The organism is Nitrospirillum viridazoti CBAmc (assembly GCF_000730165.1).
Classification (GTDB): domain Bacteria; phylum Pseudomonadota; class Alphaproteobacteria; order Azospirillales; family Azospirillaceae; genus Nitrospirillum; species Nitrospirillum viridazoti.
This window is the reverse complement of record NZ_CP022111.1, coordinates 1,262,242-1,319,460: the sequence shown is the minus strand read 5'-3', so window position 1 is coordinate 1,319,460 and position 57,219 is coordinate 1,262,242. Positions and strand designations below refer to the sequence as shown.

At 68.3% G+C, this 57,219-nt stretch carries 47 protein-coding genes, 1 tRNA gene and 1 pseudogene (2 of these 49 cut by a window edge); 24 read left to right on the top strand and 25 right to left on the bottom strand.

The window, feature by feature from the left end; genetic code table 11:
* The 8 genes from Y958_RS19045 to Y958_RS19010 form a co-directional block, all read left to right on the top strand.
* Positions 1-1,547, top strand: partial view of a response regulator gene (locus tag Y958_RS19045; RefSeq protein WP_088873518.1) — the 3' portion only. Its footprint begins 526 nt before the window's first position; only the last 1,547 of its 2,073 coding nucleotides appear in the window; its start codon lies beyond the left edge, outside the window; the stop codon is at positions 1,545-1,547.
* Positions 1,540-2,064, top strand: a complete 525-nt coding sequence (locus Y958_RS19040; protein ID WP_088873517.1) for a chemotaxis protein CheW — start codon at positions 1,540-1,542, stop codon at positions 2,062-2,064. Before Y958_RS19045 ends, Y958_RS19040 begins: the two co-directional genes overlap by 8 nt.
* A complete protein-coding gene (locus tag Y958_RS19035; RefSeq protein WP_088873516.1) occupies positions 2,061-3,554 on the top strand; it encodes a CheR family methyltransferase in 1,494 nt (497 codons plus the stop codon). Before Y958_RS19040 ends, Y958_RS19035 begins: the two co-directional genes overlap by 4 nt.
* Before the next feature lie 3 nt (positions 3,555-3,557).
* A complete protein-coding gene (locus tag Y958_RS19030; RefSeq protein WP_088873515.1) occupies positions 3,558-4,208 on the top strand; it encodes a chemotaxis protein CheW in 651 nt (216 codons plus the stop codon).
* Positions 4,209-4,278: 70 nt separating this feature from the next.
* Positions 4,279-5,895, top strand: a complete 1,617-nt coding sequence (locus Y958_RS19025; protein ID WP_186291346.1) for a methyl-accepting chemotaxis protein — start codon at positions 4,279-4,281, stop codon at positions 5,893-5,895.
* A gap of 10 nt (positions 5,896-5,905) precedes the next feature.
* Entirely contained in the window at positions 5,906-8,161 is a 2,256-nt protein-coding gene (locus tag Y958_RS32835) for a hybrid sensor histidine kinase/response regulator (protein WP_088873513.1), read from the top strand.
* Positions 8,162-8,173: 12 nt separating this feature from the next.
* The gene (gene cheB, locus Y958_RS19015; protein WP_088873512.1) at positions 8,174-9,232 is read left to right on the top strand and encodes a chemotaxis-specific protein-glutamate methyltransferase CheB; all 1,059 of its coding nucleotides are present in this window, start codon (positions 8,174-8,176) and stop codon (positions 9,230-9,232) included.
* Positions 9,233-9,234: 2 nt separating this feature from the next.
* The gene (locus Y958_RS19010) at positions 9,235-11,778 is read left to right on the top strand and encodes an EAL domain-containing protein (RefSeq protein WP_088873511.1); all 2,544 of its coding nucleotides are present in this window, start codon (positions 9,235-9,237) and stop codon (positions 11,776-11,778) included.
* Here the strand turns inward: Y958_RS19010 and Y958_RS19005 are convergent.
* Positions 11,771-12,793, bottom strand: coding sequence for an AraC family transcriptional regulator (locus tag Y958_RS19005; protein WP_186291345.1), 1,023 nt, complete (start codon positions 12,791-12,793; stop codon positions 11,771-11,773). The genes Y958_RS19010 and Y958_RS19005 overlap by 8 nt on opposite strands.
* Positions 12,794-12,939: 146 nt before the next feature.
* Here Y958_RS19005 and Y958_RS19000 point away from each other — a divergent pair, with 146 nt between their 5' ends.
* The 3 genes from Y958_RS19000 to Y958_RS18990 are packed head-to-tail and all read left to right on the top strand — an operon-like array spanning position 12,940 to position 15,782.
* A complete protein-coding gene (locus Y958_RS19000; protein ID WP_088873509.1) occupies positions 12,940-14,067 on the top strand; it encodes an acyl-CoA dehydrogenase in 1,128 nt (375 codons plus the stop codon).
* Between the two features lie 12 nt (positions 14,068-14,079).
* Positions 14,080-14,829 carry an electron transfer flavoprotein subunit beta/FixA family protein gene (locus Y958_RS18995; protein ID WP_088873508.1) on the top strand — a complete coding sequence of 250 codons (750 nt, stop codon included), beginning with the start codon at positions 14,080-14,082 and terminating at the stop codon, positions 14,827-14,829.
* Between the two features lie 2 nt (positions 14,830-14,831).
* Positions 14,832-15,782, top strand: coding sequence for an electron transfer flavoprotein subunit alpha/FixB family protein (locus Y958_RS18990; RefSeq protein ID WP_088873507.1), 951 nt, complete (start codon positions 14,832-14,834; stop codon positions 15,780-15,782).
* 62 nt (positions 15,783-15,844) lie between these two features.
* Here the strand turns inward: Y958_RS18990 and Y958_RS18985 are convergent, their stop codons facing one another.
* The 8 genes from Y958_RS18985 to Y958_RS18950 form a co-directional block, all read right to left on the bottom strand.
* Positions 15,845-16,153 carry a HigA family addiction module antitoxin gene (locus tag Y958_RS18985; protein ID WP_244909459.1) on the bottom strand — a complete coding sequence of 103 codons (309 nt, stop codon included), beginning with the start codon at positions 16,151-16,153 and terminating at the stop codon, positions 15,845-15,847.
* Between the two features lie 12 nt (positions 16,154-16,165).
* Positions 16,166-16,447: a type II toxin-antitoxin system RelE/ParE family toxin gene (locus tag Y958_RS18980; protein WP_088873506.1), complete on the bottom strand. Its 282-nt coding sequence runs from the start codon at positions 16,445-16,447 to the stop codon at positions 16,166-16,168.
* Positions 16,448-16,519: 72 nt separating this feature from the next.
* Positions 16,520-16,897, bottom strand: coding sequence for an ACT domain-containing protein (locus Y958_RS18975; RefSeq protein ID WP_088873505.1), 378 nt, complete (start codon positions 16,895-16,897; stop codon positions 16,520-16,522).
* A 124-nt stretch (positions 16,898-17,021) separates the two neighbouring features.
* A complete protein-coding gene (locus Y958_RS18970) occupies positions 17,022-17,321 on the bottom strand; it encodes a putative quinol monooxygenase (protein WP_088873504.1) in 300 nt (99 codons plus the stop codon).
* A gap of 12 nt (positions 17,322-17,333) precedes the next feature.
* Positions 17,334-18,434 carry an NADH:flavin oxidoreductase/NADH oxidase gene (locus Y958_RS18965; protein ID WP_088873503.1) on the bottom strand — a complete coding sequence of 367 codons (1,101 nt, stop codon included), beginning with the start codon at positions 18,432-18,434 and terminating at the stop codon, positions 17,334-17,336.
* Positions 18,435-18,481: 47 nt separating this feature from the next.
* The gene (locus tag Y958_RS18960) at positions 18,482-19,162 is read right to left on the bottom strand and encodes a type 1 glutamine amidotransferase domain-containing protein (protein ID WP_088873502.1); all 681 of its coding nucleotides are present in this window, start codon (positions 19,160-19,162) and stop codon (positions 18,482-18,484) included.
* A gap of 111 nt (positions 19,163-19,273) precedes the next feature.
* Positions 19,274-19,891, bottom strand: coding sequence for a TetR/AcrR family transcriptional regulator (locus Y958_RS18955; RefSeq protein WP_088873501.1), 618 nt, complete (start codon positions 19,889-19,891; stop codon positions 19,274-19,276).
* 65 nt (positions 19,892-19,956) lie between these two features.
* Complete coding sequence (locus tag Y958_RS18950) at positions 19,957-20,970, bottom strand: NADPH:quinone oxidoreductase family protein (RefSeq protein ID WP_088873500.1); 1,014 nt, start codon at positions 20,968-20,970, stop codon at positions 19,957-19,959.
* Positions 20,971-21,141: 171 nt separating this feature from the next.
* Here Y958_RS18950 and mce point away from each other — a divergent pair, with 171 nt between their 5' ends.
* Entirely contained in the window at positions 21,142-21,561 is a 420-nt protein-coding gene (gene mce, locus Y958_RS18945) for a methylmalonyl-CoA epimerase (protein ID WP_088873499.1), read from the top strand.
* Between the two features lie 21 nt (positions 21,562-21,582).
* On the opposite strand, the gene Y958_RS18940 is transcribed toward mce, so the two are convergent.
* The 5 genes from Y958_RS18940 to cyoA form a co-directional block, all read right to left on the bottom strand.
* The gene (locus Y958_RS18940) at positions 21,583-23,655 is read right to left on the bottom strand and encodes a hybrid sensor histidine kinase/response regulator (protein WP_088874089.1); all 2,073 of its coding nucleotides are present in this window, start codon (positions 23,653-23,655) and stop codon (positions 21,583-21,585) included.
* Positions 23,656-23,811: 156 nt separating this feature from the next.
* Positions 23,812-24,204 carry a cytochrome o ubiquinol oxidase subunit IV gene (gene cyoD, locus Y958_RS18935; protein WP_088873498.1) on the bottom strand — a complete coding sequence of 131 codons (393 nt, stop codon included), beginning with the start codon at positions 24,202-24,204 and terminating at the stop codon, positions 23,812-23,814.
* Position 24,205: 1 nt separating this feature from the next.
* Complete coding sequence (locus Y958_RS18930) at positions 24,206-24,859, bottom strand: cytochrome (ubi)quinol oxidase subunit III (RefSeq protein WP_244909458.1); 654 nt, start codon at positions 24,857-24,859, stop codon at positions 24,206-24,208.
* Complete coding sequence (cyoB, locus tag Y958_RS18925) at positions 24,856-26,850, bottom strand: cytochrome o ubiquinol oxidase subunit I (RefSeq protein ID WP_088873497.1); 1,995 nt, start codon at positions 26,848-26,850, stop codon at positions 24,856-24,858. Before cyoB ends, Y958_RS18930 begins: the two co-directional genes overlap by 4 nt.
* A 24-nt stretch (positions 26,851-26,874) precedes the next feature.
* Entirely contained in the window at positions 26,875-27,741 is an 867-nt protein-coding gene (gene cyoA, locus Y958_RS18920; protein WP_088873496.1) for a ubiquinol oxidase subunit II, read from the bottom strand.
* 184 nt (positions 27,742-27,925) lie between these two features.
* Here cyoA and Y958_RS18915 point away from each other — a divergent pair, with 184 nt between their 5' ends.
* The 4 genes from Y958_RS18915 to Y958_RS18900 all read left to right on the top strand — a co-directional run bounded on the left by Y958_RS18915 (position 27,926) and on the right by Y958_RS18900 (position 34,574).
* Positions 27,926-28,501 (top strand): alpha-ketoglutarate-dependent dioxygenase AlkB, encoded by a 576-nt coding sequence (locus Y958_RS18915; RefSeq protein WP_088873495.1) that lies wholly within the window; start codon positions 27,926-27,928, stop codon positions 28,499-28,501.
* A gap of 213 nt (positions 28,502-28,714) precedes the next feature.
* Positions 28,715-29,866 carry an efflux RND transporter periplasmic adaptor subunit gene (locus tag Y958_RS18910; RefSeq protein WP_088874087.1) on the top strand — a complete coding sequence of 384 codons (1,152 nt, stop codon included), beginning with the start codon at positions 28,715-28,717 and terminating at the stop codon, positions 29,864-29,866.
* Between the two features lie 11 nt (positions 29,867-29,877).
* Positions 29,878-33,069, top strand: coding sequence for an efflux RND transporter permease subunit (locus Y958_RS18905; protein ID WP_088873494.1), 3,192 nt, complete (start codon positions 29,878-29,880; stop codon positions 33,067-33,069).
* A 20-nt stretch (positions 33,070-33,089) separates the two neighbouring features.
* Positions 33,090-34,574, top strand: a complete 1,485-nt coding sequence (locus tag Y958_RS18900) for an efflux transporter outer membrane subunit (RefSeq protein WP_186291344.1) — start codon at positions 33,090-33,092, stop codon at positions 34,572-34,574.
* Between the two features lie 6 nt (positions 34,575-34,580).
* Here the strand turns inward: Y958_RS18900 and Y958_RS18895 are convergent, their stop codons facing one another.
* A complete protein-coding gene (locus Y958_RS18895) occupies positions 34,581-35,123 on the bottom strand; it encodes a methylated-DNA--[protein]-cysteine S-methyltransferase (RefSeq protein ID WP_088873492.1) in 543 nt (180 codons plus the stop codon).
* Positions 35,124-35,537: 414 nt separating this feature from the next.
* On the opposite strand from Y958_RS18895, the gene Y958_RS33155 reads away from it, so the two are divergent.
* The 5 genes from Y958_RS33155 (at position 35,538) to fdhE (ending at position 41,355) form a co-directional block, all read left to right on the top strand.
* On the top strand, positions 35,538-36,131 hold the full coding sequence (locus Y958_RS33155; RefSeq protein WP_088873491.1) for a molybdopterin oxidoreductase: 594 nt from the start codon (positions 35,538-35,540) through the stop codon (positions 36,129-36,131).
* Positions 36,132-36,143: 12 nt separating this feature from the next.
* Positions 36,144-38,681 carry a formate dehydrogenase-N subunit alpha gene (gene fdnG, locus Y958_RS18885; RefSeq protein WP_088873490.1) on the top strand — a complete coding sequence of 846 codons (2,538 nt, stop codon included), beginning with the start codon at positions 36,144-36,146 and terminating at the stop codon, positions 38,679-38,681.
* Complete coding sequence (gene fdxH / locus Y958_RS18880; RefSeq protein WP_088873489.1) at positions 38,681-39,604, top strand: formate dehydrogenase subunit beta; 924 nt, start codon at positions 38,681-38,683, stop codon at positions 39,602-39,604. The genes fdnG and fdxH overlap by 1 nt, the downstream gene beginning before the upstream one ends.
* Positions 39,601-40,272, top strand: a complete 672-nt coding sequence (locus Y958_RS18875; RefSeq protein ID WP_088873488.1) for a formate dehydrogenase subunit gamma — start codon at positions 39,601-39,603, stop codon at positions 40,270-40,272. The genes fdxH and Y958_RS18875 overlap by 4 nt, the downstream gene beginning before the upstream one ends.
* 156 nt (positions 40,273-40,428) lie before the next feature.
* Entirely contained in the window at positions 40,429-41,355 is a 927-nt protein-coding gene (fdhE, locus tag Y958_RS18870) for a formate dehydrogenase accessory protein FdhE (RefSeq protein ID WP_088873487.1), read from the top strand.
* A gap of 40 nt (positions 41,356-41,395) precedes the next feature.
* On the opposite strand, the gene Y958_RS18865 is transcribed toward fdhE, so the two are convergent.
* Complete coding sequence (locus Y958_RS18865) at positions 41,396-42,388, bottom strand: zinc-dependent alcohol dehydrogenase family protein (protein ID WP_088874086.1); 993 nt, start codon at positions 42,386-42,388, stop codon at positions 41,396-41,398.
* A 121-nt stretch (positions 42,389-42,509) separates the two neighbouring features.
* Between Y958_RS18865 and Y958_RS18860 the strand changes: the two genes are divergently transcribed.
* Entirely contained in the window at positions 42,510-43,430 is a 921-nt protein-coding gene (locus Y958_RS18860; RefSeq protein WP_244909457.1) for a LysR family transcriptional regulator, read from the top strand.
* On the opposite strand, the gene Y958_RS18855 is transcribed toward Y958_RS18860, so the two are convergent.
* A complete protein-coding gene (locus Y958_RS18855) occupies positions 43,427-44,491 on the bottom strand; it encodes a permease (RefSeq protein ID WP_211098616.1) in 1,065 nt (354 codons plus the stop codon). The genes Y958_RS18860 and Y958_RS18855 overlap by 4 nt on opposite strands.
* Before the next feature lie 263 nt (positions 44,492-44,754).
* On the opposite strand from Y958_RS18855, the gene selD reads away from it, so the two are divergent.
* Positions 44,755-45,801: a selenide, water dikinase SelD gene (gene selD, locus Y958_RS18850; protein WP_088873485.1), complete on the top strand. Its 1,047-nt coding sequence runs from the start codon at positions 44,755-44,757 to the stop codon at positions 45,799-45,801.
* A gap of 6 nt (positions 45,802-45,807) precedes the next feature.
* Here the strand turns inward: selD and Y958_RS18845 are convergent, their stop codons facing one another.
* Complete coding sequence (locus Y958_RS18845; RefSeq protein ID WP_145727907.1) at positions 45,808-46,389, bottom strand: hypothetical protein; 582 nt, start codon at positions 46,387-46,389, stop codon at positions 45,808-45,810.
* A gap of 181 nt (positions 46,390-46,570) precedes the next feature.
* Between Y958_RS18845 and Y958_RS18840 the strand changes: the two genes are divergently transcribed.
* Positions 46,571-47,734: a WD40 repeat domain-containing protein gene (locus tag Y958_RS18840; protein ID WP_145727908.1), complete on the top strand. Its 1,164-nt coding sequence runs from the start codon at positions 46,571-46,573 to the stop codon at positions 47,732-47,734.
* Positions 47,735-47,818: 84 nt separating this feature from the next.
* On the opposite strand, the gene Y958_RS18835 is transcribed toward Y958_RS18840, so the two are convergent.
* The 7 genes and pseudogenes from Y958_RS18835 to Y958_RS18805 form a co-directional block, all read right to left on the bottom strand.
* Positions 47,819-47,914, bottom strand: a tRNA-Sec gene (locus Y958_RS18835).
* A gap of 13 nt (positions 47,915-47,927) precedes the next feature.
* Entirely contained in the window at positions 47,928-49,895 is a 1,968-nt protein-coding gene (gene selB, locus Y958_RS18830; protein WP_088873482.1) for a selenocysteine-specific translation elongation factor, read from the bottom strand.
* Entirely contained in the window at positions 49,892-51,268 is a 1,377-nt protein-coding gene (gene selA, locus Y958_RS18825; RefSeq protein ID WP_211098615.1) for an L-seryl-tRNA(Sec) selenium transferase, read from the bottom strand. The genes selB and selA overlap by 4 nt, the downstream gene beginning before the upstream one ends.
* A 117-nt stretch (positions 51,269-51,385) precedes the next feature.
* A complete protein-coding gene (locus tag Y958_RS18820) occupies positions 51,386-52,405 on the bottom strand; it encodes a hypothetical protein (protein WP_088873481.1) in 1,020 nt (339 codons plus the stop codon).
* Positions 52,406-52,812: 407 nt separating this feature from the next.
* Positions 52,813-53,547, bottom strand: a complete 735-nt coding sequence (locus Y958_RS18815; RefSeq protein WP_088873480.1) for a SapC family protein — start codon at positions 53,545-53,547, stop codon at positions 52,813-52,815.
* Between the two features lie 216 nt (positions 53,548-53,763).
* A pseudogene (locus tag Y958_RS18810) lies at positions 53,764-55,091 on the bottom strand (LLM class flavin-dependent oxidoreductase).
* Positions 55,092-55,235: 144 nt separating this feature from the next.
* Positions 55,236-57,219 carry the 3' portion of a TonB-dependent receptor plug domain-containing protein gene (locus Y958_RS18805; RefSeq protein ID WP_244909455.1) on the bottom strand. 530 nt of this gene lie beyond the right edge of the window, so the window shows 1,984 of its 2,514 coding nt (coding positions 531-2,514); its start codon lies off the right edge, out of view — the gene reads right to left on this strand; its stop codon occupies positions 55,236-55,238.

The window sequence follows — 57,219 nt, the reverse complement described above, 5'->3', positions numbered from 1 at the left end:
ACGACCTGATCGGCCGCACGGACCAGGAGATCGGGGCCGAGGGAGCGGCGCGGCGCGAGGCGGCGGACCAGGCGGCCCTGGAGGCCGGCATCACGGTCACCGACATCCAGCAGGACGCCCCGGCGTCGGCGGAGGCGCCATCGCGCCGTCGCTGGTACTCGGTCGTGCGTTCCACCTTCAAGGACGGCGAGGGGGCGACCGAGGGCCTCGTCACCATCGCCCGCGACATCACCGCCGCCAAGGAGGCGGAACAGGCCTTGAGCGAGGCGCACGCCACGCTGGAACGCCGCGTGGCGGAGCGGACGGAGGATCTGGCGGCCACGGCCCGCGACCTGCTGGCCGCGCGCAAGGCCGCCGACATGGCCAACGAGGCCAAGTCGCGCTATCTCGCCACTGTGGCGCATGAGCTGCGCACGCCGCTGACCGGGGTCATCGGCTTTTCCGAATTGCTGCTGCGCGGTGGCGTCAGCCCGGGCGAATGGCATCGCCTGCTGACCTTGCAGGCGGAGGCGGGGCGCACCCTGCTGGGCCTGCTGGACGACATTCTGGACCTGTCCAAGATCGAGGCCGGGCGCCTGACCCTGGAAAACCTGCCCCTGGATTTCCGCACCCTGGTGGACGACTGCATCGCCCTGGTGCGCCCCTCGGCCAGCGGCAAGGGCCTGGCGTTCAACTCCGCCGTGACCAGCGCCCTGCCCGCCAAGATCATGGGCGATCCCACCCGGCTGCGCCAGGTGGTGCTGAACCTGCTGACCAACGCCGTGAAGTTCACCCCGGCCGGGAGCGTCAGCCTGACGGCGGAGGTGCTGCCGCCGCCGGCTGGCCTGGGGGGGGCGCCGTCGCGCTTGCGGGTGTGCGTGGCCGACACCGGCATCGGCATCCCGCCGGAGCGGCTGTCCGGCCTGTTCGAGGAATTCAGCCAGGTGGATGAGACCACGGCCCGCCGTTTCGGCGGCACGGGCCTGGGCCTGGCCATCTGCCGCCGCCTGGTGGAGCACATGGACGGGCGCATCGGGGTGGAGAGCGTGCCGGGTCAGGGCAGCCGCTTCTGGTTTGAACTACCGCTGGCCGTGTCGGCGGAAGAGGCGGCGGCGCTGCCTCCGCTCACCGGAGCCGGGCCCCAAGCGCCGTCGGGCCGCGCCAGGGGTGGCCGCCGCATCCTGCTGGTGGAAGATGACCGGTCCACCCAGATCCTGGTGTCCACCATCCTGCGCGGCGTGGGGCATGAGGTGGATATCGTGGACAACGGCGCCGCCGCCGTGCAGGCGGTGGACACGGGCACCTACGACCTGGTGTTCATGGACATGCATATGCCGGTCATGGGCGGGCTGGAGGCCACGACCCGGATTCGCGCCCTGCAGCGTACGCCCGACCGGCCGCTGCCGCCCCTGGTGGTGCTGACCGCCGGGGTCACGGCGGAGGAGCGGGAACGCTGCCGCGCCGTGGGCCTGGAGATCTTCCTGAGCAAGCCCGTCGATCTGGAAAAGCTGCTGCTGACCGCCGCCACGGTGGGGTTGCCGGGTGGGGAAGGGGACGCCCATGATTGAGCGGGGCTTGACCTCGGGCTCCGCCACGGCGGAAGGCGCCAGCGCCTTCCTTCTGCGCTTCGACCTCGACGGCCAGGCCTATGGCCTGCCGCTGGCCATGGTGGAGCGGGCGGTGCGGGCCGTGGCGGTGACGCCCCTGCCGGGCGCGCCGGGCCTGGTGCGCGGGGTCATCAACCTGCAGGGCCAGGTGGTGCCGGTCATGGACGTGCGCCGCCGCTTCGGCCTGGACAGCCGCCCCCTGTCGCTGAGCGACCACATGATCGTGGCGCGCGGGCTGCGCCGCACCGTCGTCCTGCTGGTCGACAGCGTGGTGGGCACGGTGGCGGGCGCGCCCGTCGACTGGGTGTCGGCCCAGGGCGTGGTCCCCGGGGCGGATGACGCCATTGTCGGCGTGGTGCGGCTGTCGGATGGCCTGTTGCTGATCCACGATCTGGACCGTTTCCTGTCGGCGGCGGAGGAGGAGCAGCTGGACCGGGCGCTGGCGGTCAAGGGTGGGTCCGAAGGGGGCGGCGGATGAACCGTACCCTGCCGGACAACCTGCTTGCCGCCATGTCGGACCGGCTAAGCGCCAGCATCGGGCTTTACTTCCCGGCCGATCGTTGGACCGACATGGAACGCGGCCTGGAGCGGGCGGCGGTGGAATTGGGCTATCCCAGCACCCTGGCGGCCGTACAGCACTGGTTGACGGCGGGCGGCCCCGACCGGGCGCAGCTGGAGGCCCTGGCCGGCCAGCTGACCGTAGGGGAAACCTATTTCTTCCGCGAACCCAAAAGTTTCGAGGCCCTAGGCCGCAAGATCCTACCCGACCTGATCGCCGAGCGGCGGGCGAAGGGATTGCTGTCCCTGCGCATCTGGAGTGCGGCCTGCTGCACGGGGGAGGAGGCGTACAGCCTGGCCATGCTGCTGGACACGCTGCTGCCCGACCGGGCGGACTGGACCGTCACTCTGCTGGCCACCGACGTGAACCCCCGCTTCCTGCGGCGGGCGGCCGAGGGGGTCTACGGCGAATGGTCCTTCCGCGGCGTGGATCCGGCCCTGCGGGCCCGCTATTTCACGTCACTGCCGGGCGGGCGCTACCGCATCAGCCCCGACATCGCCCGCATGGTCACCTTCTCCTACCACAACCTGGTGGACGACCCCTATCCGGCGCTGGAAAGCAACACCAACGCCATGGACGTCATCCTGTGCCGAAACGTGCTGATGTACTTCAACGGCGCGCAGGCGAACCGGGTGGTGCGGCGGTTGGCGCGGTCGCTGGTGGATAACGGCTGGCTGCTGCCCAGTTCCGTCGACGGCGCCCCGCCCATGTTCGCCCCCCTTACCTTCGTGCCCTTCGAGGGCGCCACCGTCTACCGCAAGCTGCCGCTGCCGGCGCATGCCGCCCCCCCTGCGCCCGTCACCCAGCATTTCTCCATACTGCCGCTGGCCCCGGTGCCCGAACCGGCGCCCTTGCCGGTGGCGGCCCCGCCCACTGTCGCCGTCAAGCCCCCTGTGCCCAGCCTCGACCATTGCCGCTCCCTCTATGACCAGGGGCGCTATGGCGAGGCGGTGGAACAGCTGGAGGCGCGGCTGGCCTTCGCGCCGGCGGATGACGCCGCCATGCTGCTGCTGGCGCGCAGCTACGCCAACCAGGGCCGACTGGCGGAGGCGGCGCACTGGTGCCAGGGAGTGCTGGACCACAACCGGGTCAGCGCTGAGGCGCACCATCTGCTGGCCATGATCCAGCAGGAACGGGGCGATGCTGCGGCCGCTGCCGCCTCGCTGCAGCGCGCGCTGTTCCTGGCGCCGCAATCCATCGCCACGCACCTGGCCATGGCCAACCTAGCCCGCAACGAGGGCCGCATGCGGGACGCGCGCAAGCACTACCGCAACATCATGGGCCTGCTGGAGGGGCACCGGCCGGAGGAAATCCTGCCGGATCTGGAAGGCATGACGGTGGGTCGGCTGATGGACGTGGCCGCCCACGCCCATGCGGCGCTGGGCCAGGCCATGGGGGGGGAGTTCTAAGGCATGGCCATGGACCGGGCCGCCGAAGGGCGGGGCATCGACTGGGAAGACATCCACCGCCGCCTGGCCGGCTGGGCGGCGGCGCTGGAGCGCGGCTGGGTCCCGGATGAGGAGACGACGCGCCGCATCCTGCACCGGCGCGGGCTGGAACTGGCCAAGCCCCCCGTACTGGAGGATGACGGCGACATCCTGGAATACATGGAATTCACGGTGGGGCAGGAGCGTTATGGCTTCGAGACGGCGGCGGTGACGGAGGTGCTGGCCCTCAACAGGCTGACGACCGTGCCCAAGGCGCCGTCCTTCATCGCCGGCCTGACCACCGTGCGCGGCCAGGTGCTGCCGCTGGTCCACCTGGGCCGTCTGCTGGATCTGGGCGCGGTTCCATCCTCTGAGCTGCGCCGCGTGGTTGTCCTGGGCCAGGCGCAGGCGCCCGGCCAAAGCGGGGGCGCCCTGGGCCTGCTGGTGACATCCATCGTCGGCGTCTCCCGCATGCCCCGCGCCAAGGTGCAGGCGCCGCCCAGCGTCGTCACCGGGCGCCAGCGCCATTACCTCGTCGGCGTCGTGCCGCCCCATCTCGCCCTGCTGGATGCCCAGCGCCTGCTGGCCGATCCGGATCTCACCGTCGAAGGCAGGTCCGTCGCCCGGTCGGGCTAAGCCGCTGCCATCGTCCCTCCCTCCTCGAAACAGTCCACCGTTCACGCACAGCCCCTCGGGAGCGCCGGTCATGAAGTACTCTGTCGGAATGAAAATCTGGATCTGCTTGTGCAGCGTCCTGTTCATTCTTCTCGTGGTGGCTGCCACGTCGTACGGCAACATCCGCCAGCTGACGGAAACCACCACGCTGCGCTCCCATTCCTATGAGGTCCAGGCGCGGCTGCTGAGCCTGCTGACCGCGCTGCAGGATATGGAGACGGGCCAGCGCGGCTATCTCATCACGGGTGAGGACCGGTACCTGGAACCCTACCGGCAGGGCCAGAACACCATGGAGCAGGCGCTGCAGACGGTGGCGACCCTGACCTTGGACAACCCGGTGCAGCAGCAGAACCTGGAACGCCTGCGCGTCCCCATCAAGGACAAGGCGGCGGAACTGAAGGAAACCATCGACCTGCGCCGCCTGCAGGGATTTGAGCCGGCGAAGGCCGTGGTGCTGAGCGACCGGGGCAAGCAGTCGATGGACGACATCCGCCGCATCGTCGCCACCATGCAGGCGGGCGAGGGCGAGCTGCTGCGCGCGCGGGAGGCGGCGGCGGCGGCCAGCGCTGAAAGCACCGTGCTGGTCATCGGCGTCGGCACCCTGGTGGCGGCTGTCTTCGTCGTGGTGGCCGGCCTGTTCCTGGGCCGCAACATCGCGACCCCCCTGCGCACCATCACCACCACGGCGGAGCGCATCGGCGCTGGCGACCTGACGGTGGCGGGCGCCATCGAGGTCAGTGACCGGGCGGACGAGGTGGGCAGCCTGGGCCGCACCTTCCATGCGATGGCCGGCACCCTGCGCCAGCTGATGCGCGACCTGCGCGACGGCACCAATGTGCTGGGCACGGCGTCCAGCCAGATCGTCACCATCACCGCCCAGGTGGCGGCCAGCGCCGCCGAGACGGCGACCGCCTTGGCCCAGACCAGCGCCACGATGGAGGAGGTGAAGAAGACCTCCCAGGTGTCCAGCGAGAAGGCGCTGTACGTCTCGCAGACGGCGCAGAACACCGCCCAGGTCTCCCAGAACGGCAAGCAGGCGGTGGAACAGTCCATCGAGGGCATCACCAGGGTGCGCGAGCAGATCATGGCCATCGCCGAGGCGGTCATGCAGCTGAGCGAGCAGAGTCAGGCCATCGGCGAGATCGTGGCCACGGTGAACGACCTGGCCGAGCAGTCCAACCTGCTGGCCGTCAACGCCGCCATCGAGGCGGCGCGGGCTGGCGAGCAGGGCAAGGGCTTCGTCGTGGTGGCGCAGGAGGTGCGCAGCCTGGCCGAACAGTCCAAGCAGGCCACCACCCAGGTGCGCTCCATCCTGGGCGACATCCAGAAGGCGACGGCCACGGCCGTGCTGGCCGCCGAACAGGGCAGCAAGGCGGTGGACGTCGGCGTGAAGCAGTCGGTGGCGGCGGGCGAGGCCATCGATCGCCTGGCCCAGAGCATCGCCGTGGCGACCCAGGCCGCCACCCAGATCGCCGCGTCCAACCAGCAGCAGCAGGTGGGCATCGACCAGGTGGCGCTGGCCATGGAGAACATCAAGCAGGCCAGCATGCAGAACATGAACGCCACCAAACAGGCCGAGACCGCCGCCCAGAACCTGAACGAACTGGGGCACAAGCTGAAGACCGTCACCGGCCAGTACCAGGCCTGAGGACCGGCCCATGAGCCAGTCGGACGATCAGCTCCTGAAAAGGCTGCTGGCCATGTTCGAGGTGGAGGCGGAGGAGCACCTCTCCGCCATCGCCGCCGGGCTGTTGGCCTTGGAGCAGTCGCCCCCGCGTGAGCGCGCGCAGGAGCTGGTGGAGACCACCTTCCGCGAGGTGCACACCCTGAAGGGCGCCGCCCGCGCGGTGAACCTGGGCGCGGTGGTGGCCGTGTGCCATGCCATGGAAAGCGTCTTCGCCGCCTTGAAGGGGGGCAGGCTGGCGTTGACCCCCGGCGGCATGGACCTGCTGCACCAAGGCTACGCCCGGGTGCGCGGCCTGCTGGACGGCAGCGTGGTGGCCGGCCCCGACCAGGACGCCCTGGTCTCGGCCTTGGAAGCCTATGCCGAGGGGCGGGAGCCGGTGGCCAGGGCCGCCGTGCCGCCCGAGCCTGCCGCCCGGACGGAGCCGCCGGCCCCGCCCCCGGCGGAAGAGGGGTCGCCGGCCAATACCCCCTCGGCCGATACCCCCGCGGACGCGCCGCGCGTCGGCAGCCGGCCCACCCTGCGTATCGCCACCTCCAAGGTCGACACGCTGCTGCGCCATGCCGAGGAGCTGGTGTCCGCCCGCCTGGCGGCCGGCCGGCAGGTGGCCGACCTGGGCGGGCTGGCATCGGAGGTGGCGGAGCGCGTGCGCTCGCACGAGCGCGCCCGCCGCCGGCTGGAGGAGGCGGAGGACAGCCCCGCCGCCCGCCTGCTGAAGCAGCAGGGCGACACCCTGCGCTGGCTGTCCGGCCGCATCGCCCAGCTGGCCAATGCCGGCCGCCAGGATCTGCGCATCCTGGGCAAGATGCTGGACAGCCTGCTGGATGAAGCCAAGCAGGTGCTGATGGTGCCGGTGTCCGCCCTGCTGGACCCCATGGCCCCCCTGGTGCGCGACCTTGCCCGCGCCGAGGGGAAGGAGGTGGAGCTGATCATCCGGGGCGGGGACCTGGAGATCGACCGCCGCATCCAGGAAGAGATGAAGGACGCGCTGCTGCATCTGGTGCGCAACGCCATCGCCCACGGCATCGAGCCGCCGGAGGCGCGCGAGGCCAAGGGCAAGGCCCCGCGTGGGACGCTGGCCATCACCGTCGCCCAGACGGAGGCGGGCCGGGCGGAAATCGCCATCGCCGACGACGGCGGCGGCTTCGACGTGACGCGCCTGCGCCACGCGGCGGCGGAACAGGGCCTGATGTCGGCGGAGGCCGCGGCGGCCCTGGATGACGATGAGGCCCGCGCGCTGGCCTTCCGGTCCGGCCTGTCGACCAGCGGCCTGCTGACCGACGTGTCCGGCCGGGGCCTGGGCCTGCCCATCGTGCAGGAGAAGGTGGAAAGGCTCGGTGGCGGCCTGGCGGTGGAATCCACCGTGGGCCTGGGCACCGTCTTCCGTATCCGCCTGCCGGTGACGCTGGCCAGCTTCCGCGGGGTGTTGGTGGAGGTGGAGGGCGCCTGCTTCATCCTGCCCACCGGCGGGGTGGAACGGGTGGCACGCGTGGCCCTGGGCGCCATCGCCACGGTGGAGAACCGGGAGACCGTGGTGCTGGACGGCCGCACCCTGGGCCTGGTGCGGCTGGCCGACGTGCTGGGCCTGGCGCCCACCCGCGGCAACCAGGCGCCGCCCAGCCACTATACCGTGGCGGTGCTGAGCCGGGGCGGCCAGGCCACCGCCTTCATCGTCGACCGCGTGCGCGATGAGCAGGAAGTGCTGATGAAAAGCCTGGGCCCGCAGCTGGCCCGGGCGCCCTACGTCACCGGCGCCAGCGTGCTGGCCACGGGCGAGGTGGCGCTGATCCTGAACATCCCCGATCTGCTGGCGGGGGCGGCCCAGGCGCCCGCGACCGCACGACCGATGGTGGCCGTCTCGCGAAAAAAGTCCATATTGATTGCAGAAGACAGCATCACTGCACGTACGCTGTTCAAGAACCTGCTGGAGGCGGCGGGCTACCAGGTGCGCACCGCGGTGGACGGGGTGGATGCCTGGGGCGCCCTGACCGGCGGGGAGGAGTTCGATCTTCTGGTGTCGGATGTGGAAATGCCGCGCATGGGCGGCTTCGAGTTGACCACCAAGGTGCGCGGCACCCCCAAGCTGGCCGAGCTGCCCGTGGTGCTGATCACCTCGCTGGGCTCACGCGAGGACAAGGAACGGGGAATTGATGCCGGTGCCAACGCCTACCTGGTCAAGGACAGCTTCGACCAGGGCAACCTGCTGCAAATCGTCAGTCATTTGGTCTAAGGAAAGCCTCTAATGATCCGGGTCGTTGTCGCTGAAGACTCACCCACGCTGCGTGAATATCTGGTTTCCATCCTGTCGGGAGAACCCGACATCGAGGTGGTGGCCATCGCTGTCGACGGTGTGCAGGCGGTGGAGGCGGTGGCCCGCCATCGCCCCGACGTGGTGACGATGGACATCCACATGCCGCGCCTGGGCGGCCTGGCCGCCACCCGCCGCATCATGGAAGAGACGCCCTGCCCCATCGTGGTGGTCAGCAGCACCATGAGCGACCATGTGGCGGCGACCTTCCGCGCCCTGGACGCCGGCGCCGTGGCCTTCGTCCACCGCCCGGTGGGCGTGGGCCATCCCCGCCAGGCCATAGAGGCGGCGGAGCTGGCGCAGACGGTGCGCCTGATGGCCGAGGTCAAGGTGGTGCGGCGCTGGGCCAACCCGTCCAAGCTGCCCCGCGAACCCGTGGCCCGCCCCATGCCGGAAGCCACCCTGCAAGGCGGCACGCGCCCGGCTGTCGTCGCCATTGGCGCGTCCACCGGGGGCCCCGTGGCCCTGCAGGCCATCCTGGCCGGCCTGCCGGCGGATTTTCCCATCCCGCTGCTGGCGGTGCAGCACATCTCCCCCGGGTTCGTGGGCGGTTTCGCCGACTGGCTGGCCAGCGGGTCCGCCCTGCCGGTGCAGGTGGCCAAGGCGGGCGACGTGCCCCGCCCTGGGCATTTCTACCTGGCACCCGACAACGCCCATATGGGCTTGGGGGCCGACGGGACCATCAAGCTGGATCATGGCGCGCCGGAGAATAGCGCCCGGCCGGCGGTGTCGCACTTTTTCCGCTCGGTCACGCGGGTGCACGGGGCGCGCGCCGTGGGCGTGCTGCTGTCCGGCATGGGCGTGGACGGCGCCATGGAACTGCGTGAGATGCGCGACGCGGGCGCGGTCACCTTCGCGCAGGACAAGGAAAGCAGCATCGTCCATGGCATGCCCGGGGCAGCCATCGCCCTGGGCGGCGCCACCGCCGTGCTGAAGCCGGGTGACATCGCCGCCCGGCTGCTCACGCTGGCGCGGAAGGCGGAGGAAAAGTAGCCATGGCCCAGAGCAAGGACGCGAAAACCATCCTAGTGGTCGATGATGAGCCCCAGGTGCTGGCGGCCATGGAAGATCTGCTCGAGGATGACTTTCGCGTCCTGCTGCAGACCTCGCCCAAGGCGGCGCTGAAGCTGCTGGAACATGAGTCCGACCTGTCGGCCATCATTTCCGACCAGCGCATGCCGGGCCTGAGCGGCCATGAATTCCTGGGCATCGCCAGCCGCCTGTCGGACGCGCCGCGCATCCTGTTCACCGGATATTCCGACCTGGACGCCGTGGTGGCGGCGGTGAACAAGGGCCAGATCTTCGGCTACATCACCAAGCCCTGGGATCCGAGGGAACTGCGGCGGGTGGTGGACAAGGCGGTGGAGCATTGCGAGCTGCACCGCGCCCTGCTGGAGGAGCAGCGGCTGCTGCATCACCTGATGGACAGCATGCCGGACGCCATCTTCTTCAAGGACCGGCTCCACCGCTTTCAGCGCGTCAACCGGGCCGCCGCCCGTGAGCTGGGCGTGGAAAGCCCCGTGACCTGCCTGGGCAAGCGGGTGGGCGATTTCCTGGACCCGGTTCGGGCCGAGGCCGTCGAGGCGCAAGAGCGCATGGTGCTGCAGACCGGCAAGCCGGTGGTGGACTTAGTGGGCCGGCTGGGGGAGCGCTGGGTGTCGGCCACCGTGGCGCCGGTGGTGGATGAACAGGGCCAAGGTACCGGCCTGGTGGGCATCGCCCGTGACGTCACCGACCGCCTGCGGCTGGAGGAGCGTATCGCCCGCCTGACCCGCGCCCAGGCGGTGCTCAGCGGCATCAACGGCTTGATCGTGCGCGTGCACGACCAGCACCAGCTGTTCGCCGACGCCTGCCGCATCGCCACCGGCCAGGGCCAGTTTCACCAGGCGTGGATCGGCCTGGTCGAGGAGGGGCGGGTGGTTCCCGTGGCGGCCGACGGCGTGAGCTTGGCGGCGCTGCCGCCGATGCAGGTGGATTTGGCGCCGGGAAGGACGGTCCACCCTCTGGACACCATCGTTGCCTCCGCCTTGCAGGATCAGGTGCCGATGGCGGCGGTGGAGTGTATCGAGGGGATGACCACCCTGGTGCTGCCCCTGGTGGTGGATCGGGCCTCCGTGGGCGTCATGGTCCTGTCGGCCATGGAGACCGACCGCTTCGACGCGCAGGAGGTGGCCCTGCTGCGCGAGATGGCGGGCAACATCTCCTTCGCGCTGGACCACCTGCACAAGGCCCTGCGCCTGGATTACCTGGCGCTGTACGACGGGCTGACCGGCCTGGCGAACCGCAGCCTGTTCGCTGACCGCCTGGCGCAGCACGTGGCGCGGGCGCGGGCCAAGCGGCGGCTGATGGCCTTGGTCCTGGTCGATGTCGAGCGGTTCCGCAGCATCAACGACAGCCTGGGCCTGGACATCGGGGATGAGGTGCTGCGCGAGGTGGCCCGCCGCCTGTCCGTCGCGGCCCCCCTCACCGACACAGTGGGCCGCGTCGGCGCCGACTGCTTCGGCATGCTGGTGCCGGAGGTGAAGGGCGCGGGCGACGTCGCGCATCTGGTGCGGGAGAGGATCCTTCCCTGCTTCGACACCGTGATCCAGGCGGGCGGCGAGCAGCTGCGCCTGTCCGCCCGCGTGGGCGCGGCCTTGTTTCCGGACGATGCCGAGGATGGGGAAACGCTGTTTGCCCATGCGGAGATTGCGCTCAAGAAGGCCAAGGACACGCGTGAGCGCCTGCTGTTCTACGCCACGGGCATGAACAAGCGCCTGGCCCAGGCCCTGCGGCGCGAAACCCAGCTGCGCACCGCGCTGGAAAACCGGCAATATGTGCTGCACTACCAACCCAAGATCGACCTGCGCGACGGCCGCGTCACCGGCCTTGAGGCGCTGATCCGCTGGAACGAGCCTGGGAGCGGCGTCGTGGGCCCGGCCGAGTTCATCCCCCTGGTGGAGGAGCTGGGCCTGATCCACGACATGGGCGACTGGGTCATGAGCCAGGCGGTGACGGACTTCCAATGCTGGCGGGCCCAGGGGCTGAAGCCGCCGCGCATCGCCGTCAACGTTTCCGCCCTGCAGCTGGCGCGCGATGACTTCGTGGACGGGATGAGGGCCCGCCTGGACCGGGACGAGGCGGCGCGCGCCTGCCTGGATCTGGAGATCACGGAAAGCGTGCTGATGCGTGACATCCAGGCCTGCATCCCCAAGATCGCGGCCCTGCGCGAGATGGGCGTGCAGGTCTATATCGACGATTTCGGCACGGGCTATTCCTCGCTGGCCTATATCGCCCGCCTGCCGCTGACGGCGCTGAAGATCGACCGGGCCTTCGTTTCCAGCATCGACGCCACATCGGAAGACACCACCATCGTGTCCACCATCATCCAGCTGGCCCACAGCCTGGGCCTGAAGGTGGTGGCGGAGGGGGTGGAGACGGCGGACCAGGCCAAGCTGTTGCGCCTGCTGCGCTGTGACGAGATGCAGGGCTTCCTCATCAGCCGCCCGGTGCCGGCCCTGGAGATCGAGGCGCTGCTGGCGGCCCCGAAGCTTATTTGAGGCGTTCACCGCTGGCCGCGCGGAAGGCGCCCGGGGCCTGGCCCGTCCATTTGCGGAAGGCGCGGTGGAAGGCGCTGGTCTCGGCGAAGCCCAGCCGCGCCGCCAGCTCCGGGATGGGTTCCGTCCCCGCCGCCAGCGATGCCTCGGCCGCGCGGCGGCGCAAATCGTCCTTGATGGCCTGGAAGGGTCGCCCCTCCTGCCGCAGGCTGCGGCGCAGGGTGGCGGGGGAACAGCGCAAGCTGCGGGCCACGGCGTCGAAGTCGGGCCACGCGGCGGGCGGCTGGCGGCTCAGCATCTGGGCCACGCGCCGGGCGTAGCTGTCCGGGTTGCGGTAGCGTACCAGGAAATTCTCCGGTGCGCGGTTCAGGAAGGTGACGGCCGTGCGCGCGTCCTGCGCCACCGGCAGGGCCAGCAGGGCGGCGTCGAACCACAGGCGGGCGGCATCCTGGCCGAAGCGCAGGGTGGAGCTGTAGAGCACCCTGTACTCCTCCGCATGCGGCGGGGCGGGGTGGGCGACGTCGGCGGCGGCTATGGGGATGCGCCGGCGCACCAGCCAGCAGGCCAGACCGTGCAGGTAGGTCATCAACGTTTCCTGCGCGAACAGTGCCGGTGGCGGCCCGGGCGGCGTGGCGCGGATTTCCAGGCAGGCCAGGCGGCCCTGGCGGCGGACGCCCACCCGCATACCGTCGAACACGCTGTTATAGCCACGGCAGGCCAAGTCCAAGGCCCGGCCCAGGTCGCGGCCGCCCAGGGCCAGCAGGCAGATGACGGAGAAGGTGCCGATCTTCATGCGCCGCGTGTCCAGGCCGAAGAACTCGTCATCCGTCACCTGGGCCAGCAGGCGCAGCAGCGTGCCGTAGGTCGTCACCGGTACGCGGGCGCCGGCGGGCACGTCCTCCAGCCCGGCCTTGCGCCGCAGGGGGGCGGCGTCCAGGCCCCGCGCGGTGGCGCAGGCCAGCGCCGCCTCCACGAAATAGGGCGCGACGCTGTTCTTGTCCTGGAGGATCCTATCCACGCGACGACATCCCGACAGATTGACAAAAACGATCACCGGATTTGATCCGGTTGGTCATTTCAGATTGGATCGATCATGTCTACTGTGGCCGCAACTGGCAAGCCGGCCCAAAAGCACCGGCCAAAAGCGAGGAGGAAACGCACCCCATGCTGATCACCGAGGAACAGGCCATGGTGCGCGACATGGCGCGCGCCTTCGCCCGTGAACGGCTGGCGCCCGGGGCGGCGGAACGCGACCGCACCAGCGCCTTCCCGGCCGATGAGCTCAAGGCCATGGGTGAGCTGGGCCTGATGGGCATGCTGGTGCCTGAGGAATGGGGCGGGGCCGGTACTGACATCCTGTCCTACGTCCTGGCGATCGAGGAGATCGCGGCCGGCGATGGCGCCATCTCCACCATCATGAGCGTGCACAACTCCGTCGGCTGCGCGCCCATCCTGAAATTCGGCACCCCGGCGCAGAAGGAACGCTACCTGCGCGCCATGGCGTCGGGCCAGATGCTGGGCGCCTTCTGCCTGACGGAACCGCAGGCGGGCTCCGACGCGTCCGCGCTCAAGACCCGCGCCGTGCGGGATGGCGACCATTGGGTCATCAACGGCGCCAAGCAGTTCATCACCAACGGCCAAAACGCCGGCGTGGCCCTGGTCTTCGCCGTCACCGATCCGGCCGCCGGCAAGAAGGGCATCTCCGCCTTCCTGGTGCCCACCGATACCCCCGGCTATACCGTCGCGCGGCTGGAGCACAAGCTGGGCCAGCGCTGCAGCGACACCGCACAGATCGTGTTCGATAACGTCCGGGTGCCGCATGAGGCTATGCTGGGTGAGCCCGGCCAGGGCTATCGCATCGCGCTCGCCAATCTGGAGGGCGGGCGCATCGGCATCGCCGCCCAGTCCGTGGGCATGGCCCAGGCGGCGTTCAATGCTGCCCGTGACTATGCGCGCGAGCGCACCAGCATGGGTGTGGCCATCATCGAGCATCAGGCCGTGGCCTTCCGCCTGGCGGACATGGCCACCCGCATCGAGGCGGCGCGCCAGCTGATGCTGCATGCCGCCAGCCTGCGCCAGGCGGGCCAGCCCTGCCTGAAGGAGGCCTCCATGGCCAAGCTGTTCGCCTCGGAAATGGCGGAGCGTGTCTGCTCCGACGCCATCCAGACCTTCGGCGGCTATGGCTATGTCGATGATTTCCCGGTGGAACGCATCTATCGCGATGTGCGCGTCTGCCAGATTTACGAGGGCACCAGCGACATCCAGAAGCTGGTGATTTCCCGCAACCTCTGAGGGACTTGAGCGATGAAAGTGCTGGTCGCGGTCAAGCGGGTCGTTGACTACAACGTGAAGGTTCGCGTGAAGGCGGACGGCATGGGTGTGGAGACGGCCAACGTCAAGATGTCGATGAACCCGTTCGACGAGATCGCGGTTGAGGAGGCTGTGCGCCTGAAAGAGGCGGGCAAGGCCACCGAGATCGTGGTGGTGAGCGTGGGCCCGACGCAGGCGCAAGAGACGCTGCGCACGGCTTTGGCCATGGGCGCCGATCGCGCCATCCTGGTGCAGACGGATGTGGAGACGCAGTCGCTGGGCGTGGCCAAGGCGCTGAAGGCGCTGGCGGAAAAGGAACAGCCCGGCCTGGTGATCCTGGGCAAGCAGGCCATCGACGACGACGCCAACCAGACCGGCCAGATGCTGGCGGCCCTGCTGGGCTGGGCCCAGGGCACCTTCGCCAGCAAGGTGGTGCCGGCTGAAGGTACCATTGCTGTCACTCGCGAGATCGACGGCGGGCTGGAGACGGTGGAGCTGAAGCTGCCGGCGGTGGTGACCACCGACCTGCGCCTGAACGAGCCGCGCTACGCCTCGCTGCCCAACATCATGAAGGCCAAGAAGAAGCCCTTGGAGACGGTGGACGCCGCCAGCTTGGGCGTAGACCTGACGCCGCGCCTGAAGACGCTGAAGGTGGCGGAGCCGCCGAAGCGGGCCGGGGGTGTGAAGGTGGGCTCCGTCCAGGAGCTGGTGGCCAAGCTGAAGACCGAAGCGCGGGTGATCTGACCATGACGACTCTTGTTATCGCTGAGCCCTCGGTGGAGGGTGTGAAGGTCCCGACGCTGACCACCCTGGGTGCCGCATCCAAACTGGGCGGCGATGTGCATGTGCTGGTGCTTGGATACAGTGACGGGGGGCAGGGCGTGGGTGCCGTGGCCGAGGCAACGGCCAAGGTCGCCGGTGTCGCCAAGGTGCTGACGGCGGACGCCGCCGAGCTGGCGCACGGCCTGGCGGAGAACGTGGCCCCGCTGGTGGTGGGCCTGGTCAAGAGCGGCGGCTACAGCCACGTGCTGGCCCCCAGCACCACCTTCGGCAAGAACGTGGCGCCGCGCGTCGCGGCCCTGCTGGACGTGGCGCAGATCAGCGACATCACCGGCGTGGAAAGCCCCGACACCTTCACCCGGCCCATCTACGCCGGCAACGCCATCGCCACCGTGCAGTCGTCGGACCCGGTGAAGGTGGCGACGGTGCGCGGCACGGCGTTCGAGGCGGTGGCCGCCACGGGCGGCAGCGCAGCCGTCGAGGCCGCCGCTGGCGCTGCTGATGCCGGCCTGTCCAAGTTCGTGAGCCAGGAGGTATCGAAGTCCGAGCGGCCGGAGCTGACGTCGGCCCGGGTGATCGTCTCGGGCGGCCGGGGCATGCAGTCGGGCGACAACTTCCCCCTGCTGGAGGCCCTGGCCGACAAGCTGGGGGCGGCCGTGGGCGCATCCCGCGCGGCGGTGGACGCCGGCTTCGTGCCCAACGACTACCAGGTCGGGCAGACAGGCAAGATCGTGGCGCCGGAGCTGTACATCGCTGTCGGCATCTCGGGCGCCATCCAGCACCTGGCCGGCATGAAGGACAGCAAGGTCATCGTCGCCATCAACAAGGACGAAGAGGCGCCGATCTTCCAGATCGCCGACTACGGCCTGGTCGCCGACCTGTTCAAGGCCGTGCCGGAACTGACCGCCGAGGTCTGAGCCTTTTCAAGGAATAACACCGTGAACTGGCCGGGCGCTCGCAAGGGCGTCCGGCCAAATTTTTATTCCGCAGCGTGGTGCAACACCTGCACGGCCGACAGGTCTACGCTCTGATGGGCGCGGGCCAGGTTGTGCGTGGTCTGCAGGTTCAGCCAGAACTGCGCCGTGGTGCCCAGCGCCTTGGCCAGGCGCAGGGCGGTATCGGCCGTCATTTCCGTCTGTTCGCTCGCCACCCGTTCGATCCGTGTGCGGGGCACGCCGCAGGCCTTGGCGATCTTGCCCGCTGTCAGGCCCAGGGGCTCCATGAACTCCTCCCGTAGGACTTCGCCGGGATGGACGGGGCGCATGGCGATCAGGGCATCGATGGTCACAGGTGCCTCCGTTCAATGATAATCGACGATTTCAACATCATGGGCATCTTGGCCGTCCCAGCGGAAACACACGCGCCATTGATCGTTGATGCGGATGGAATGCTGGCCTTCACGGTCTCCCGACAGCTTTTCCAAGCGATTGCCGGGCGGAACGCGCAGATCGTCCACGGTGGTCGCCGCGTGAAGGATCGCCAATTTCCGCTGCGCCGCGCGCACCAAGTCCGCAGGAAAACCTTTCGTCAACGTGCCCGTGAGCACCGCCTCACTGATCTTGCCCTTGGTGCTTTTAATCATCGCAACCAGTCATTCATTGAGATTATTCACGTATCATGAAACGATACACATAACAAGTGGAACTGTGTCATGTTATGATACGCTATGCCCCGCCGCTCTCAGCAGGGACAGGGTGCGGTCCCGGTTCTCCGCCTTGATCATGAGATGGTCGGTGTTGAAGGTGGAGGTGACGAAGACGCCGATGCCATCCTCCGACAACGGGCGGATGACGGACAGCAGGATGCCCGCCTGGTCGAAGGCGAAGGGGCCGATGAACTTCAGGCACACCCAGTCGCGGTCGGCCTTCACGTCTTGCGGCACCCGCTCTTCCCGGCAGATCAGCGATAGTTCCTCATCATCCCGGGCCAGGGCGGTGAAGCCGTCGCCCTCCCACCAGCTGGGGACAGGGGTGTCGGGTGGGAACTGGACGATGGCATAGCGGCCGTCCAGGTGCCGCAGGGTGATGCCCATGGGGTGCTTTCCATAGAATGACGCCGTGGCGCCGATGACGGCGCCATCTTACCGGAAAGTTCCCCTATTGGCGCATGGTGGGGATCGCGACGGCCAAGATCCGGCCGCCGCGATCCCCTGGTGCTTATTCCGCCGTGTCAACCGGGGTGGCGGAGACCACCACCGGCGCCTCTGCCAGCAGGTCGCCCACCGCCGCGCGGAAGGCCGTGTAGTGCGGGCTGGTGCGGTGGGCCTCGACGGCCGCCTCGTCGGCATAGATCTCGAACACGTGGAAGCGGACCGTGGCGTCGGTGCCACGGAACAGGTCGTAGCGGCGGGCGCCCAGCTCGGTCCGCGAATGGCCGGTCAGTTCGCGCATCAGCGCTTCGACCTTGTCCACGGCCTCGGGCTTAGGCGTCACGGTGGCGATCAATGCAATAGTCATTAAGAATTCTCCTTAAGCTTCGACGGCGTAGCGTTGCAGCCAGTGGGCGTAGGGGGCGGGCAGCACCCAGGCCGGGCGCTCCACGCCCAGCTTCAGGGCGGCGGCATAGGGCCAATGCGGGTTGGCCAGATGGTTGCGGCCGATCAGCACCTGGTCCAGCTGCTCCTCTCGCACCACGCGGTCGGCCACCTCGGGGTTGGCGAAGCCCCAGGCGGAGGAGACGGGGATGCCGGCCTCCTTGCGCACGCGGGCGGCGACCGGTGCCAGGAAGGCGGGCCCCCACGGCACGTTGCCCTTGGGCGTGGAGAAGCCGACGCTGACGCTCAGCAGGTCCAGCCCTTCCTGGCGGAAGCGGCGGGTCAGGGCGATGGACTCGGCCAGCGTCTCCTCGTCCCGGCCGTCATACTCGATGACGCCGAAGCGGGCGGTCAGGGGCAGGGGCTCCGGCCACACCTGGCGCACGGCGGCCAGCGTCTCCACCAGGAAACGGCCCCGGTTCTCCGCACTGCCGCCATACTGGTCGGTGCGCTGATTGGCGTCGCGATTGAAGAAGCTCTGGGCCAGATAGCCGTGGGCGAAGTGCAGTTCCAGCCATTCGAAGCCGGCGTCGCGGGCACGCTTGGCGGCGGCCACGAAGTCCTCGCGCACCCGGGCGATGTCGTCCAGGGTCATGGCCTTCGGCACCTTGGGCAGGGTGCCGCCGAAGGCGACGGCCGACGGGGCGATGGTGTCCCAGGCACGCGGATCGCCCTCGGCGATGTGGTCGTCGCCCTCCCAGGGGCGGTTGGCGCTGGCCTTGCGGCCCGCATGGCCGATCTGGATGCCGGGCACGGACCCGGCCGCCTTGATGGCGCGGACGATGGGCACGAAGGCCTGGGCCTGGGCGTCGTTCCACAGGCCGGTGCAGGCCGGGGTGATGCGGCCTTCCGGCGCCACGGCGGTGGCCTCCACCACCACCAGGCCGGCGCCGCCCCGGGCCAGGCCGGCGTAATGGCTGAGGTGCCAGTCGTTGGGCAGGCCGTCGGTGGCGCTGTACTGGCACATCGGCGGCACGGCGATGCGGTTGCGCAACACGACGTCTTTGATCTTCAGCGGATCGAACAAGGTGGGCATGCGAAACTCCGGATGAAATGGAAAGGTATGGGATTGGACGTGGGGGGTCAGCGGCGGAGCGCCGCCAGCAACAACTCCGCCGTCTTTTCGGACGAGGCCGGGTTCTGGCCGGTGATCAGCAGGCCGTCCTGGACGGCATGGGGCTGCCAGTCGCCGGTGCGGGAATAGAGCCCGCCGTTGGCTTTCAGCACATCCTCCACCAGGAAGGGGACGACCTGGGTCAGGCCCACGGCCTCTTCCTCGCTGTTGGTGAAGCCGGTGACCCGCCTGCCCTTCACCAGGGGCGTGCCGTCCGTTGCCTTCACGTCGCGCAGCACGCCGGGGGCGTGGCAGACCAGGGCGACCGGCTTGCCCGCCGCTAGGGTGCTCTCGATCAGGCGGATGGAATGGGCGTCGTTGGCCAAATCCCAAAGGGGGCCATGGCCGCCGGGATAGAACACGGCATCGTAGCCCTCATGCCCGACCTCGGCCAGCACGCGGGTATGGGCAAGGGCCTGGCCGGCCTCGGCGTCCGCCTCGAAGCGGCGGGTGGTGTCGGTCTGGAAGGCCGGGTCGGCGCTCTTGGGGTCCAGCGGCGGCTGGCCGCCCTGGGGCGAGGCCAGCGTGACCGTCGCGCCAGCGTCCTTGAAGGCGTAGTAGGGCGCGGCGAGTTCTTCCAGCCAGAAGCCGGTCTTGGCACCGGTGTCGCCCAGCTGGTCGTGAGAGGTCAGCACCATCAGGATGTTCATGATCTGCGCTTCCTTTAGGTTCAATGGGCCTGAATAGACCGGTCGTCTAGTTGTTTGGTCACGAAAACGCCGTCCTGATCAGCGGCGAAAGGCGCGCCGTCAGGCCGGTGGTTACGGATGGGGGCTACAGGGAGTGTCCAGGTGCAGCATGATGCGGGTGGCGCGCATGGCGGCCTCCAGCGGGGCGGGGCTGCGGGAAATCTTGGCCATCAGGCTGGCGCCCAGCCAGGTCTGGTACAGGGTTTCCGCCGTGGGGCAGGCGTATCCTGCGACCTTCAGCGAGCCGTCGGCCATGCCGTCCTCCAGCGCCTGGCCCAGGCGCTTGATGATGGCCTTGGTGCCGCGATCCAGCACGGCGCGCATCGCTTCCGACAGGTCGGCAACCTCGGCCCCCAGCTTCACCGCCAGGCACTTGCCCTCGGCGTCGCAGTCGCCCTGGGTGTCGATCCAATTTTGCCAGTAGGCCAGCATGCGATCGACCACCGGCCGGCCCGGGGCCGACAGCTGCCGGTCCAGGTCAGCCAGATAGGTCTCGAAATAGCTCTCCAGCAGGGCCGTGCCGAAGGCGTCCTTGGACTCGAAGTAGTGGTAGAACGATCCCTTGGGCACATTGGCGGCGCCCAGGATCTCGTTCAGCCCAACCGCAGCGAACCCCTTGCCGCCGATGATGCGCTGGGCGGTGTCGAGGATGTGCTGGCGCACGTCGATGCTGTGGGGCTTGGCGATCATGGGCGCGATATAAACACGATTAGACCAGTCGTCTAGTGACATCGATCACGCCCATGCAATTTTTCTCACCCCACCTCCACCACGATCTTGCCTACAGCCTGGCGGGCGCCCAGGGCGGTCAGGCCTTCGGGGGCGCGGTCGAAGGGCAAGCGCAGGCCGATGTGGGGGCGGATGGTGCCGTCGGCCAGCCAGCCCATGATCTCCCGCAGGTAGGTCTGGTTCAGGGCCGGGTCGCGGCGGGTGAATTCGCCGTAGAACACGCCCAGCACGGCGGCGTCCTTCAGCAGGGTCAGGTTCAGGGGCAGCTTGGGGATGCCGGCGGTGAAGCCCACCACCAGGTAGCGGCCGCGCCAGCCCAGGGCGCGGAAGGCGGGCTCGGCATAGGCGCCGCCCATGGGGTCGTAGATCACGTCGGCCTCGCCCTTGGAGGACACGGCCTGGCAGGCGGCGCGGATGTCGGCGGTCAGGGCCTTCGCGGCGGCCGGGTCGTCCAGGCGGGCGGGATAGACCACCACGGCGTCGGCGCCGTTGTCCTTGGCGATGGCGGCTTTCTCCGGCGAGGATGCGGCCGCGATGACGGTGGCGCCCATCGCCTTGCCCAATTGCACCGCCGCCAGGCCCACGCCGCCGGCCGCCCCCAGCACCACCAGCGTCTCCCCCGCCGCCAGCTTGGCGCGGTCGCGCAGGGCGTAGTGGCTGGTGCCATAGGTCAGGCGCAGGGCGGCGCCGGCGGCGTCATCCACGCCCTCCGGCAGGGGCAGGCAGTCCGATGCCGGTATGGCCAGCTGTTCCGACAGGCCGCCATGCGGCACCACACCGATGACGCGGTCGCCGGCCGCCAGGCCCTGGACGCCGTCGCCCACGGCTGTCACCCGGCCGGCGATCTCCAGCCCGGGGGCGAAAGGCCGGGGCGGGCGGGCCTGGTACAGGTCCTGGATGACCAGCAGGTCCGGGTAGTTCAGCGCCGTGGCGCTCACGGCGACCACCACTTGGCCGGGGCCCGCCACCGGCGGGGCCAGGTCCATATCCAGAACCAGGGTGTCCGGTCCACCCGTCTGATGGCTGCGCCAAGCCCGCATCGCTGTCCTCCCATGATCCTGTCGTTCATTGGGCACCAGAGTGGGGGAGGCGGCAGGGCCGGTCCATCATTCATATTGACCGGTCCCCGCACCCTTTCCAGGATCGCGGCCGTGCCGGGCGGCGCGCAGTGCGCTGGCGGGCCGGGTTTTCGAAAAAGGGAGTGTCCACGCATGATCGGCCGCCTGAACCATGTCGGCATCGCCACACCGTCGATCGAGGGCGCCATCGCCGTCTATCGCGACCTTTTGGGCGCCACGGTGATTCGCGAGCCCTTCGATCTGCCGGCCCAGGGGGTGCGCGTCTGCTTCATCGACACGCCCAACAGCCAGATCGAACTGATCGAACCCCTGGGTGAGGCCTCGCCCGTCCATGCCTTCCTGAAGAAGTTCCCCCAGGGCGGTCAGCACCATGTCTGCTTCGAGGTGCCAGACATCCATGCCGCCGCCGCCGACATGGCGGCCAAGGGCGCCACGGTGCTGGGCCAGCCCCGCATCGGCGCCCACGGCACGCCCGTCATCTTCGTACATCCCAAGAGCATGGGCGGCGTGCTGGTGGAACTCATGGAGACGCCGAAAGGCGATCACCACTGAAGAAACGTCGAGGCCGGTTCCTTATCCTCCGCTCAAAATCCCCTTGATGCGGTTGGCCAGGGCCTCCATGGAAAAGGGCTTGGTCTGCACATGCAGGCCCGGCGGCAGGCGTTCATTGCCGATGACGGCGTTCTCGGCATAGCCGGTGATGAACAGCACCTTCAGGCCCGGGCGCAGGGCCCGGGCGGCGTCGGCCAGCTCGCGCCCGTTCATGCCCTGGGGCAGGCCGATGTCGGTCACCAGCAGGTTGATGGCCGCGTCCGATTCCAGGATGCGCACAGCCTCGGGACCGTCCATCGCCTCCAGCGTGGTGTAGCCCAGCTCATCCAGCACCTCCGTCACCAGCAGGCGCACGGTGGGCTCGTCATCCACCACCAGCACGGTCTCGCCCCGCTTCGCGCGGGGTGCTGCCGGGGCGATGGCCAGCATTTCGGCCGCCCGCTCCTCGCCATCGTGGCGGGGCAGGTAGAGCGACACCGTGGTGCCGTGCCCGACCTCCGACCGGATGCGGACCTGGCCGCCCGACTGGCGGACGAAGCCGTAGATCATGGACAGGCCCAGGCCCGTGCCCTGGCCGATGGGCTTGGTGGTGAAGAAGGGGTCGAAGGCGCGGGCGATGACGTCGGGCGGCATGCCGACGCCGGTGTCGCTGACGCTCAGCAGGACGAACTGGCCGGCGGGTATGTCCTGGACATGGGCTGTTTCCTCATCGATCTCCCGGTTGCTGGCCTCGATGGTGATGTGGCCGCCCTGGGGCATGGCGTCGCGCGCGTTGATGCACAGGTTCAGCAGGGCGCTTTCCAGCTGGTTGGGATCGATAAGGGTGGTCCACAGGTCGGCTGGCGTGTCCACCACCAGGGCGACGGCCGGCCCCGCCGTGCGCCGCACCAGGTCCTCCATGTCGCGCACCAGGCGGCCGACGTCGGTGGGCCGGGGGTCCAGGGTCTGCTGGCGGGAGAAGGCCAGCAGCCGGTGGGTGAGGGAAGCCGCCCGGTCCACGGCGCCGCGCGCCGCGCTCATGTAGCGGTCCAGGGCCCCCAGCCGGCCCTGGCGGACGCGCTGGTCCAGCAATTCCAGGCTGCCGCTGATGGCGGTTAGCAGGTTGTTGAAGTCATGGGCCAGGCCGCCGGTCAGCTGGCCGACGGCCTCCATCTTCTGGGCCTGGCGCAGCTGCGCCTCCGCCAGGCGCAGGGCGTCGGCCTGCCGCTTCTCCGCCGTGATGTCGCGGCCGTAGCCGTAGACCACGTCCCCCTCGGCGAAGGAGTTCCAGGAGATCCAGCGGAAGCCGCCGTCCTTGTGGCGCAGGCGGTTCTCAAAGCCCAGCAGCTGGCCTTCGAGCAGCAGGCTTTCATGGGCGGCGGCCGTGGCGCGGGCGTCGTCCGGCCAGATGACCTCCAGGAAGCCGTGGCCGATGATGTCGTCGGGGTCGTGCCCCAGGATGGGCTTCCAGGCGGGGTTGGCGTCGCGGAACACGCCGTCCCGCCCCACCACCAGTAGCAGGTCGCGGGAAAAGCGCCAGACGCGGTCGCGCTCCGCCGTGCGCTCGGCCACCCGCTCCTCCAGCTCGGCGTTCAGGCGGGCCAGCTTCTCGGCGGTGACGCGCAAGGTCCGTTCCGCCCGCACCTTGGCCGTCGTCTCCACCACGATGGCGATGACTCCGGCGGGCTTGCCCGCCTCATCCAGGATGGGGGAGTAGTCCAGGTTCATCCACACCTGTTCCGGCCGGCCGGACCGGTGCAGGGTCAGTTCCTGGTCCTGATAGGCCAGCGTGCCGCCGGCCAAGCCAACCTTCATGACATGGTCGTTGAAGTCGGCGACCTCGTGCCAGCCTTCACGGACCTTGGAGCCCAACAGCATGGGGTGGCGCCCGCCGGCGAAGACGGAATAGGCATCGTTGTAGATCATGATGCCGTCCGGCCCCCACAGCGTGACGATGGGGACAGGGGAGCGCAGGATAAGCGCCACGGTGGTCCGCAGGCTTTGCGGCCACCGGTCCAGGGGGCCCAGGGGCGTGGCGGCCCAGTCATAGGCGGCGATCAGGTCCGCCAGCTCGCCGCCGCCGTTCAGGAACACCGGTACCGCTTCTTGCGTCATTTGCCGCCGCGTCCCGTTCACCCGCATTCCCCGCCATCATGCCAATTTCCTAAGACTGTTGTTATGTCACGGCCACGTTGAGGCCACATCGCCAACCAAAGTCCATGTCGCGGTACGATATACCTCCCCAAAAGACAGAGACCCGGGGCGGACGGTTCAACGCTGGTGATGCAGATCCATCATCTCCAGCGGCATCATGTTGGCTCTGAGGTTGGCCATGATCCACAGCGACCCCGCCACCACCAGGAAGACGATCAGCACGCCGAAGGCCAGCGCCAGCACGTTGTTGGTGTTGTCGGGGCCGGTGGTGATGTGCAGGAAGAACACCAGGTGCACGCCCATCTGCGCCACGGCCAGAACGGCCAGCCCGATGGGCACGCCCGGTTGCCACAGTACGTGCGTGCTGGCCGCCCAGAAGGAGGTGGCGGTCAGGATGATGGCCAGCGCCAGGCCGATGACATAGGCCTTGAGGCTGGACAGCAGTTCTTCCCGGCTGTCGCCCGGGGCCGTATCACCGCCATGGGTGTGTTCTTGTGTGGTGTCCGCCATGTCAGCGCACTCCCATCAGGTAGACGATCGTGAACAGGGCCACCCAGATGATGTCCAGCGCGTGCCAGAACAGGCTGAAACACATCAACCGGTGCAGGACGGTGGCGCGCCAGCCCTTGTCCGCCACCTGAGCCACCATGACCCCCAGCCACAGCAGGCCCACCGCCACGTGGGCGCCGTGGCAGCCCACCAGGGTGAAGAAGCCGGAGAGGAAGGCGCTGCGGTCGGCGGTGGCGCCCCGGGCGACCATGTTGGCGAACTCACGCATCTCCAGGACCAGGAAGCCCAGCCCCAGGATGAAGGTGATGGCGGCGCCCAGGTAGAAGGTGCCGCGATGCCGCGCGTCCATGGCCAGGGACATCATCCCGCAGCTGAAGCTGGAGAACAGCAGCAGCGCCGTTTCCACCGCCACGTTCCGGGCATCGAACAGCTCCGCCCCCGTCGGGCCGCCCGCCGTCGCCTTCCCCAACACCGCGAAGGTTGCGAAGAAGGCGGAGAACATGACGATGTCGCTCAGCAGGAACAGCCAGAAGCCGTAGGCGATGATGATACGCTTGGGCGCCGGGCCGGCGGCGCTGGCGCTGGCGGGCATGCCGTGGTGGGTGTGCGGGGGCTCATGCCCGCCGAGGGTGGTGGCGGTGGTGGTGGCGGTCATGGCGTGTCCCCCGCCCAATAGGCCTGCTGGTGGGCACGGTCGACTTGGGCCAGTTCCTCCGCCGCGATCTCGAATTCGCTCTCATCCCGCCAGGCGAAGACCAGGGTGGTGATCAGCGCGCCTACCAGGCCTAGGATCACCAGCCACCAGATATGCCAGATAAGGGCGAAGCCGGTGACGACGGCGAAGAAGGCGGTGACGAAGCCGGTGGGGCTGTTGAGCGGCATGTGGATGGGCTCATAGGCCAGGGCCTCGGCGGCGGCGGCCCGTTCCTCGCGCGCCCGGCGCTTCATGTGCCAATAGGCGTCCTCCCGCTCCACCTGGGGCAGCACGGCGAAGTTCCAGGCGGGCGGGGGCGAGGACGTCGACCACTCCAGGGTCCTTCCCTGCCAAGGGTCGCCCGTGCGGTCGCGCCGCCGTTCCCGCGTGCGCATGGACACCACCAGTTGGATGATCAGGGCCAGGATGCCGGCCAGGATGAAGGCGACGCCCACGGCTGCCACGATCAGCCAGGGCTGCCAGCCCGGATTGTCATAATGCTGCAGCCGGCGCGTCATGCCCAGCATGCCCAGGTAGTAGAGGGGCATGAAGGCCAGGTAGAAGCCGACGAACCAGCACCAGAAGGAGACCTTGCCCCAGCCCTCATCCAGGGTGAAGCCGAAGGCCTTGGGGAACCAGTACATATAGCCGGCCAGCACCCCGAACACGACGCCGCCGATGATGACGTTGTGGAAGTGGGCGATCAGGAACAGGCTGTTGTGCAGGATGAAATCGGCCGGCGGCACGGCCAGCAGCACGCCTGTCATGCCGCCGATGACAAAGGTCACCATGAAGCCCACGGACCACAGGATGGGGGCGTTGAAGCGCACCCGGCCGCCATACATGGTGAACAGCCAGTTGTAGACCTTCACGCCCGTGGGCACGGCGATGATCATGGTCATGACGCCGAAGAAGCCGTTGACGTTGGCCCCGGCGCCCATGGTGAAGAAGTGGTGCAGCCAGACGATGAAGGACAGGATGCAGATGGCCATGGTGGCCGCGACCATGGAGCGGTAGCCGAACAGCGGCTTGCCGGAGAAGGTGGACACCACCTCCGAGAACACGCCGAAGCACGGCAGGATCAGAATGTAGACCTCCGGATGGCCCCAGACCCAGATGAGGTTCACATACATCATCGGATTGCCGTCGCCGTCGGCGGTGAAGAAGTGCATGCCGAGATAGCGATCCAGCAGCAGCATGGCGAAGGTGGCGGTCAGGACCGGGAAGGCCGCGATGATCAGCAGGTTGGACGCCAGCGCGGTCCAGCAGAACACCGGCATTCGCATGTAGCTCATTCCCGGCGCCCGCATCTTCAGGATGGTGGTCGCCAGGTTGATGCCCGACAGCAGCGTGCCGACGCCGGAGATCTGCAGCGCCCACAGATAATAATCGACGCCCACGCCGGGGGAGTATTTCAGCTCGCTCAAGGGCGGGTAGGCCAGCCAGCCGGTGCGCGCGAACTCCCCCACCACCAGCGAGAGATTGGTCAGCAGGATGCCCGAGGCGGTCAGCCACAGGCTGACGGAATTCAGCGTGGGGAAGGCGACGTCGCGGATGCCCAGTTGCAGGGGGACCGCGAAGTTCATCAGGCCGATGACGAAGGGCATGGCCATGAAGAAGATCATGATGGTGCCGTGGGCGGAGAAGATCTGGTTGTAATGCTCCGGTGGCAGATAGCCGGCGTCCGGCCCCACCGAAACGGCCTGCTGCAGCCGCATCATCACCGCGTCGGTGAAGCCGCGCAGCAGCATGACCAGGGCCAGGACCACATACATGACGCCGATGCGCTTGTGGTCGACGGACGTCAGCCATTCCCGCCAGAGATAGGGCCAATAGCCCTTCACCGTCACCCAGGCCAGCACGCCCAGCACCGCCAGGATCATGAGGCCCGAGGCGATCATGTCGATCGGCTCGTTGATGGGGATGGCGCTCCAGCTCAGCTTGCCGAACATGCTCGATCCTTCTCGGGTCTTTGTTCAGGGGTGGCCGTTGAGGCGCGGGTCGTCGTGTCCGGGGTTGGCGACGGCGTCGAACAGGCCCGGCATCACGCTGCGGAAGGTGCGGGGGCGGTCCGCCCGGCTGGATTGGGTCAGCCGGGCGTACGCCGGGGCGTCCAGCGCCTCGCCCTGGGCGCGGGCGTTGGCGACCCAGCTGTCGAAGGCGTCGCGGGGCAGGGCCTCCAGCGTGAACAGCATGTCGGGGAAGCCGGCGCCGCTGAACTGGGCGGAGATGCCGGAATAGCGGCCTGGCCGGTCGGCCTGCAGGTTCAGCCGGGTGATCATGCGGGGCATGGTGTAGATCTGGCTGCCCAGCTGGGGCACGAAGAAGCTGTTCATGACCCCGTCGGAGGTCAGCTGGAAGCTGACCGGCGTGCCGGCGGGCACCACCAAGTGGTTGATGCTGGCGATGTTCTGGTCGGGGTAGATGAACAGCCATTTCCAATCCAGCGACACCACCTGCACCGTCACCGGCGGCGTGTCGGCGGGCAAGGGCTTGGGTGGGTCCAGGTCGCGTGAACTGACCCAGCCGATGCCGCCCAGCAGCAGCACGGTCATGGCGGGGATGGCCCACACCACCATCTCGATGCGGCCGGAATATTCCCAGTCGGGACGGTAGCGGGCGCGGGTGTTGCCGGCGCGGAACCACCAGGCTACGCCCAGGGTCGCCAGGATGGTGGGGATGACGATGGCCAGCATGATGCCCATCGAGTCCCACAGGATAGTCAGTTCCTGCGTGGCCACCGGCCCTTGCGGATCGAGGATGCCGCCGGAACAGCCGGCGAGGCCGGGCAGCGCCACACCCAGGGCGGCGGCCAAGGCGATGGCTGTGGCGGGGCGGGCCATGGCTTTCCTTGGTTTGGCAGGGGGTTTTGCTTTGGCAGGAGCTTGCTTTGACAGGGGGTGCTTTGAAGTGGGGTAAGCGGTGGGTCAATGCCCCCCCGCCCCATTAGTTCCCCGGCCATGCGGGGAAAAAACGCCGCACCCTGCCCATATCGTATGGATGCCCCTTTTCCCGGACCGTCGTTCCATGCCCATCCAGGCCAGCCTTTTCCCCGATGCGCCGCCATCCGGCGACCATCCGCCGGGCTTCCGCTACACCCCCGACCTGATCGATGGGGAAGAGGAGCGCTGGCTGGCGGCCGGCATCGCCGCGCTGCCGCTGAAGCCGTTCGAGTTCCACGGCTACCTGGCCAACCGACGGGTGGTGTCCTTCGGCTATCGCTATGACTACGCCCGGCGCGCGGTCGCGGCGGCGCCGGACGTGCCGTCCTTCCTTTTGGATTTGCGCGCCCGGGTCGCCGCCTGGGCCGGGGTGGCGCCCGATGATTTCCGCCAGCTGCTGATCAACGAATACGCGCCCGGCGCCGGCATCGGCTGGCACCGGGACAAGCCGCAGTTCGGCCTGGTGGCGGGCGTTTCGCTGCTGTCCCCGGCCACCCTGCGCTTCCGCCGGCGCGAGGCGGACGATTGGCGCCGCGCCGCGGCCCCCCTGGCCCCCCGCTCGGTCTACCTGCTGGCGGGAGAAGCGCGCTCGGTGTGGGAGCACAGCATCATCGAGGGCGACGCCCTGCGCTATTCCGTGACCTTCCGCACGCTGGCATAGGCCCGTGGTGACATGAACCTTTAACTCCCGATTTCGGCAAAGGCGGCGGAAAAAGACAAAACGCGGCGCAGCCAGCCAAGCCAGGGGTCCGGCGCCCTCATAGTGTGGTGGGAAAACTGCGCCCAGGCGCGGCTTGTCTACCTTGGCCCGGATGCCGCGCCCGCGCGGGGTCCCGAGCCTGAGCCTCGTGTTGGGGGAAGGATGCTGTCCACCATGCCGTCGCCGGTCCGCCGGTTGTATCCCTTGGTCCTTGCCCTGGCGTTGGCCGCCTGCGGCGACAAGCATCCGCCGGCCGCCAACGCCGGTCCGCCGCCGGTGACGGTGGCCCAGCCGCTGCCGCACAAGATTGTGGACTGGGATGAGTTCACCGGCCGGTTCGAGGCCGTGCAGACGGTGGAGCTGCGCGCCCGCGTCTCCGGCTACCTGGACCAGATCAAGTTCCGCGACGGCCAGCTGGTGCAGAAGGGCGACCTGCTGTTCGTCATCGACCCGCGCCCCTTCCAGGCCACGCTGGACAAGGCCAACGCCGACGTCCAGCGGGAGAAGACCCGGCAGTCCCTGGCTGTTTCGGAACTGAAACGAGCGGCCCAGCTGCTGGCCGCCCGCGCCATCAGCCAGGAAGAGTACGATACTCGCGCCCAGGCGGAGCAGGAAAGCCAGGCGGCGGTGGCCTCGGCCACCGCCGCCGCGCGCTCGGCGGCGCTGGACCTGGAGTTCACCCAGATCCGCTCCCCCATCTCCGGCCGCATCGGCGACCGCAAGATCGACATCGGCAACTTGGTCAGCGGCGGGTCGGCGCAATCCACCCTGCTGGCCACCGTGGTAACCCAGGACCCCATCTACTTCGTCTTCGACGGCAGCGAGGCGGACTACCTGCGCTACAACCGGCTGGCGCTGGAAGGCAAACGCGCTTCGTCGCGCGACAAGGCCAACCCCGTCTTCGTCCGCCTGATGGATGAGACCGCCTGGACCCACAAGGGTGAGATGGATTTCGTCGACAACCGGTTGGACCCCAACTCCGGCACCATCCGGGGCCGCGCCGTCATTCCCAACACCGACAACTTCCTGCAGCCCGGCACCTTCGGCCGCATGCGGCTGCTGGGCTCCGGCGAGTACGACGCCCTGCTGCTGCCGGACGAGGCCATCGCCTCAGACCAGTCGCACAAGATCGTCCTGACCGTGGCGGAGGACGGCACGGTGGTGCCCAAGCCGGTGGTGCTGGGCAACCTGGCCTACGGCCTGCGCGTCATCAAGTCCGGCCTGGCGCCCACCGACCGCGTCATCATCAGCGGCCTCATGCGGGCGCGGCCCGGCACCAAGGTCACGCCCCAGCCCGGGACCGTCACGCCCGCGGCCGAGCAGTAAGGGGCCGCGCCATGAAGTTCTCACACTTCTTCATCGACCGGCCCATCTTCGCCTGCGTGATCTCCATCCTGATCACGCTGATCGGCGGCCTGGCCTATTTCGCCCTGCCGGTGGCCCAGTATCCCGAGGTGGCGCCGCCCACGGTGGTGGTGACGGCCACGTATCCCGGTGCCTCCGCCGAGACGGTGGCCAACACCGTGGCCGCACCGCTGGAACAGGAGATCAACGGCGTCGACGACATGCTGTACATGGTCTCCCAGAACACGGGCGACGGCGGCCTGTCGCTGACCATCACCTTCAAGCTGGGCACCGACATCGACAAGGCCCAGGTGCTGGTGCAGAACCGCGTGTCGGTGGCGCAGCCGCACCTGCCGGACGAGGTGAACCGCCTGGGCGTCACCACGCGCAAGAATTCCCCCAACCTGATGATGGTCATCCATCTCTATTCCCCGGATGACAGCCTGGACCAGCTCTACATCTCCAACTATGCCACGTTGCAGGTGCGCGACCCGCTGGCCCGCCTGGATGGCGTGGGCGACGCCCGCATCCGCGGCGCCGGCGACTATTCCATGCGCGTCTGGCTGGATCCGGAGAAGGTGCAGGCCCGCGGCCTGACCACGGCGGAGGTGGTGCAGGCGCTGCAGGGCAACAACGTGCAGGTGGCCTCGGGCCAGCTGAACCATCCGCCCGTGCCCAAGCCCAGCGCCTTCGAGGTGCAGGTGCAGACCCTGGGCCGCCTGACCGACCCCAGCCAGTTCGCCGACATCGTCATCAAGTCCGACGCCCAGGGGCGCGTCACCCGCGTGCGCGACGTGGGCTGGGTGGAGCTGGGCGCGCAGGACTACAACACCTATTCCTATGTCGACGGCCAGCGGGCGGCGGCCATCCTGATCTACCAGCGCCCGGGCTCCAACGCCCTGAAGACGGCGGCCAACGTGCTGTCGTCCATGGAGACGATGAGCCACGACATGCCCAAGGGCATGGCCTACAAGGTGGTCTACAACCCGACCAACTACATCGCGGAATCGGTGAAGGAGGTCTACCACACCATCTTCGAGGCGGTGGTGCTGGTGGTCATTGTCGTCATCGTCTTCCTGCAATCGTGGCGGGCGGCCCTGATCCCTGTCATCGCCATCCCCATCTCGCTCATCGGCACCTTCGCCGTCATGGCGGCGGTGGGCTTCTCCCTCAACAACCTGTCCCTCTTCGGGCTGGTGCTGGCCATCGGCATCGTCGTCGACGACGCCATCGTGGTGGTGGAGAATGTGGAGCGCAACCTGGCCCAGGGCCTGTCCCCGCGTGAGGCCGCGCACCGCACCATGGACGAGGTCGGCGGCGCCCTGGTCGCCATCGCCCTGGTGCTGACCGCCGTCTTCCTGCCCACGGCCTTCCTCACCGGCATCGCGGGTGAGTTCTACCGCCAGTTCGGCGTCACCATCGCCGCCGCCACCGTCATCTCCATGCTGGTGTCGCAGACGCTGAGCCCGGCCCTGGCCGCCTTGCTGCTGAAGCCGCACGTGCAGGAGCATGCGGCCCCCCGGCGGGGCTTCCATCCGGTGGCGCGGTTCTTCGGCGGCTTCAATCGCGGCTTCGATTGGCTGTCGGAGCGCTATGGCCGGGTGACAGGCCATCTCGTGCGCCTGGCCACCGTCGTGCTGGTGGTCTATGCCGGCCTGATCGTGCTGGGCGGCGGCCTTATTTCCCGCACGCCCACGGGCTTCATCCCGGCGCAGGACCAGGGCTACTTCATCACCGTCATCCAGCTGCCGCCGGGCTCCTCCCTCGCCCGGACGGACGCCATCCTGCGCCATGTTCAGGACCTGCTGAGCAAGCGGCCGGGTGTCGCCCACACCGTGGGCTTCGCCGGCTTCGACGGCGCCACTTTCACCAATGCCCCCAACGCCGGCGCCGTCTTCGTCGCCACCACGCCGTTCGCGGAGCGTGGCAGCCTCACCACCCAGGGCATCTTCTCCGACCTGCAGAAGACCATACAGCAGGTCGACGGCGCCCTGATCCTGCTGATCCCGCCGCCCACGGTGCCGGGCATCGGCTCGTCCGGCGGGTTCAAGCTCTACATCGAAGACAGGCGCTCGCGCGGCCTGCAGGCCCTGGCCGACGCCACGCAGGACATGATGCTGGCGGCCAACCAGACGCCGGGCCTGGCCAACGTCTTCAGCCTGTACAACACCCGCACGCCGCAGGTGTACGCCGACATCGACCGGGTGAAGGCCGACATGCTGGGCGTGCCGCCGTCGCGCATCTTCGACACGCTGAACGTCTATCTGGGATCGGCCTTCGTCAACGACTTCAACCTGCTGGGCCGCACCTACCGGGTGACGGCGCAGGCCGACGGTGCCGACCGCACCAGCGTGCGCGACATCGCCTACCTGCGCACGCGCTCCGACAGCGGGGGGCTGGTGCCCCTGGGCTCCGTCGCCACCTTCCGCGACGTGACCGGGCCCTACCGCGTGCCGCGCTACAATTTGTATCCGGCGGCGGAACTGCAGGGGTCGCCTGCGCCGGGATATTCCACCGGCCAGGCCATCGCCGCCGTGCAACAGCTGGCGCAGCAGCGCCTGCCGGACGGCTTCGCCATCGAATGGACGGAACTGACCTTCCAGCAGATCATCGCCGGCAACACCGCCCCCATCGCCTTCGGCCTGGCCGTGGTGTTCGTCTACCTGCTGCTGGCCGCCCTGTATGAAAGCTGGATGCTGCCGCTGTCGGTCATCCTGATCGTGCCCATGTGCCTGTTGACCGCCATCTCCGGCGTCAATCTGCGGGGCATGGACAACAACATCCTGACCCAGATCGGCCTGGTGGTGCTGGTGGGCCTGGCGGCCAAGAACGCCATCCTGATCGTGGAATTCGCCAAGCAGGACGAGGAGGAGGGGATGGACCGCTTCCAGGCGGCGGTGCGCGCGGCCCGCACGCGCCTGCGCCCCATCCTCATGACCTCCTTCGCCTTCATCCTGGGCGTGGTGCCGCTGGTCAACGCCTCGGGCGCCGGGTCGGAGATGCGGCAGGCCCTGGGCACCGCCGTCTTCTTCGGCATGCTGGGCGTCACCTTCTTCGGCCTGCTGTTCACGCCGGTGTTCTACGTCGTCTGCCGCTGGCTGGCGCTGTGGGGCCAGCGGCGTTTCGGCAAGCGGGAAGAAACGCCACCGCCGCATGCCGGTTCACCTGGCCATCATACGGCCTGATGGGGAAGGGGGATCGATCCATGTGCACCTATCGCACCCTGTTGGCCCTGTCGGTCTGCCTGCTGCCGCTGTCCGGTTGCATCACCGTGGGCCCGGATTACCAGGCGCCCGCCAGCCCGGCCGCCGCCGGCGCAGCCTTCACCCGCGCGGGCACCGCGCCCGGCAGTGCCGCGATCAAGGCGGCCGACATGCTGAAGGCGGAGGAACCGCTGGAGGAATGGTGGCGCCAGCTGGGCGACCCGGTGCTGGACCAACTGGTGGCCGACGCTGTCAAGGCCAACCTGGACCTGAAGGCGGCCGACGCCGCCGTCCGCGCCGCCCGGGCGGAAGCGGAGGCGGTGGGCGCCCGCAACCTGCCCTCCCTGGGCGCCAGCGCCAGCTACAGCCGGGCGCGCGCCGCCGCGGCCACGCAGCAGGGCCAGCCCAATGCGCAATTGCCCGACAGCAACGTCACCACCGCCGGCGGCAGCCTGTCGTGGGAGATCGACCTGTTCGGCCAGGTGCGGCGGGCCATCGAGGCGGCGGAGGCGGACAGCGCGCGGGCGGAGGCGCTGCGCCACCAGGTGCTGACCGTCATCATCGCCGACGTGGCCAGCACCTATGTCGACCTGCGGGGCGCCCAGCTGCGCCTGTCCGTCGCCCTGCGCAACGCGGAGAACCAGCGCGGCACCTTCGACCTGACCCATACCTTGAGCGACGCCGGCCGGGGGACGGACCTGGACATCGCCCGCGCTCAGGCGCAGCTGGAAACCACCTTGGCCTCCATCCCGCCCCTGCGCGCCACGGTGGCGGCGGATGAGCACATTTTGGCCACCCTGACGGGGCGGGAGCCGGGGGCGCTGCTGAGCCTGCTCGACGCACCGGCCCCCCTGCCCGACCTGCCCGACAGCGTGGCCGTGGGCACGCCCGCCACCTTGCTGGGCCGCCGGGCCGATGTGGCGGCGGCGGAGCGGGCCCTGGCGGCGGCCACGGCCCGCATCGGCGTCGCCACCGCCGACCTCTACCCCAAGATCTCCCTCACCGGGTCGGTGGGGGTGCAGGCCCTGCAGCCGGGGGACCTGGGCGCTCGGGGCGCCTTCACCTACGGCATCGGGCCCAGCATCAGCCTGCCGCTGTTCGACGCCGCCCTCTATGCCCGCATCCGCGAGGCCAACGCCAACACCGACCAGGCGGCGGCCAACTTCCAGAAGGCGGTGCTGACCGCCTGGCAGGAGGCGGAGACGGCGCTGGCCCGCTACGCCCAGGAACGGTCGCGGCGCGCCTCGCTGGATACCGCCGCCACCGCCAGCACCCGGGCCGCCAGCCTGGCGGCCACGCGCTACCGCTACGGCGCCGACAATTTTCTGACCGTGCTGGACGCCCAGCGCACCCAGCTGGAGGCGGAGGACCAGCTGGCCCAGAGCCGTATCCAGGTGGCGCAGGATCTGGTGGCCACATACCGGGCGCTGGGCGGCGGCTGGACCGTATCCCGGGACGTGGCCCCGGATATGGCGGACGCGCGGTGAGCGCGTTTATCCGGCAGTCGCGAACAGGTCGCCTGTGATTGCCGGCGGGCGGGCTGGGCGGCGTCCTTCCAGCGTCAGCAGATAGTCCTTGGCCTCCAGCCCGCCGGCGAAGCCGGTCAGGGAACCGTCCATGCCCACCACCCGGTGGCAGGGCGCGATGATGGAAATGGGGTTGCGCCCGTTGGCGGCCCCGACCGCCCGCACCGCCGCAGGCTTGCCGATCTGCCGGGCGATGTCGCTGTAGCTGCGCACCTCGCCATAGGGGATGGTCAGCAGCGCCCGCCACACCTGTTTCTGGAATTCCGTGCCGGTGAAGGACAGCGGGACGTCGAACACCGTCAGCTCCCCGCCGAAGTAGGCCCGCAGCTGTCGTTCAGCCTCATTCAACACCGGATGGTCGGGGGCCGGGACCAGCGGACCCAGCCGCACCCGGCCCGGCCGGTCATTCTCCCACAGGATGGCTGCCAGACCCTCATCGCCGGCCACCAGGGTCAGCCGTCCAACGGGGGAGGGCAGGTACCTGAACGCAAACGTGGCAGTGCCGGTCATGGCGGTAAGCTCCTCATCCGGGGGAGTGGCCAGGGTGGCAAAACGATAAGGCCAGGGGCAAGGGCGGTCATCACAGGCCTCGGGCCATTGTCCCGGCCCGGTTTCAGGGATGGTATCGTTATGTTCATCTAAATATAGCGCACTTAGAACGTCGCGTTTCAGGTAGCGGACGCGGAATACCTTTGGTTGGGTAATAAACTTTGCGCATGACGCAACCAATTTTCTGAATTTAGTTAATGAGAACGGTTATCAATAGGACCGTCTTCATTCGCTGCCCGAGAAATTCACCGCCAATAACTTGACGGGCTGCGGCCGCGTCTTATGATGCATGCATCCGTCTGCCGGCGTCTGCTTGCCCTTCCCGGGCGGCTTCGGCGTTTTGGCAGGGCCGATTTTCACGGGAGCGTGTGAGACATGGATCTCAGTCGTCGCGGCTTTATCAAGCTGACCGGCGCGGGACTGGCGGTCTCCAGCATGGGCGCGCTGGGCTTCGGCTCGGCGGGCACCGCGCTGGCGGCATCCGTCCGGCCGTTCAAGCTGACCGCCGCCACCGAAACCCGCAACACCTGCACCTATTGCTCGGTGGCCTGCGGCATCCTCATCTACAGCCAGGGCGATCGCGCGAAGAACGTGAAGTCCTCGGTCATCCATATCGAGGGTGATCCGGACCATCCCGTCAACCGCGGCACGCTGTGCCCCAAGGGCGCCGGCCTGCTGGACATCGTGCGCGCGCCGGGCCGCCTGACGGTGCCGAAATATCGCGCCGCCGGTGCCACGGAGTGGAAGGAGGTCAGCTGGGATTTCGCCCTGGACCGCATCGCCACGCTGATGAAGCAGGACCGCGACGCCAACTTCATCGCCAAGAACGGCGCCGGCGCCACGGTGAACCGGTGGAACACCACGGGCATGCTGGCGGCCTCGGCGGCCTCGAACGAGGCGGCCTATGTGACGTTCAAGTGGGCCCGCGCGTTGGGCATGGTGACGTTCGACAACCAGGCGCGTGTCTGACACGGACCGACGGTGGCCAGTCTGGCCCCAACATTCGGTCGCGGTGCGATGACCAACACCTGGCAGGACATCAAGAACGCCAACGTCGTCATCGTCATGGGCGGCAATGCCGCCGAAGCGCACCCCTGCGGATTCAAATGGGTGGTCGAGGCCAAGATCGAGAACAAGGCCAAGCTCATCGTTGTCGATCCGCGTTTCACCCGCACGGCCTCCGTGGCGGACGTCTATGCCCCCATCCGGCCGGGCACCGACATCGCTTTCCTCAGCGGCCTCATGCGCTATCTGCTGACGAACGATGCCATCCAGCACGAGTACGTGCGGGCGTATACCAACGCCAGCCTGATCGTGAAGGACGGCTTCGCCTTCGAGGATGGCCTGTTCAGCGGCTATAACGAGGAAAAGCGCAGCTATGACAAGTCCAGCTGGGATTACGAGCTGGATGAGCAAGGCTACGCCAAGTCCGATGACACCTGGCAGAACCCGCGCTGCGTCATCAACCTGCTGAAAAGCCACGTCGACCGGTATACGCCCGAGATGGTGTCCCGCATCTGCGGCACGCCCCAGGACAAGTACCTGGAGATCTGCAAGCTGATCGCCACCACCTCGGCGCCGGACAAGGCCCTGACCAGCCTGTTCGCGCTGGGCTGGACGCAGCATTCGGTGGGCGCGCAAAACATCCGCACCATGGCCATGGTGCAGCTGCTGCTGGGCAACATCGGTGTCGCCGGCGGCGGCATGAACGCCCTGCGCGGCCATTCCAACATCCAGGGCCTGACCGACATCGGCCTGCTCTCGGCCTCACTGCCGGGCTACATGAACATGCCGAAGGACAGTGAAGTCACCTTCGACAAGTACATGGAGACCAAGCTGTTCAAGCCCCTGCGCCCGGGGCAGACCAGTTACTGGCAGAACTACCGCAAGTTCTTCGTCAGCTTCCAGAAGGCCATGTTCGGCAGCGCCGCCACGGCCGAGAACAACTGGGCCTACGACTATTTGCCCAAGCTGGACGTGGATGGTTACGACATCCTGCGCGCGTTCGAGATGATGAACAACAAGCAGATGAACGGCTACATCTGCCAGGGCTTCAACCCCATGCAGGCCTTCCCCGACCGGGGCAAGATCCGCCGGGGCCTGTCGAACCTGAAGTACCTTGTCGTCATGGACCCGCTGGATACCGAGACGGCCAATTTCTGGCAGGACTACGGTCCGCAGAACCCGTCCAAGCCGACGGAGATCCAGACCGAGGTGTTCCAGCTGCCAACCACCTGCTTCGCGGAGGAGAATGGCACGCTGGTCAACTCCGCCCGCTGGCTGCAGTGGCACTGGAAGGCGGCCGACGCCCCCGGCCAGGCCAAGACCGACCTGTGGATCATCGCCGGCCTCTACAACCGCATGAAGGCGATGTACGCCAAGGACGGCGGGGCCTTCCCCGACGCGCTGCTGAACCTCACCTGGACCTATGCCGACCCGCATGAGCCGGAGCCGGAGGAAGTGGCCAAGGAGATGAACGGCCGCGCCCTGGCGGACGTCAACGACCCGGCCACGGGCGCCCCGCTGTTGAAGGCAGGGCAGCAGCTGGACGCCTTCGCCCAGCTGCGCGACGACGGCACCACCATGTCGGGCTGCTGGATCTTCGCCGGCAGCTTCACCGACAAGGGCAACATGACGGCCCGCCGTGATGCGACGGATCCGCGTGAGGCGGGCATCGCCCCCAACTGGGCCTGGGCGTGGCCGGCCAACCGGCGCATCCTGTACAACCGTGCCAGCGCCAACCCGGAGGGCAAGGCCTGGAACCCGGCCAAGCCCGTCATCGAGTGGAACGGGTCCAAGTGGGTGGGCGTGGACGTGCCCGACTATGGCCCGACGGTGAAGCCGTCGGACAGTGTCGGCCCCTTCATCATGAACCAGGAGGGGCAGGCCCGCCTGTTCGCCCGCGGCCTGATGAACGAAGGTCCGTTCCCCGAGCATTACGAGCCGTTCGAAAGCCCGTCGGAAAACGTGCTGCACCCCAAGGTGAAGAACAATCCGGCCGCCCGCCTGTTCGCCAGCGACAAGGAACACATGGGCGCCTCGGCCGACTTCCCCTACGTCGGCACCACCTACCGCCTGACCGAGCACTTCCACTATTGGACCAAGCATGCGCTGATCAACGCCATCCTCCAGCCGGAGGAATTCGTGGAGATCGGCGAGGCCCTGGCCAAGGAGAAGGGCATCGAGCAGGGCGGCTGGGTCAAGGTGTCGTCCAAGCGCGGCCAGGTGATCTGCAAGGCCTTCGTGACCAAGCGCATCAAGCCGCTGATGGTGGACGGCAAGCCGACCCATGTCATCGGCTGCCCCATCCACTGGGGCTTCACGGGCGTGGCGCGCAAGGGCTACGGCGCCAACACCCTGACGCCATTCGTGGGTGACGCCAACACCAACACGCCGGAGTTCAAGGCCTTCCTGCTCAACATCGAGAAGACCAGCGCGCCCCCCGCGGTGGATGTGGCCCAGGGGCCGCGTGACGCCCAAGGGGTGCCGAAGTCGCTCACCAAGATGGGGAGCCTGTGATGGCCGACCTGCAATCCCAAGACTACATCCGCCGGTCGGCCACCAACCTGACGCCGCCCTCGGTGCGCCACCATGAGCTTGAGGTGGCCAAGCTGATCGACGTCAGCCGCTGCATCGGCTGCAAGGCCTGCCAGTCCGCCTGCATGGAATGGAACAACCTGCGGCCAGAGATGGAGGAGTTCCAGGGCGCGTACGAGAACCCGCACGACCTCAACCCCGGCACCTGGACCCTGATGCGGTTCGCCGAGTACGAGGACGAGCAGGGGAACCTGGAGTGGCTGATCCGCAAGGACGGCTGCATGCACTGCGAGGATCCGGGCTGCCTCAAGGCCTGCCCGGCCCCCGGCGCCATCGTCCAGTACGCCAACGGCATCGTCGACTTCATCAGCGAGAACTGCATCGGCTGCGGCTATTGCGTGAAGGGGTGCCCCTTCAACATCCCGCGCATCAGCGCCCAGGACCACAAGTCGTACAAGTGCACCTTGTGTTCCGACCGCGTGGGCGTGGGGCTGGAGCCGGCCTGCGTGAAGACCTGCCCCACCGGTGCCATCATGTTCGGCTCCAAGGACGACATGAAGGACTGGGCGGGCGAGCGCATCGCCGAGCTGAAGGAACGCGGCTTCCAGAACGCCGGCCTCTATGACCCGCCGGAGGTGGGCGGCACGCACGTCATGTACGTGCTGCACCACGCCGACAAGCCCTCGCTCTACTCCGGCCTGCCGGACAAGCCGCATATCAGCGCGCTGGTGGGGGCGTGGAAGGGTTTCCTGAAGCCGGTGGCCCTGGCGGGCCTGGCCTTCGCCGCTGTGGGCGCCTTCGTCCATTCCATCGTCGCCGGCCCCAATGAGACGACGGAAGCCGATGAGGCCCATGCCCGGCTGGAAATGGAGAAGGCAAAACGGAATGGGAGCGCCGAATCATGAGCTATCCCAAGGGAACCATCGTCCGTAATTCCACCCTGACCCTGGTGAACCACTGGATCACCGGCCTCTGCTTCGTGCTGTTGACCCTGTCGGGCCTGGCCATGTTCCATCCCGTGTTCTTCTGGCTGTCGAACCTGTTCGGCAGCGGACAATGGATGCGGGCGCTGCATCCCTGGCTGGGCGTGTGCCTGATCGTCAGCTTCCTGGGCCTGTTCATCCAGTTCTGGCGGGACAACCTGTGGAACCGCGACGACGTGGAATGGGCCAAGTCGCTGGACAAGGTGCTGGACAACCGGGAGGAGGAGGTGCCGCCCGTCGGCCGCTTCAACGCCGGCCAGAAGGCGGTGTTCTGGGGCATGGCCCTGATCATCCCGGTGCTGTTCGTCACCGGCATCCTGATCTGGGAGGTTTATTTCGGGGACGCCACCTCCATCGAGACGCAGCGCGTGGCCGTGCTGATCCACAGCATGGCCGCCATCGGCGCCATCCTGATCTGGATCACGCATGTCTATGCCGCGCTGTGGGTGAAGGGCTCCATGCGGGCCATGCTGCACGGCTGGGTCACGCCCGGCTGGGCCCATCGGCATCACCGCAAGTGGTTCCGCAGCCTGGTCGCCAGCGGCTCCCCCGGGCCGACGCCGGACAGCACGGCCAAATTCCGCGATTAGCGTTTATTGAAAGTTCCCTCAGGCGCCGGGCGACCGCATCCTACAACGGCATGAGGGCAGCCTCATGCCGTTGGTATGGAGCGTATAAAGGGCCTATCTATCGGGGGCGCGGTCGGATCAGGCCTCGCCCCCGAGTGCTTTTTCAGGAGTCTGATCATGAGACAGGGTGAAGTGGCGCCCAAGGCGCCGTGGATCGGCAACCCCCAAGGCGGGGTGACGGCGCCGGCCCCCATTATCCTGCCCGATCCGTCCACGCGCTTCGCCCGTACCTCCGGGCGCCTGGGCGTGCTGGCGGTCGACCATCCCATGGCGCAGTGGCTGGAGTTTTTGTGCGAGCTGTCGCAGGCCCAGCACGACGCGGCCGACATGATCGATGTGACCGGCCCGGATGCCGACGACGTGGCCACGGCCACCGACGCCGGCATGCCGCCCCTGGCCGCCGATGGCCATGAGCGCGACATCGTCTGGCGCGAGGCGCTGACCCTGGTCCTGCGCCATTTCGACCGCCTGCCCGAAGTGCCGGATCTGGTGGCCTCCGTCATCGACAGCCTGAACGAGGTGGACGGCGACACGCTGGAATACCTGGCCAACGACTTCCTCAGCGGCAACGTCGCGCCTGAGGATGCCGGCCGCGCCGTCTTCATCGCGGCGGCCCTGCAGGTCTATTTCACCAAGCTGGCCGCCACCCTGGACGAGTCCCAGGTGCATCTGCTGCCGGAGCGCGGCCTGTGCCCCTGCTGCGGCTCCACCCCGGTGGCGGGTGTCATAACCGCTTCCGGCTCCACGCCCGGCGTGCGTTACCTCTACTGCTCCCTCTGCTCCACCGCCTGGAACCATGTGCGGGCGGTGTGCATCACCTGCGGCCAGTCCGCCCACCTGTCGCTGAAAAGCGTGGAGGGGGAGAACGGTGCGGTGCAGGTGGAAACCTGCGACGACTGCCATACCTACGCCAAGATGCTGTACGTGGCCAAGGACCCCAGGCTGGACCCCTACGCCGACGATTTGGCCAGCCTGGGCCTGGACCTGATGGTGGCCGAGGTCGGCTGGCTGCGCCATGCGCCCAATCCGCTGCTGCTGGCGTAGGGAGAGACGGCCCCGGTTGATGATATCGGGGCCGGTTCCCTTAGACCGTCACCACCAGCTTGCCGAACTGCTGGTTCGATTCCAGGTGGCGGTGGGCCGCCACGATGTCGTCGAAGGCGAAGCTGCGGTCGATGATGGGCTTCAGCGCGCCGGACTCCAGGCCCTTGAGCACGAAGGCCTTGGCCGCCGCCAGCCGCGCGGGGTCGGTGGTGATCTCGTGGATCAGGTATCCGCGCAGCGTCAGGCTCTTGCCCAGCACGTTGAACAGGGGGAAGGGCGTCGGCTCGGGGCTCAGCGCGCCGTACTCGATCAGGATGCCGCCCCGGGCCATGGCGGCGGTCAAAGGCGTGAAGATGGGGCCGCCGATGGGGTCGAACACCACGCGCACGCCCTCGGGCCCCGCGATCTCCGCCAGCCGTGCCTCCAGGTCCTCCTCCGCCGACGCGACGACATGGGCGGCCCCGGCCTCCAGCAGGGCCTGGCGCTTGGCATGCGTGCGGGTGACGGCGATGGGGGTGGCGCCCACCATGCGGGCGATCTGGATGGCGGCCAGGCCCACGCTGCTGCTGGCCGCCGTGATGACCACGAAATCGCCGGCCGCCAGCTTGGCCAGGTCGATCAGGGCGCCATAGGCGGTGACGTATTGCATCCAGGTGGCGGCGGCCTCTTCCCAGCTGAGGGAGGCCGGGTGCTTCACCACCAGATGCAGGGGAAAGTTGGCCAGTTCGGCGTAGGCGGGCCACTCGATCTGTGAGGGCGGCGGCACCACGCTGACGGCATCGCCAACCTTGAGGCCTTCCACGCCGGCGCCCAGGGCCGCCACCTCGCCGGCCGCCTCAAAGCCCAGGCCGCTGGGCCAATTCTCCACCGTTTCGATATAGGCGCCGGTGCGTAGCATGGACTCCGCCCGGTTCAGGCCCAGCGCCTTGACGCGAATTTGCACCTGCCCGACGCCGGGGGGCGGTACCTCGGCCTCCTCGATACGCAGGACCTCGGGGCCGCCATGCTCATGAAAGCGGATAACGCGTGCCATGGTCATTCACTCCAAATCAATTGACAGGAATGAACATGAGCGTGACCGCCAGGCGGGATAAATGGGCTAGGATGCAGAACACTATGAACCAATGGTTTTTAATATGGACCGCTTGGGCAGCATGGCCGTCTTCGTCAAGGCGGTGGATCTGGGGTCTTTCGCCGCCGCCGCGTCGGCGCTGGGCCTGTCGGGCCCCATGGTGGGTAAGCACATCCGCTTCCTGGAGGAACGGCTGGGCGTGCGGCTGCTGAACCGCACCACGCGGCGGCAGAGCCTGACGGATTTTGGCCGGGCCTATTACGAGCGCTGCCGCGTCGTGCTGGCGGAGGCGGACGCGGCCGACGCCCTGGCCGCCGACCAGCTGGGGGAGCCGCGCGGCCGGCTGCGCGTGACCATGCCGGAGCATTTCGGCCGCCGCTGCGTCGTACCCGTGCTGCTGCAACTGGCGCGGCGTTATCCGGCGCTGGAGCTGGATTTGTCGCTGGGCGATCGCTTGGTCGACCTGGTGGAGGAGGGGTTCGATCTGGCCATCCGCACCGGCGGCCTGGCCGACCGCGCCGGCCTGATCGCCCGGCGCGTGGCGCGCCAGCGCATGGTGGTCTGCGCCGCACCCGCCTACCTCGCGGCGCATGGCGCGCCGACGGATCTGGATGACTTGGCCCGGCATGAGGGCATCATCTACCGCCGCTCCGCCCGCATTCCGCAATGGCTGTTCCCGCGCGACGGGCGCCCGGCGGTGGAGATGTTGCCCCGCCACCGCATCCAGCTGGACGATCTGGAGACCATCGCCGACCTGGCCGTGGCCGGCATGGGTCTGGCCTGGCTGCCCTCCTGGCTTATCCGTGAACAGCTGGCGTCGGGCGCGCTGGTGACGGTGCTGCCGGACCAGCCGGAGTATCTCTATGACGTCCATACCCTGTGGGTGCAGACGCCGCACCTGCCCCTGAAGGTGCGGGCGGCGGTGGATGCCCTGACCACCGCCCTGCCGGGCTACATGGGGCCGCGTTGCGACCTGGGGGGCGACCCGGGGGGCGAGAGCTAGAACAACGCCACCGCCAGATAGCCGCTGACGATGCCCAGCAGCACCACGCCGGCGATGACCGCCGCCAGCGCCTTCTGGGGGAAGGAGCGATGCAGCATGGCGATGGACGGCAAGCTGACGGGCGGCAGGGTCATCAGCAGGGCGCCGGCCGGCCCCACGCCCATGCCCAGCGACAGCATGGCCTGGATGATGGGAACCTCGCCCGCCGTGGGGATGACGAACAGCGTGCCGGCGATGGCGAAGGCGGCGATCCAGATGAACTGGTTGCCGATCTCCGGCCCGATGGCGGGGAACAGCCAGGCGCGGGCGGCGCCTAAGGCCAGGACGATGACGACGTATTCCGGGATCAGGCGCACCGCCATGCGGCCCAGGATTTTGAGCCAGCGGACAAAGGGGTTCTGCGCCTCCGCCTCCGCCTGCAGGGCCAGCAGGGCGGTCGCCTGATCGGGCATGGGGCTGACGCGGTTGGCCAGCAGGCCCAGGCCCAGCACCATCACCAGCCCCAGGGCCAGGCGTAGGCCCGTCCACTGCCAGCCCAGGACGAAGCCTATGAAGACCAGGGTGGCGGGGTTCAGCACGGTGTTGCCCAGCCAGAAGGCCATGGCCGCCCCGGGCGCCGCCTGCTGACGGCGCAGGCCCATGACCACCGGGGCGGCGCAGCAGGTGCACATCATGCCGGGCAGGGACAGCAGGCCGCCGGCCAGCACGCTGCCGAAGCCGGTGCGGCCAAGGGCGCGCGCCACCCAGGTGACGGGCAGCAGCGCCTGGATGGCGGAGCCCAGCAGCAGGCCCAGCACCATGGCCTGCCAGATGGCCTTGCCATAGGCCAGGGCATAGCCCACGGCCGCGTCCCACGACGGGGCCGGGGCGGCGGCGTCGGTGCCCATCAGGATGGACTTGCCGATGGCGTGGTTGGCCGCCGCCGCGAAGGCGCGGGCGTAATAGGGCGACCATTTCACGTAGAACAGGCCGGCGATGGCGATCAGGGCGACGATGGCGATCCCCACCATGGGGTGGGGGCGTCCGGGGGCGGGCGATGACTTCGCGGCGGTCAGGTCCATGGGGATGCGTCCGTGGCATAGGCTAGGTCCCGCGAGGGGCGGCGCGCCCCTCACGTCTTGGACCCGACCGGGCCACGGTTCGGCATCGGGAGCCCGCTATCGCCGCCCCTCATGGCGGGCGTCACGGCGATAGGCATCCTCGATCGAACAACTCCGGTCTTAACGCCGCTTGCAAATAAGGGCAATGTCCTTATCTGCAACGAGGTTGGTTTGCCTGCAGACAATACAAAAACCGGTCTTCCATACAATTGAAGGCGATAGAAATGTCCAATGACCCGATACGTTTGACCGATCTCGCCCACGGTGGGGGGTGCGGCTGCAAGCTGGCGCCGGCGGTGCTGCAGCAGCTGCTGGCGGGCCAGCCGCAGACGGCCGCCTACGCCAACCTGCTGGTGGGGACGGAAACGGGGGATGACGCGGCCGTCTGGCAGCTGGACGACCGCCATTGCATCATCGCCACCACCGACTTTTTCATGCCGGTGGTGGACGATCCGCGCGACTTCGGCCGCATCGCCGCCACCAACGCGCTGTCCGACGTCTACGCCATGGGCGGCCGCCCCCTGTTCGCGCTGGCCATCCTGGGCATGCCCTTGGGCAAGCTGGCGCCAGAGGTGGTGCGGGAGATTCTGGCCGGCGGCGCCAGCATCTGCGCCGAGGCCGGCATTCCCGTGGCCGGCGGCCATTCCATCGATTCAGGCGAGCCCATCTACGGCCTGGCCGTCATCGGCGTCGCCCCGCCCCAGGCCATCCGCCGCAACGCCACGGCCAAGGCCGGCGATGCTCTGATCCTGACCAAGGGCCTGGGCGTGGGCGTCTATTCCGCCGCCTTCAAGAAGCAGACGCTGGATGCCGCCGGCTACGCCGAGATGGTGGCCAGCACCACCTTGCTGAACCGCGTCGGCGCCACCCTGGCGCAAGATCCCGACGTGCACGCCATCACCGACGTCACCGGCTTCGGCCTGCTGGGCCACGGCCTGGAGATGGCGCGGGGCGCCGGGCTGACGCTGGCGGTGGAGTGGGACCGTTTGCCGTTCTTGTCCCAGGCCGCCCAATTGGCCCAGGCCGGCTTCATCACCGGCGCCTCCAACCGCAACTGGGCCAGCTATGGCGAGGAGACGCGCCTGCCCACCGACATCGCCCCCTGGCGCCGCGCCCTGCTGACCGACCCGCAAACCTCCGGCGGCCTGCTGGTCGCCGTGGCGCCGCAGCGGGCGGAGGAGATCTGCCGCCAGATCGTGGACGCCGGCTATCCCATGGCCCGCATCATCGGCCGGGTGACGGAGGGGGAACCGGTGGTGCGGGTGGTGTAGGCCGCTTCACCAGCGCCAGCGGTCGATCTTCTCGATGGTGAACTCGCCCTCTCCGTTTTCGGAGTTGGTCTTCACGCAATGGATGACGTCGCCGTTGGCTCCGGTGATGCGCAGCTTCAGCCAGCCAGCCGGCCAGATGTGCTGCGGGCCCGGGATGATGACATGGCCGGGCCGGCTGCCGGCCTCATAGGGGAAGAGGGTGAACAGCGGGTCCCGCATGATCAGGGCGATGTCCGACTGGAACAGCGTGGTGATGCCCAGGCCGTTTTCTTCCCGGGCGGCGACTGTGAAGTGGGGGTTGGCGGAGAGGTCGGCGGGGGAGATGTAGAAGTGGCGGGGGTCGTAGGTCGCCTCCACCTTGCGCACACCGTTGGCCGACAGGCGCAGGTGCAGACTGGCGTCGCCGTCGATGCTGGGGCTGAAGGCGCCGCCGGCGGCGCCGGCCGGGTTCTCGATCTTGGTGCCCGGCTGGCTGTTGCCCCGGCGGGGGAAGTCGGACGTGAAGCGGGCGCTGAAGCCCTGCTCGACGGTACCGTGGATCGGAACCTGCACGGGCTCATCGGCGGGCGGTACGGGTTTCCTGGGCATGGCTGTGCTTCCCCTTTGAGGCGCGTCGTGGTGAGCATGGGTGCCAAGGGGTAAGTAATTTTATCCAAAGGCGCTATGGATAACTGCCCGGCGATCCAAAATGCCGGGCAGGGACTTGGAGAATGGGTGAAGGCGGGCGGCGCGAGCCCGATGAGCTGAAAGAATGACTGTGGGGTGGGTGATGGCTGGGCTTCTAAAGAACCGCAAGGTCCTGTTGGGAACGCTGCTGCTTGCGGGGCTTTTCGGTGTGGGTATTTTCAAATTTGCGTGGAAGCCGACATACGATGTTGGCGGTGGCGTTTCAATGAAGCTGGTGAGAAATATCGCCATTCCGGACATTGGGAGAAGATTTTTCCTGGAACAGATCAAGGTGGATCCTTCTGGAACGAGGGTCGCTTTGTTATTGGAATTGAATTATTCATTATCTGTCATTTCAATCATCGATCTCGCCAGTGGAAAAGAATTGGCCAGAATAGATGACGGCGTTGGCATGAACTACATGGCGGACCAGAGTAATATTGATTGGAGCCCCGATGGCTCATTGATCATGATCGGCACGGCTTGGGCCAAAAGGGACACTATCGGCATCTGGGATTCCGGAACGGGGAAGGAAAAATATCGTGTCACCGTGGGTGGCGTTACCAGATCGCCCGCCTATTTCAGCCCGGACGGCAAAAAGATTCTGGTCAACCGATCCGATTTCCCCAACTCCGGTCGAATTGAAGTATACCAGATCGACAATAACGCACTGGTATATCAGGCTGACATGATAGTTCCGGCCATGGCCGTCGCGTGGGCCGGGCAGGACAAGATCGCCGCCATCGGCTGGTGGAACAAGGGGTTGGCCATAGGCGGCGACGTGAAATACGAGGACTGCGACGTGGTCGCGTCCTTATTGGACATTTCCTCCCATTCGGCGCCCACGTCTTTCCGTGTCGCGGGCGGATATCACAGCATGTCGGCGTCAAGCTGCGGGCTTCGCTGGATATCGGGACGGTCAAATAGGGACGGCGACAGGATATTGTTCCAGCCGTTCTTCATTATCGACGCGTCGGCGGCGAAGTTGATCAAAGATCTCGGTGACACTGGATTGGATCCAGGTCCCTATGTCGAGGACTTCCTTGGTGATCACAAAAACATCGCGGTCATTTCCAAGGATGCCGGGTCGACCATCTTTCTTGGCCCTGGCGCTTCCATCTTCGACATCCAGAAAGGCAAATATCCTGGGGGTGAGCATCTTCCAGGATGCTGCTCCCTGAGCGTGAACGCTCCCAACGGCATTTTGGCCGAATTCAACCAAGGCAAGATCAGCATATTTCAGATTGAGCGGGAGAAGAGGCCGTAGGGTGGGCTTTACGGCCACTGACGGGCGCGCCACTTATGGCATGCGCCTGAACGGCACCGGCGCCGGGATGCAAGCTTTGAGGGATGGCGGAAGGGAATGGGAGTCGAACCCACCCGGGACAGTCTCGCTGCCCCACCCGGATTTGAAGTCCGGACGCCCCACCAGGGGCGATTCCCTTCCGTATAAACCAAACTCACAAAACCACAGGCGGGCCGAACAAGTCCAGCCGGTGCGGATTGATGCGGCGCAGGTCACCCCGGCGCAAGGTCACGCCGTGGCGGTCGAAGAAGTCCAGGATCTGGATGGCGACCTTGCGGCCGTTGTCCATGCGGTCGCGGAAGGCCGCCGCCACGAAGGTGCCGCCGGGGGCCTGGGCCGCCACGTCCACGGCGATGGCCACCATCTCGCGCACCGTGTCGCGCAGGAAGAAATGATCGTGCGCCACCTGGTCGGCCCAACCCATGCGGCCGGCCAGCTTCAGGATGCGTCGCACCTCCCCCTCATCCCGGCCGGTGTCGGCGGCGATGTCGCGTACCCGTGGCGGGCGGAAGCGCACCTCCCCGCCCAGCAGGGGGGCGAGGTCGGCCCAGGCCGTCTCATCCGCCGGCGCCAGGCGCACGACGTGGCCGGCGAGGCGGATGAAGGCGCCATCCAGCGCCACCAGGCCCTGGGCCACGGCCTTGGCGATGGCGACGGCGAAGACGGGGGCGGGCAGGCGGGGCTGCACGGCCAGGCGCAGCTTCTCCCGCCCCATCCCCTGCAGGTCCGGGTTCTCGGCGTGATAGGCCGCCAGCGTTTCCGACAGATGGGCCAGGAAGGCGGCCCATCGTTCGGCCGACAGGGCGGTGCGCGTCTCTCCCTGGTCCAGCACCACCAGGTTCAGCGCCGCGGCCAGCGCCTCCGACGTGCCGTCGGGCAGGGCGTGGTCGCGGACGAAGACGGTTAGGTCGGCATGGTGCGGCGGGATGGCCAGCAGGGCGGCCAGGGCGGCCCCGGGCTCCGGTAGGGCCAGGGCGATGCGCTGGGCCACGCGCTCCGCCGTGCGCCGCCGGCGGGGCGGGGGGCGCAGATCGATGAAGCGGCCGCCGCCCAGGGTGTGCTGGGCCGAGACGTCGCGAATGACGTAGCGGTCGCCCACCGCCGCGGCGATGGGCAGTTCCAGCACCAGTTGCACCTGCGTGGCCTCACCGCCCGCCAGCGCCTCTTCCGACAGCAGGACGACGCGGGCGCCCACCTCCGCCGCCGCGTGGTGCAGGCGCACGGGGAACCATTGCGGCAGCGGCTTGGCCCCCGCCTCGCGCGGCAGCAGGCGCAGGCTGGCGTCGATGCGGTCGGTGGGGGCGTGCAATGCTGGGGCCAGCACCATGTCGCCCCGGTGCAGGGCTTCCTTGGTGATGTCGGGGCCGGCCAGGTTCAGGGCGCAGCGGTCGCCGGCGCGGCCTTCCTCCGCCACCGTGTTCTGGGCGTGCAGGGACCGGACACGCGCCGGCAGGCCGGAGGGGCTGACCGTCACGCTGTCGCCCACGCGCACCCGGCCGGACAGCACCGTGCCCGTCACCACCACCCCCACGCCGGTCAGGGTGAAGGCGCGGTCGATGGCCAGGCGGAAGGCGCCGGGGTCAGCCGCCGTTTTCGCCGCTGCCTGGGCGCGGGCCTCCCCCTCCAGCCGCCGGCGCAACGCATCGATGCCGGCGCCGCTGAGGGCGGAGACGGGCAGGATGTCGGCGCCGTCCAGGCTGGTGCCCGCCAGCGCCGCCCTGATCTCCGCCGTCACCGCCGCCAGGCGGTCGGGCGGGCCGAGATCCGCCTTGGTCAGGGCCACCAGGCCGTGGCGGATGCCCAGCAGGTCGATGATGGCCAGGTGCTCGCGCGTCTGCGGCATGACGCCGTCGTCGGCCGCCACCACCAGCAGGGCGTAGTCGATGCCGCTGGCGCCGGCCACCATGGTGTGGACGAAGCGCTCATGCCCCGGCACGTCGACGAAGCCCAGCGTGGGGCCGGCACCTTCGGGTCCATCTGGCAGGGGCAGGTAGGCAAAGCCCAGGTCTATGGTGATCCCCCGGGCCTTCTCCTCCTTCAGACGGTCGCCATCGACGCCCGTCAGCGCCCGGACCAGGGCCGTCTTGCCGTGGTCGATATGGCCGGCGGTGCCGATGATCATGGCAGCCGCAACTCCGCCAGGGTGGCGATGAAGGCGTCCTCATCACGCAGGCAGCGCAGGTCCAGGATCAGGCGCCCATCCTCGATGCGGCCAACGATGGGCCGCGACAGGGTGCGGAAGGCGGCCGCCAGCGCGCTCAACGCTGCCCCGCCCGCGCGGATGGCCAGGCCGGCGCTGGGCAGCGTGTCCAGTGGCAATGCGCCGGAGCCGATCTGGCTGTCGCAATCGCACACCCCCACCGTAAAGCCATCGCCCAGCACCTGGGCCAGCACGGGCGCCAGACGCCGGGCCTGCTCCGCGATCTCCCCTTGGGGGCGGGACAGCAGGGCCAGGGTGGGCAGGCGCTGGGCCAGGCGATCGGGGTCGCGGTACAGCTTCAGCGTCGCCTCGATGGCGGCCAGTCGCACCTTGTCCACCCGCAGGGCCCGTTTCATGGGGTTGCGGTTGAGGGCCTGGATCAGGTCGCGGCGGCCGACGATGAAGCCGGCCTGCGGCCCGCCCAGCAGCTTGTCGCCGGAGAAGGTGACCAGATCCGCCCCCTCCGCCACCGCTTCGCGCACTGTGGGCTCGCGCTTCAGGCCGTAGGCGGACAGGTCCACCAAGGTGCCGGACCCGAGGTCGTTCACCAAGGGTACCCCGACGCCATGGGCGATGCCGGCCAGTTCGGGCGCCGGCACCTCCTTGGTGAAGCCCTGGATGCGGTAGTTGCTGGTGTGGACCTTCAGAATAACGCCGGTCTCGGGCGTCAGCGCGCCCTTGTAGTCCTTGGCGTGGGTGCGGTTGGTGGTGCCGACCTCCACCAGGCGGGCACCGGCCTGGGCCATGATGTCGGGCATGCGGAAGGCGCCGCCGATCTCGATCAGCTCCCCCCGCGACACGATGGCGTTGCGGCCGCGTGCCAGGGTGTTCAGCACCAGCAGCACGGCGGCGGCATTGTTGTTGACGACGGTGGCGTCCTCCGCCCCGGTGAGTTCGCACAACAGGGCGCGGACATGGTCGTCCCGCTCGCCGCGCTTGCCGTCGTCCAGGTCGAATTCCAGGGCCACCGGATCACCCATGGCGGCCAGGGCCGCGTCCATGGCCTCCCGCGCCAACAGGGCGCGGCCCAGGTTGGTGTGCAGCACCGTGCCCGTCAGGTTGAACAGCGGGCGCAGGTTGGACCGGCCGGTATCCTCCAGCCGGGCCCCCGCCAGGGCGGCCACGGCGTCGGCATCCGGCACAGTGTCGCCGCCGGCCAGCAGGGCGGCGCGGGCCTCGGCCAGCACGGCGCGGATGGCGTCCGTCGCCGCCGTCCGGCCGTGGCGGTCCAGCAGGGGGGATGCGGCGGGGTGGGAAAGGACGGCGCTGATGGACGGCAGATCGCGGAGGTGCACGGGGGCAGGGCACTTTCGTTGGGGTGTTCCCCCTTTTGGCACATTTAAGAATTTGGTCAATCCCACCGAAAACAAGCACGCCGCCAAGCCATACCTAGGTATGGGCGACCCAGGGCCCTAAAACGCCAAGCCCAGCCCGATGGTCCAGCCGCGCACGCCGTTGCCGATGATGGCCGATCCACGCAGCGTCACGCCCTCGATGCCATAGCCCAGATGGGGCGTCACCACCTCCAGCCCGCCGCCCACCTCTAGGAACTTGTCGAAGCCCAGGAAATCCTGCTGCGACCCGATCAGGATGTTGCCCCGGCTGAAGGCGATCCAGCGAAGGTCGTCGGCGAACAGATGACCCAGCGGGCCGTCCAACTGGGCATTGACGGTGGCGAAGCCGAAGCTGCCGGTGGATTTCAAGGACGGGTCGCTGACGCGGCTGGGGATGTCGGCGAACTCGCTGAAGCGGCCCATCAGGTGCAGGCGCAGGCCGTCGGCCAGGGCGCGCTCGTGCAGCACTTCCACCCCGCCGCCGGCCAGGAAGCTGTCGATGCGCATGCTGGTCAGGATGCCGCCCGTGCTCTCCCGCAACAGGTCGGCATTGGGGCCGGCGAATTCCCCGCTGCCGCGGATGCGGGTGTAGCCGCCCAGGGCGACCGGCCGGACGGAGGTGGAACCGCCGATCGGGATGTCCAGGCCGAAGCCCCCCAGGGCGGAATAGGATTTGTAGTTTTCCTTCACCACGTCCGGCGCGCCGGTATCGGCGCCCAAGGCCGTCTGGTGCCAGGCCGTCTCATAGCCCAGCGTTACCTCCAGGTAGGGGGCGACGCTGTCGGTATCGTCCTTGTCGCGGAAGCTGTGGGTGATGGGCAGCTTGTAGCCGTGCAGCGTGATCTCATTGCTGCTGTAGCGGGCGGCGCTGGCGTCGGGCGTGCCGCCGAAGACGCCCAGGGTCTCGAAGCCGTGGCCGATGTCCTCCGCCTTCAACTGCTCGCGCACCGCGTCGCGTATCGCCTCGGCGCTGACGCCCGAGGTCGTGGTCTGCGCCCGCGCCGTGGGGGGAAATAAAGCGGGGACCAAGGCGATCGTCAGGGCGGCCGCCAGGGTCGTGCGCCGCCAGGGTGAGAATAGTCCACGCCGATTTTCCATACGCACCGATCCCTGTCTGCCGCCATGCCTGCTAGGGAAATGCCACGCACCCGCCCGCCGGCAAGTTGCCAAGAGGAATAACTGAAAAATATTGTTGAATATATTTTATTGACGCAAACGACTGCCGATGTTTGAAATTATCCAACGGCGCGGGCTGGACGGATGAGGTTGGAAATGACGGCGATGGCGAAGGTCGAGCAACGGGCCCAGATGTGGGGCGAGGCGTGCCTGCCCTTGGCGGCGCTGCTGTATCTCATGTTGCTGGGCATGCTGTATGGCGGCGCGCCGGTGTGACGCCCGCGTGGACTTGATTGTCCGCGCCCAGCTTGTGGAATATGCCCGGATATGAAAACGGCGGCCGCGGGATGACCCGGGCCGCCGTTTCATTTAAGGCTAAAGGCGCTGCGTCAGTTGGTCGCCGGGCGCTGCGAGGTGCGGTCCACCAGGCCGGCCCAGTTGCTGACCGAGATGAAATGGGCATAGGCCAGGGCCAGCCAGCCGCGCTCGCGCCAGCGCTGGAAGTCCTCGGCCGGCAGCTGGTTGAATTTGGCTTCATCGATGACCTTGAAGCCGGCCAGGCTCAGCTTCTGGCCGTCCTTCAGGGTGACGTCGGCGCGGTTCTCCACCAGCAGGTCGGCCTTGATCAGGGCCTCCACGAACTCGGTGGTGGCGTTGTAGTGGCCCTGGTAGTCGCTGCAGAAGGCCAGGGCGTTGCGGGTGACCTCGGTGGGCTGGCCGCCCTCGAACAGCTTGTTGGGGCCGCCGTGGCTGAGGCTGGAGGCCGCCTCGTCGATGCACAGGGTGAATTCCGCCTTCTCGCGGTTCTCCAGGAAGATGAAGGGGTAGCGGCGGACATAGGCGGGGATGTAGGCGCCGGATTCCCAGGTGCCGTCGGCGTCCACGAACAGGTTCTCGCCATTGCGCAAGCCCAGCAGCGCCACGGCCTGGGGCGGGGCGCCGTCCAGGAACAGGATGGGGTAGTGCTTGCAGGCCAGCGTGAACTCCGCCGCAATCACCGGCACGGAGTTGGAGCCGGCGGCGAACTGGTAGCCGGCGGCGGGCGCCAGCGACAGGTCGCCGTCACGCTCCGCGGCCAGGGGGCGGGGGCGCTGGTAGAAGGCGGGAAGGGTCTGCGTGCTCATCTCTGTTCCAAGTCCCGGATCAATTGGGGTTATGAGTTATGCGCCGTTCCCCGCGCCGCTGGCGGCCAGGGCCTGGCAATCTTGAAGTTAGTGGTGCTGCGCCCGCCCGTGGTCAACGTCGGGGATGGGGTAATGCCCATCCCCGCACGCTACCACCGATGGCGGGGGGAAGGGCACCGCTATTCATCCCCCCAATTGGACATGACCCGCCGGGCCTTATTCCGCCACTTGCGCCAGCCGCCCGCTGTACCGGTTGGCGGGGATGGGCAGGCCCAGGTGGCCGCGCAGGGTGCGGGCCGTGTAATCGGCGCGGAACAGGCCCCGGCGCTGCAGGATGGGAACCACCTTGTCCGTGAACTGGGCGAAGGCGCCGGGCTTGGTGACATGGATGTTGAAGCCGTCGGCCGCCCGCCCGGTGAACCAGCGCTCGATCTCGTCGGCCACCGCCTCCGGCGTGCCGACGAAGCCGGAGCGCCAGCGGCCGAAACGCCACGCCGCCTCACGCAGGGTCAGGCCTTCCTCCCGCGCGGTCTTGATGATGCGCTCCGCATGGCCCTTGTAGCCGTTCAGGCTGACATGGCTGAGGTCGGGGAAAGGCGCGTCGAGGTCGTACAGGCGGAAGTCGTGGTAGTTGAAGGGACGGCCCAGCTGGACCAGCAGCTTGTCCAAATCCAGTTCCGCCTCGTGTGCTGCGGCCAGGCGGTCCGCCTCCTCCTGCGTGTCGGCGATGGTGACGGTCAGGCCGGGCAGGACGACGATGTGGTCGGGGTTGCGCCCTTGGGCGGCGGCGCGCGCCTTCAAGTCGGCGTAGTAGGCCTGGGCCGCCTCGAACCCGTCGGCGCTGGCGAAGGTGGCGTCAGCGATGGTGGCACCCAGGTCGCGGCCAGCGTCGCTGTCGCCCGCCTGAAAGATGACCGGCTGGCCCTGCGGGCTGCGGGTCAGGGCCAGGGGCCCGGCGACGGAGAAGAAGCGGCCCTTGTGGTTCAGCGCGTGCTGCTTGGTCTTGTCCAGGAACACGCCCGCCGCCTTGTCGCGGGGGAAGGCGTCATCCTCATAGCTGTCCCACAGGCCTTGGACGACGGACACGAACTCCGGGCGCGCTGGTAACGCTCCGCATGGTCGAGGTGGTGGTCCCGGCCATAGTTGCGGGCGGCGCCTTCCAGCCCGGTGGTCACCACGTTCCAGCCGGCGCGTCCGCGGCTGATGTTGTCCAGCGAGCCGAACTGGCGGGCGACGTTGTACGGCTCCCAGTATGAAGTGGTCAGCGTGCCCACCAGCCCGATGTGGCTGGTGGAAACGGCCAGGGCCGACAGCAGGGTCAGCGGTTCCAACCGGTTCAGGAAATGGGGGGCGCTGTCGGGCGTGATGTAGGGACTGTCGACGATGAAGACCAGGTCGAACTTGGCGGCCTCCGCCTGGCGGGCGGCGTCGATGTACCAATTGATGTCGATGCTGGCGTCGCCGGGCAGGTCGGGGTCGCGCCAGTCGTCGTGGCTGGTGCCGACGCCGGCCAGGATGGCGCCCAGGTGCAGGGAACGGGTCATGGTGCGTGTCTCCAGTCGGCGGCCGAGCTGGCCGCCGGTTGATCGGTTCGGGATGGGGCTATCTCAAGGAAAGTCTAGCGCCGCCGGACCGCCGGGAAATTTTGGAAATCGTGCAGCGACTGTTTGGCGGCGCTGAAGGATGGCTCAGAACTTCACCGACACGCGGCTGTAGTAATAGCCGCCGGTGATGCCGAAGGGGGAGAACAGGCCATATTTGTTCAGGCCGGTCTTGGCGTCGACGATGCCGATGGCATCGGGATAGACGTCGAATAGGTTGTTGGCGCCCAGGCTGACGCTGATGCGGTCGGTCAGGTCCACGCCCACATCCAGGTCGGTGATCCATTTGGCGCCGAAGGTGCGGTCGTTGGCGGCCACCGTGCCGGCCTCGGTATAGCTCCCGTAGCGCGTGACGCGGGTATCGATATGCAGGCGGTCCCAGTGCCAGTTGGCGGACAGGATGGCCTTGCCACGCGGCGTGCCGTCGGTCAGGTCCGCCTGGCGCTGCCGGTCGAACAGGGCGTAGCCCAGGCTGGACAGCTGGATGGGCGTCGGCTTGATGTGGGTGATGTAGGTGCGCGTCCAGCTGTAGGCGGCCCCCAGCCGTACGTCGCCGGCGTCGCCCAGATCGACCAGGTAGTTGGCCACGGCGTCCACGCCCTCCGTCCGGGTGTCGACGGCGTTGGTGTAGTACTGCGCCGACAGCCCGGGGGCGAAACCGGCCCGCTGCAGGATGGTGGAAACGGCGTTGCCGGTCAGCAGCCCGGTTTCGACGATGCGGTCCTTGATGTCGATGCGGTAGGCGTCCAGCGTCAGCTGCAGGCCGTGCGCCGGTTCCGCTGTCACACCCACGCTGTAGTTGGTGGAGGTCTCGGGCGTCAGCGGCGTGGCGCCCAGGGCCTTGGCCTCGCCCGAGGTCGCGGGCAGCACCTTGATGGGCAAGGTGATGTAATTGCCGGCGGCATCCACCGTGCCGGTGAAGGTGGAGGAGGCGTAGATGGTCTGCGCCAGCGAGGGCGCGCGGAAGCCGTTGCTGACCGTGCCGCGCAGGGCGTAGCCGGGCGCCAGCTCATAACGGGTGGCCAGCTTGCCGCTGGCGGTGTCGCCCACGGCGCCGGTGTAGTGCTCCACCCGGCCGGCGGCGTCCACCGACCAGGCGGGCGTCAGGTTGGTGGCCAGGTCGATATAGGCCGCGGCGTTGTTGCGGGCGATGGCGCCGCTGTCGGCGGGCGAGGTGCCGGTGTAGGAGGCCAGGCCCGGCTGCGGATGCTGCCCGGCGTAGTAGCCGCTGGGAATGACGTAGCTGCCGATGATGTAGCTGGCCGGGTCGCCGGGGTCGATCTCATAGCGCTCATACCGGTGTTCCAGGCCCCAGGCCACGGTCACGGGGGCGGGCAGGCCCAGATCCAGGGCCCGGCTGACGTCCAGATCCGTGGTCACCTGGTCGAAGATCTGGTCGGCCAGGTGGAAATAGGTGGGGCTGGTCGGGCCCAAGGTGGCGTTCAGCGTGTTCTCGCCGTCCAGCTTGGCATCGTCGCGGCCGTAGGTGGTGCTGAGGTCCCAGGACCATGAGGCGATCTCACCCCGCCCGCCCACCGTGGTCTGGAAATCCGTCTCCCAGATGCGGCGCAGGGCGTTGAAGCCGTTGGGATACACCTCGGGCAGGGAGTTGATGTTGTTAGGCAGGAAGCTGCCGGTGTTCTTGCGTGAGCGGCGCTTGGACACGGTGCTGAAGGAATAGAGGGTGACATCGTCCCCTATCGGCAGTTCCGCGTTGTACGACCCGCTGTAGATCGTCTCCTGCCCCGGGCCGTAGCTGCTGCCGTAGAAGGTGCGGTCGGCCGTGGCCTCGCGCGGGTCGCGGGCACCGTTGGCCAGGGGGTTGTACAGGTTGGCCACGCTGGTGGGCGCGGCGCGGCTGGCCGACTGGTTGTCCTTATAGTCGGCGGAGAGATTGAGGAAGCCTTGCCGGGGCAACTCCAGCCCGTAATTGGCGGCGACGTGCTTGGTGAAGCCGTCACCGCCATAGTTCTGGCCCAGGCTGCTTTCCACGCTGCCGCCCTCGGGCGCGTTCTTCAGGATGACGTTGATGACGCCGGCGATGGCGTCGGAGCCATACTGGGCGGCGGCC

Bases quoted from the DNA above. Each gene is read 5' to 3' on its own strand.
- selB (WP_088873482.1), bottom strand. From the start codon at position 49,895: ATGATCATCGGCACCGCCGGCCATATCGACCACGGCAAGACGGCCCTG.
- Y958_RS33155 (WP_088873491.1), top strand. From the start codon at position 35,538: ATGGATCTCAGTCGTCGCGGCTTTATCAAGCTGACCGGCGCGGGACTG.
- Y958_RS18875 (WP_088873488.1), top strand. From the start codon at position 39,601: ATGAGCTATCCCAAGGGAACCATCGTCCGTAATTCCACCCTGACCCTG.
- Y958_RS18980 (WP_088873506.1), bottom strand. From the start codon at position 16,447: ATGATTAAAAGCACCAAGGGCAAGATCAGTGAGGCGGTGCTCACGGGC.
- mce (WP_088873499.1), top strand. From the start codon at position 21,142: ATGATCGGCCGCCTGAACCATGTCGGCATCGCCACACCGTCGATCGAG.
- Y958_RS18965 (WP_088873503.1), bottom strand. From the start codon at position 18,434: ATGCCCACCTTGTTCGATCCGCTGAAGATCAAAGACGTCGTGTTGCGC.
- Y958_RS18930 (WP_244909458.1), bottom strand. From the start codon at position 24,859: ATGACCGCCACCACCACCGCCACCACCCTCGGCGGGCATGAGCCCCCG.
- Y958_RS18955 (WP_088873501.1), bottom strand. From the start codon at position 19,891: ATGATCGCCAAGCCCCACAGCATCGACGTGCGCCAGCACATCCTCGAC.
- Y958_RS18840 (WP_145727908.1), top strand. From the start codon at position 46,571: ATGGCTGGGCTTCTAAAGAACCGCAAGGTCCTGTTGGGAACGCTGCTG.
- Y958_RS18845 (WP_145727907.1), bottom strand. From the start codon at position 46,389: ATGCCCAGGAAACCCGTACCGCCCGCCGATGAGCCCGTGCAGGTTCCG.
- Y958_RS19030 (WP_088873515.1), top strand. From the start codon at position 3,558: ATGGCCATGGACCGGGCCGCCGAAGGGCGGGGCATCGACTGGGAAGAC.
- Y958_RS32835 (WP_088873513.1), top strand. From the start codon at position 5,906: ATGAGCCAGTCGGACGATCAGCTCCTGAAAAGGCTGCTGGCCATGTTC.
- Y958_RS18905 (WP_088873494.1), top strand. From the start codon at position 29,878: ATGAAGTTCTCACACTTCTTCATCGACCGGCCCATCTTCGCCTGCGTG.
- Y958_RS18995 (WP_088873508.1), top strand. From the start codon at position 14,080: ATGAAAGTGCTGGTCGCGGTCAAGCGGGTCGTTGACTACAACGTGAAG.
- Y958_RS18970 (WP_088873504.1), bottom strand. From the start codon at position 17,321: ATGACTATTGCATTGATCGCCACCGTGACGCCTAAGCCCGAGGCCGTG.
- selD (WP_088873485.1), top strand. From the start codon at position 44,755: ATGTCCAATGACCCGATACGTTTGACCGATCTCGCCCACGGTGGGGGG.
- Y958_RS19000 (WP_088873509.1), top strand. From the start codon at position 12,940: ATGCTGATCACCGAGGAACAGGCCATGGTGCGCGACATGGCGCGCGCC.
- Y958_RS18950 (WP_088873500.1), bottom strand. From the start codon at position 20,970: ATGCGGGCTTGGCGCAGCCATCAGACGGGTGGACCGGACACCCTGGTT.
- Y958_RS18895 (WP_088873492.1), bottom strand. From the start codon at position 35,123: ATGACCGGCACTGCCACGTTTGCGTTCAGGTACCTGCCCTCCCCCGTT.
- Y958_RS18860 (WP_244909457.1), top strand. From the start codon at position 42,510: ATGGCCGTCTTCGTCAAGGCGGTGGATCTGGGGTCTTTCGCCGCCGCC.
- Y958_RS18900 (WP_186291344.1), top strand. From the start codon at position 33,090: ATGTGCACCTATCGCACCCTGTTGGCCCTGTCGGTCTGCCTGCTGCCG.
- cyoD (WP_088873498.1), bottom strand. From the start codon at position 24,204: ATGGCGGACACCACACAAGAACACACCCATGGCGGTGATACGGCCCCG.
- fdxH (WP_088873489.1), top strand. From the start codon at position 38,681: ATGGCCGACCTGCAATCCCAAGACTACATCCGCCGGTCGGCCACCAAC.
- Y958_RS18865 (WP_088874086.1), bottom strand. From the start codon at position 42,388: ATGGCACGCGTTATCCGCTTTCATGAGCATGGCGGCCCCGAGGTCCTG.
- cyoA (WP_088873496.1), bottom strand. From the start codon at position 27,741: ATGGCCCGCCCCGCCACAGCCATCGCCTTGGCCGCCGCCCTGGGTGTG.
- Y958_RS19040 (WP_088873517.1), top strand. From the start codon at position 1,540: ATGATTGAGCGGGGCTTGACCTCGGGCTCCGCCACGGCGGAAGGCGCC.
- Y958_RS19010 (WP_088873511.1), top strand. From the start codon at position 9,235: ATGGCCCAGAGCAAGGACGCGAAAACCATCCTAGTGGTCGATGATGAG.
- Y958_RS18960 (WP_088873502.1), bottom strand. From the start codon at position 19,162: ATGAACATCCTGATGGTGCTGACCTCTCACGACCAGCTGGGCGACACC.
- cyoB (WP_088873497.1), bottom strand. From the start codon at position 26,850: ATGTTCGGCAAGCTGAGCTGGAGCGCCATCCCCATCAACGAGCCGATC.
- Y958_RS18975 (WP_088873505.1), bottom strand. From the start codon at position 16,897: ATGGGCATCACCCTGCGGCACCTGGACGGCCGCTATGCCATCGTCCAG.
- Y958_RS18820 (WP_088873481.1), bottom strand. From the start codon at position 52,405: ATGGAAAATCGGCGTGGACTATTCTCACCCTGGCGGCGCACGACCCTG.
- Y958_RS18815 (WP_088873480.1), bottom strand. From the start codon at position 53,547: ATGAGCACGCAGACCCTTCCCGCCTTCTACCAGCGCCCCCGCCCCCTG.
- Y958_RS18855 (WP_211098616.1), bottom strand. From the start codon at position 44,491: ATGGACCTGACCGCCGCGAAGTCATCGCCCGCCCCCGGACGCCCCCAC.
- Y958_RS19025 (WP_186291346.1), top strand. From the start codon at position 4,279: ATGAAGTACTCTGTCGGAATGAAAATCTGGATCTGCTTGTGCAGCGTC.
- Y958_RS18940 (WP_088874089.1), bottom strand. From the start codon at position 23,655: ATGACGCAAGAAGCGGTACCGGTGTTCCTGAACGGCGGCGGCGAGCTG.
- Y958_RS18990 (WP_088873507.1), top strand. From the start codon at position 14,832: ATGACGACTCTTGTTATCGCTGAGCCCTCGGTGGAGGGTGTGAAGGTC.
- fdhE (WP_088873487.1), top strand. From the start codon at position 40,429: ATGAGACAGGGTGAAGTGGCGCCCAAGGCGCCGTGGATCGGCAACCCC.
- Y958_RS18915 (WP_088873495.1), top strand. From the start codon at position 27,926: ATGCCCATCCAGGCCAGCCTTTTCCCCGATGCGCCGCCATCCGGCGAC.
- Y958_RS18910 (WP_088874087.1), top strand. From the start codon at position 28,715: ATGCCGTCGCCGGTCCGCCGGTTGTATCCCTTGGTCCTTGCCCTGGCG.
- Y958_RS19035 (WP_088873516.1), top strand. From the start codon at position 2,061: ATGAACCGTACCCTGCCGGACAACCTGCTTGCCGCCATGTCGGACCGG.
- cheB (WP_088873512.1), top strand. From the start codon at position 8,174: ATGATCCGGGTCGTTGTCGCTGAAGACTCACCCACGCTGCGTGAATAT.